Source organism: Paenibacillus sp. ALJ109b (assembly GCF_010747435.1).
Lineage (GTDB): Bacteria > Bacillota > Bacilli > Paenibacillales > Paenibacillaceae > Paenibacillus > Paenibacillus taichungensis.
Genome location: NZ_JAAIFP010000013.1, coordinates 1 through 57,671 on the forward strand (window position 1 = coordinate 1; position 57,671 = coordinate 57,671).

The following is a 57,671-nucleotide window of genomic DNA, read 5'->3' on the forward strand; positions in this document are numbered from 1 at the left end:
CCTGGGAGAGTAGGACGCCGCCAAGCGAACTCTTTCATCTTACATAGAAAACAGATTTTGTATGTTGATGTTGTACGATGAATTGCATTTGCACTGCAGATGCTTAGTATTCCCTGATAGCTCAGTTGGTAGAGCACTCGACTGTTAATCGAGTTGTCACAGGTTCGAGCCCTGTTCGGGGAGCCATTAAGGCCCGTTGGTCAAGGGGTTAAGACACCTCCCTTTCACGGAGGTAACAGGGGTTCGAATCCCCTACGGGTCATAGCTATATTTATTAGCTTAAAAAAAGGGATGAGAATCCCAAAGGTTCGTCGGAGGATAAGCTTCGTTAGCAGTGGCTTCACAGTCTCGAACGAAGTGAGAGTATCCCCTACGGGTCATATATACATGGAGGCTTAGCTCAGCTGGGAGAGCATCTGCCTTACAAGCAGAGGGTCGGGGGTTCGATCCCCTCAGCCTCCACCATATAGTTTTCTGAATAACGACGCGGGGTGGAGCAGCCCGGTAGCTCGTCGGGCTCATAACCCGAAGGCCGCAGGTTCAAATCCTGCCCCCGCAATTATACTTTCTTTCAAGAAAGTGATCTGGAACCGTGGTGTAGTTGGCCTAACATGCCTGCCTGTCACGCAGGAGATCGCGGGTTCGAATCCCGTCGGTTCCGCCATTTTTATATTTATTAATACCGTATGCGGAAGTGGCTCAGCGGTAGAGCATCGCCTTGCCAAGGCGAGGGTCGCGGGTTCGATTCCCGTCTTCCGCTCCAATATTTGCGCCCTTAGCTCAGCTGGATAGAGCGTTTGACTACGAATCAAAAGGCCGGGAGTTCGAATCTCTCAGGGCGCGCCATTATAACTTCATACGCCGGCGTGGCGGAATGGCAGACGCGCTCGACTCAAAATCGAGTGGGAAACCGTGGAGGTTCGAGTCCTCTCGCCGGTATATATAACGGGATGTAGCTCAGCTTGGTAGAGCACCTGGTTTGGGACCAGGGGGTCGCATGTTCAAATCGTGTCATCCCGATCTCAAAAAAGACGGATTATCTATTTATAGATAGTCCGTCTTTTTATTTATGTCTAAAAGTTGATTGTGTTTTAAGCAATCATAACCTCTTAATTCATGACAACCTTTAATAAGGAATAAATATAGCTTTTATCTTATTACGCTCAAGCGTAGCGTATTGCTGGTGCCTTAGGTTAATTTTGCATAAACCCCAGTGCTTTCGGTCACAATAGGTTTAAAAAGTGATAGAAGGGGTTCATGTGAACACGTTTAACTTCAAAAAACAATTCAAGAGACGCTGGCGCCGATGGAAAAGAACAGTGTGGATGACTTCATCGTTAGTTGCTGTAGCTATACTGGCTTACAGTGGTTTGCCGATTTCTTCTGCGATCGAGCGTTTACTCACGACCAATTTCAGTGAGGCTGTATCTGTAATGGGACCTGCTGCGAGTGAACAAAGATCGGAGCAAGAAATTCAGACTTTGATGGAACAACTCGGGTCTGATCCGGACCGTTTAACGAGTGTTGTATTGGAGACGCAATATATCTGTGGGGTAGAGACGGAACAATTAGGTAAGATGGCGATTCCTCAATTGAAGATGCTGCTCGTTCAACATCCAGATTGGGATGCTCAGGTTGAATCGGCAGAAGTGTTACACATTAAGCAACATGTGGATGATCTTTCTCCATTATGTAAAGAGCAGGCATATATTAGCATAGATGCTGTGGGTAATCTCAACCTGTATGAAGGACGGCCCACAGAAGAGAAAGTCATCCGTACTTTTTTTCAAATGGACGTAGGCACGTTGGAGACATCATTGCCTGAAGGTGTGTTGGAGCAGTTGCAGCAAGGTATTCGTATTCAGGACAAGGATGAGTATGATAGTGTAATCTCTACGTTCAGCGATTATGCGGTAGATGAGGTCAATAAAGAAATCCGTAATGGCGGATAAAAAACAGGCTGATCTGCATTGAATGTATTTTTAACATCGTGTAGAAGAGAAGTGCCTTGTCGATGACACTCAGAGATTATACAACATACGAAGTGAACCGAAGGACATCGAAAGATGTCCTTTTTGCCGTTCTATGACCGAAACAACTGAATATAGGAGATAAGGATTGTAGGTTATTCACGAATTCAGGCGAGTATATGAAAGGACAAAGTTTTTCCTGCCGTAGGGTCTATCTTTTGTTATAATGAAATGAACGATACATATGTTCGCTTTTGTAAGGGAGAGATGGATTTGCGTTTTTTGGGAATTGACCCGGGGATTGCGATTGTCGGTTTTGGTTTTGTGGATAAAATCGGCAGTAAGGTAACACCTGTACAATATGGCTGTATTCAGACAGAAGCTCACACCCCTGAAGAGGAACGGCTGCTTCATGTATATGAGGGTATGGTACAGCTGATTGATAAATATAAACCAGACGCGGTAGCGCTGGAGAAACTTTTTTTCAATCGTAACGTCACAACGGCGATGTCTGTAAGTCAGGCTAGAGGTGTCATGGTACTGGCTGCTGCCCAGAAGGGGCTGCCTATAGCCGAGTATACGCCGATGCAGATTAAGCAGGCGATTGTGGGATACGGAAAAGCGGAAAAGCGGCAAGTGCAGGAGATGGTCAAAATGTTTTTGCGTTTACAGGTGATCCCGAAGCCGGATGACGTAGCAGATGCTTTGGCTGTAGCAGTGTGTCACGCACACTCATATACATTAAATTCCAAGTTGAATGAGGTATTGCGAAAATGATTGATTTCCTAAGAGGACAGTTCGTACATCTGGAGAATGAATATATTGTGCTTGATGTGCATGGCGTTGGTTATCGTGTATTCTGTCCGAATCCTTTTGCATTTGCGAAGCAAGAAGGCGAAATTATGGTGTATACCCATCACCATGTACGTGAAGATGCGATGTTGCTGTTTGGCTTTGCTACTCGTGAGGAACAGAAGTTATTTCGCAAGCTGATCGAAGTATCAGGTATTGGACCCAAAGTTGCTCTGGGTATACTCGCTGGCGGTACGCCGGACCATGTCGTGACTGCAATTTATCAAGAGAATCTAACGTTTCTGACCAAACTGCCGGGGATTGGCAAGAAAACAGCGCAGCGCATGATACTGGACCTTAAGGACAAATTGGATGGTTTCGGTGCTGCCACGTATGCAACAGGTTTGTTTGCCCCTCCTTCGGAAGAAGCAGGAAGCGGCTCTGCCTGGGATGAGGCTCGTGAAGGGCTTAAAGCGCTGGGGTATACAGACAGTGAACTGGACAAAGTTTGGCTCAAACTGAAGAAAGATGTTACTTCGGCCGATTCTGTTGATGTGTTGATGAAACGGGCACTGCAAATGCTGTTTACGGGATAATTAATTTTGCCTCTATAATAGAGCAGTAAGCCGCATAAAAAAGGTAGGGATGAACATGGATGACCGGATTATTTCCGCGAACCTGATGATGGAGGATCAAGCTGTGGAGCTTAGTCTTCGTCCCCGGTATTTGAATGAGTATATCGGGCAGAACCAGGTCAAGGAGAATTTGAAAATATACATTGAAGCGGCCAAGATGCGTAATGAGGCCCTCGATCATGTGTTGTTATATGGCCCGCCTGGACTTGGTAAAACAACACTTGCCAATATCATTGCCAATGAATTGGGTGTTAACTTACGCACAACATCGGGACCGGCGATTGAACGCCCAGGTGATTTAGCTGCATTGCTTACAAACCTGCAAGAAGGGGATGTCCTGTTTATTGACGAGATTCATCGCCTTCATCGGACGGTAGAAGAAGTGATGTATCCCGCCATGGAAGACTTCGCGTTGGATATCATGATCGGAAAAGGCCCAAGTGCCCGCTCCGTACGTCTTGATCTGCCATCCTTTACGCTGATTGGTGCTACAACCCGTGCAGGTTTGCTGTCTGCGCCTCTCAGGGACCGATTTGGTGTTATCAGTCGGCTGGAGTTCTACACAGTGGATGAGTTGGCCTACATCGTCTCACGGGCCTCAGAGATTCTAGGGGTTGAGATTGTTGGTAATGCCGCAGAAGAGATCGCATTGCGCTCCCGTGGGACACCGAGGATTGCCAATCGATTGCTAAAAAGAGTGCGTGACTTTGCCCAGGTACGGGGTGACGGTATTATCACACAGGCTCTGGCGGAAGAAGCGCTGCAACGTCTTCAGATTGATCCGCGTGGTCTGGACGAGATCGATCACAAGATGCTCAAATCAATGATTAACAGTTTCCGGGGAGGCCCTGTGGGTCTGGATACGATTGCCGCTACGATTGGTGAGGAGAGTCAGACCATTGAGGATGTCTACGAGCCGTATCTATTGCAGATTGGCATGCTTCAACGCACACCGAGGGGCAGAATTGTAACGGACCTGGCCTATCATCATCTGGGTTTGCCAGTTCCACCGAGAGACGCCAAATAATTTTGATTATATATCAGTGAGATTCATCTTAATATACAACTTGGGACAAACATGGAGAGGAGACTGATCGTGGGGAAAGCAACACAAACAAAGAAGTGGAGTTGGCGTTTGAAGGTATTGGCCGCAGCTCTGTTGACGGTAGGATGCCTGCAAGTGCCGGTTTATGCCGCTGAAAGTGATGGGCAGATGATCCGGGTAGCCATGTTTGCGAACCTGGGGAGTACGTATAAATCGACGACACCACTGATAACGTTTGAGTCGAGTGGGAAGTGGAATATCGGTTCGGAAAGCGGGGCAAGTATAACTCTTCCGGCAGGACAAATCCGTTTCAGTGCGGATGGATTCCGCGTCAAAGTGTTGGAAACAGGGGATTTCAAAACGGCAGCAGCAGCCGCAAAATTGTTGCAGGCCACTAGTGATAAACCGTTGTTGTTTACAACCTCTTTAAATGGTAAAGCAACCTATCAGCTCTATACAGGAAATTATGCAACAGAAGCGTTGGCTGGACAAGCGGTAGCCCGTGTACAAAAAGTGGCTGCAGCCCAACTGGGCGGACAAAAACCAGCGGTGACAGGCAGCAAGCGTCTGTCTGCAGGAGTATACAGTTCACTTCAAGAGGCCGAAGCGGCACAAGCATCTTTTGCATCGGCGGGAATTAGTTCCTATACGGTGCTTCAACTGGATGGAGGGAGTCAAGGCTATGCTGTATGGGTGGGTGAAGCCTCATCAGATGCTGATTTGTCTACATTCAAGAAGAGTGTGGAAGCCAGTGTTCCAGGAGTAAGTCTATCTCCGGTAAACAGTAATAGTGCTGCTCTTATCATTCGCCAGGATGCTGGGTTAAGCACGGATACACTTAAAGTAGCCCCGCATTACACTATTGTCGGCAGTGAAGCTAAAGCCTTTGTACAAGGAGACGGCAGTGGAATTAAAGTGGTGGAACGTTCCGGGCGGACGTATCGCGGTGACATGGAAATTAGCATTGTAAGTGGCGATTTGGCTTTGGTTAATGTAGTTCCACTGGAGCAATATTTATACTCTGTTGTTGGTGCAGAAGTGTATTCATCCTGGCCAGCAGAAGCACTGAAAGTACAAGCTGTCGCTGCTCGCTCCTATGCACTTCAACAGGGAGATCGTTTTAAAATTGCCAATGTTGTGGATACCACGCTCAGTCAGGCATACAACGGAATGGGTTCAGAGAATGATAAAGTCTCTAGTGCGGTTGACGCCACCTCTGGAGAAGTCATCAAGAGCGGTGGTAAAATCGTTGAAGCTGTATTCTCTTCCAATGGAGGGGGACAGACTGCTCACCCATCCGAGGTATGGAATGGAGGCGGGGATGTGTTCAGTAATGTGGACAGCCCTGGAGATACATCGGCCCAAGCTGGATTACAGACATGGTATCATGTGCTGTTGAGTACAGGAGTCAGCGGATATATCCGCGAGGATAATGTAAAAGAATTAACGACCAAAACGGATGCGGGTTTAGCCAAAGTGACGGTTACTGCCCAAAATACCAATGTGCGTCCCGTTCCGTTAATTCAATCGAATGTTGACCCGGTAGCGAAATTGAATCCAGGCAACGAAGCTGTTGTTCTGGCCAAAGTGCCGCAGTCCAATGATTATGCTTGGGTAAGAGGACCGTTCACGTCAGCCCAGTTGGTTAAAACCCTGCAGGGTAAAACGACTTCTACTGTTCCATCTTCGATCTCAACGCTCGAAGTGACAAAGCGCGGGCCATCAGGAAGAGCACTTGAAGTTACAGCCAACGGCCAGCCAATGACGGTAAAATATGCAGATACATACCGCTCTGCTTTAGGTGGATTACCTAGTACTTTATTTGATATTGCAGGGACCGGAAGTTATACTGTATTAGGCGCTGACGGCAAAACAGCAAGCAAAACCGGCTCACAGGGTGCTGCTGTACTATCTGCCTCGGGCACAGGAACTTCATCCAGTAATGCTCTTGTGGTTATGAGTGGTGATGGTCAAGCTCGAGCTGTAACTCAGGGCCAAAGCTTCATGATCATCGGTCAGGGTAATGGGCACGGATTAGGCTTGTCCCAATGGGGTGCCAAAGGTATGGCAGATGAAGGGTATGATTACCAGGCAATATTGAAACACTATTATCAGAATGTGACTATTGTTAAGGAATGAATCTAATATGAATGTGAACTTATATGATTTTGAATTGCCGGAGCAATTGATTGCGCAGACGCCACTGCTTGACCGCACGGCATCCCGGCTGCTTACCTTAAATAAGGACAGCGGTGAGGTTAACCATCACACGTTTCCTGATATTATCGACTTCCTTCAGCCTGGAGATACACTGGTGCTGAATGATACACGTGTTCTTCCAGCTCGTTTGTTCGGAACCAAAGAGGACACGGGGGCAAAGGCGGAAGTACTCCTGCTCAAAAACGTGGAGGGCGATCGTTGGGAAGCCTTGGTTAAACCAGGCAAGAAGCTGAAAACTGGTTCCGTCATCGTTTTTAGTGACGAGCTAAAGGCAGTCATTGATGAGGAAGGCGAAATGGGTGCGCGTTTGCTAACGTTCTCCTATGATGGAATATTTCAAGAGATTCTGGATCGTCTGGGTGAGATGCCGCTGCCTCCTTATATCAGAGAGACGCTGGATGACCGCGAAAGGTATCAAACGGTATATGCGAAACATGAAGGATCGGCCGCTGCGCCGACAGCAGGATTACATTTTACAGATGAATTGCTGAATCGGATTCGGGATAAAGGCGTTAATGTAGCTTTCATCACGCTTCACGTTGGACTCGGAACATTTCGGCCTATGTCAGTTGATAAAGTTGAAGAGCATGTCATGCATGAGGAATACTACTCTTTGTCTCAAGAGACAGCGGATCTAATTAATGAAACGAAAAAACGTGGCAACCGTATATTTGCTGTAGGAACGACAAGTTGTCGTACACTTGAAACGGTAGGAAGCAAGTTTGAAGACGGGCAGTTGCAAGAAAGCAGCGGCTGGACCAAAATCTTTATCTATCCGGGATATACGTTCAAAGTAATCGACGGGATGCTTACGAATTTTCATCTCCCCAAATCCACATTGGTCATGCTGGTCAGTGCGCTTGCGGGTAGAGAACAAATCATGCATGCATATGAGGAAGCGATAAAAGAACAATACCGTTTCTTCAGCTTTGGCGATGCTATGTTGATTTATTGAGAAGTGAAGGTATTACGATTAATTTTTAGAGGATGATTAAAACCAATGGCAGCAATTACGTATGAACATATCAAAACCTGTAAACAATCCGGAGCCCGTCTGGGACGTGTACATACACCTCACGGTATTATTGAGACACCAACCTTCATGCCTGTAGGAACACAGGCGACGGTGAAGACGATGAGTCCCGAAGAGCTGAAAGAAATGGATGCTCAGATCATTTTGAGCAACACGTACCACCTGTTCCTGAGACCCGGACATGAAATTATTCGTCAGGCAGGTGGCCTGCACAAATTTATGAACTGGGATCGCCCGATTTTGACTGACAGTGGCGGGTTCCAAGTGTTTTCTCTGAGTGAGATGCGCAAAATTACGGAGGAGGGCGTTAACTTCCGCTCCCATCTAAACGGAGATAAAAAATTCCTATCGCCTGAAGTGGCAATGGAAATCCAGAATGCACTGGGCTCCGATATTATGATGGCATTTGACGAGTGCCCGCCGTATCCGGCTGAGTATGAATATGTAAAAAAATCACTTGAAAGAACGAGCCGCTGGGCAGAACGTTGTCTGGAAAGTCATGCTCGTCCGAATGATCAAGGGTTGTTTGCCATCGTACAGGGGGGCATGCATGAAGATCTTCGTCGCCAAAGCGCGGCAGATTTGACTTCCATGGATTTCCCGGGTTATGCTATTGGTGGACTGAGTGTTGGAGAACCGAAACATTTGATGTATGGCGTATTGGATTACACAGTTCCTTTGTTGCCGTCCAATAAACCACGCTATTTAATGGGTGTAGGTTCACCCGATGCATTGATTGAGGGATCGATTCGTGGAGTGGACATGTTCGATTGTGTTCTGCCTACCCGAATTGCCCGTAACGGAACAACGATGACCAGCCAAGGACGTCTGGTAGTTCGTAATGCCAAGTTTGCAACCGATTTTGGGCCACTAGACCCTGAATGTGATTGTTATACTTGTCGTAACTATTCAAGAGCCTATTTGCGTCATTTAATCAAAGCGGATGAAACGTTTGGCTTACGTTTGACGACCATCCACAATCTTCATTTCTTGCAGAATTTGATGCGCAATGTGCGTAAAGCCATAATGGAAGATCGTTTGCTTGATTTCCGGGATGAATTTTTCGATCAATATGGTCTTCATGACAATGACAAAGGTTTCTGATCAGGTTTTTGCGGAACCGCAGTAACAAGTATTATTTGTACGTATAGTCGATAAGGGGGAGTTTGAATGTTTCAGGGAATGCCTTTAACAGGAACGCCAGCAGGCGGTGGAATTGTATCTTTGATTGTACCTTTGGTACTCATGGTTGCAATTTTTTACTTTTTGATGATTCGTCCACAGAACAAAAAACAGAAGCAACGTAATTCCATGTTAGGGCAATTGAAAAAAGGCGATAAAATTGTTACAATCGGCGGTCTTCACGGAACGATTGCTGAAATCACAGACGATGTGGTTGTATTGCGTGTAAACGATGTTACTAAACTGACATTCGATCGTAATGCAATTAGCAGTGCAGTTGCACGTGAAACGGCTGAATAGACCATAGATGTTTAAAAGCCTGTAAGGCTATGAGTACGTTTGCAGCGTATTCTTCACTATCAGAGAACTGGATCTCCTTGGAGACCCGGTTCTCTTTTTCTTTTTCACTTATAACCGTTACACCCCGATCTTCTATGATCTTCGTGTGTTGACTCCAAATATGCCGCCTAGTGCAGAAATCAGGAATGCACTTGCAAGCTGCAGACTGTCTTTCCAATTGAATGAGGCATCGAGTGCCAGAAACCCAATCAGCAATACGATTAGTCCGTAGACGATTCCGGTAATACCTCCGTGGTACCAGCCTCGCTCACCTGACCTCTTGCCAGATACAAATCCACCAACCAGCAAAGACAAGCCATGGACAACGTACGTATACAGGGAGAGATCCTGTTCCCGCATTCCGGTCATCCAGAGAAAGAAGGATAGAATCAGTGCGCCTAACATCATCCACACAAAAGCATAACAGAGGCCCGAAAGAACCGGGTTAGACATTCGAAATGAAACCATTCGGCGAATCAACTGCATGAAGCAACCCCCTTGTACAAGTTTGAAATTAATACAGTGTATGGTCAAGCCCTCGGAGTTATGAACTGAATTTTCCATTAAATGAACAGTTTATATTTGCATGAGCATGTAAGCTTCAGGCCAAAATAGGGATTACGCTTCAGGTACCCGTATAAAACTCGGATTTGAAGGAGGAACCCTGTTGTGAACTTTGCAGATGTCGGAGCACATGTCTTTCGAACCATACTGATGTATTTTATTGTATACGGTGCAATCAGACTGATGGGAAAACGAGAAATTGGGAAGCTGTCCATGTTCGATCTGGTCGTATCCATTATGCTTGCAGAGATAGCGGCATTTGTAATTGAGGATATAGACAAACCACTATTCCATGGCATTGTGCCCATGCTGACGGTACTTGTCGTGCAGATTGTCATGGCTTTTCTCAGTCTCAAGAGCCGTAAGTTACGGCTAATGATTGATGGAAAACCCACTGTGTTGATATCTAAAGGAACATTGCATCGGGATGAGATGCGCAAGCAGCGGTATAACCTGGATGATCTTCTGCTTCAGTTGCGTGAACAGAATATCGACAGCATTGGTGAAGTGGAATTTGCCATTTTGGAGACGACAGGCAAGTTAACCGTTTTTCCCAAAAATCAGTCCTCCTCCCGTGGCAATAATGCCTCTGGCAAGGATGGAACTATAAATAGCATTCAAAAAGCGAGGAAAGAAAAGGTTGACGGATTCCAAAATATCAAATATGAAGGGCTGCCCCTGCCCCTGATCATGGATGGTAAAGTGCAAGACCAGAATCTTGAGCTGATTCAGAAAACACGGTTTTGGCTTAAAAATCAGATGCAGGGGAAGGGGATTCTTGATTTCAAAGATGTATTTTTATGTTCCATCGATCATAACGGAAAGGTATACGTAAGTTTGAAAGATGAAAAGTGAATTTATTTACGGGAACGGCGTTTAAACCAAGAACCAATAATGGGAGCACGGGAAAGATCGTGAAAATCAATCATTTTGGTCCAGCCCATAACAATGAAATAAACGATTAGACCAACAAGGGGCGCTAGAAGCATTCTGATCCAAAATGGAAGCAAAGATGCAGTCTGTTCATAAATGACCAGAGTAGCGGCGCCCATGATAACCATACCAGTGCCAGTTTTGACCCAATCCATTACCTTGAAACGGAACTGTAAAAGGTTGCGAACACTTCTTGCATGTAAAAGGGTAACGACCGTTGAATTCACACAAATGGCAATCACCGCACCAAATATACCGTATTCTGGTCGGGAGGCGAGTACCAAAATCAATGTGATTTTGATGACAGCACCAATAAATGTATTGAGCAGTGCCTTTCCCGGACGATCCAATGCTTGAAGGGCGGCTTGAAGAGGAGCTTGAATGTAAATAAACAAAGCAAAAGGAGCCATGAGCTTAAGCATGCTTCCAATCGATGCATCATTATACAGAACAAGACACATCGGTTCGGCAAGCACATACATAAAAACAGAAAATGGAGCACCTGTTACAAGTGCTAGCCGCAGCGCCTGATGCATCCGTTTATGTATGAGCGCACGGTCACCTTGAGCCGAGGCCTCAGACAATGAAGGGACAAGGGACGTGGCTAACGAGGAAGTTAATGCTCCCGGCAGTAGAAGTAGCGGTATAATCATGCCTTGTAATGCACCATACTGGGCCGTGGCGAGCCCTTTGGAGATACCTGCAATAGCTAGACTCTGTGCGGTTACAATTGTCTCAGCGAGATAGGATAGGGAGCCAACTAACCTTCCTGCAGTAACGGGTACGGAAATCGCGAGTAAACGACGAAGAAGTCCAGGCTCTGATTCAGTTGATTTTTTTGAAATAGCAGATTTGGGTTCGATTGCAGATTCGAGTATGGGCAGATGTTGATCCATATACTTCTTCTGCCTAGCATAGTTCCACAGTAATACAAGCATACCGACGAATTCTCCGACGAGTGCTCCAAGCATGGCTCCTGCAGCAGCTTGAGCAATTCCTCGGGGTAAGAGGAGCCAGGAAAACCAGATCACACAGATAATACGAATGACCGTTTCTACAATTGATGAAACAGCCGTAGGCATCATGTTTTGCTTTCCCTGGAAATATCCTCTGTAGACTGCAGATACGGCGATGATGGCAATCATAGGGCTCATGCTGACAAACGTGTGATAGACCCTCTCATCGGTCAGCACATAACGGGTGACCCATGGAGCGAAGATAATGCACAAAAACATAAACACAACACCAAGGGTCAGGGTGAAGCTCAGGCTGATTTGAAGAATCCGTTGGGGTGAATAACGGTTGGCACCTGTATCCGCTTCGGCTACGAGCTTGGCTACAGCCAATGGAATACCGCCAGTGATTAATGTGACGAGTACGATGAAAAAGGGATAGCTCAGTTGGTAGATGCCAACTCCTTCTGCACCGATAACCCGTGGCAGCGCAATGCGCGGGATGAACCCGAGAATCCGATTAATGATGCCTGCGGCGAGCAGGATCATGGCTCCCTGGATAAATGTCTGTTTCTTCAAGACTACCCCTCTTTCCCGGTTGGAGTACAGATATTCATAAACGGGACAAAGCCGTCGTTCTTCATCCTATGCCAGTCCAATATCTTCTCATGACAACTTGGACACGATTAACAAAAAGATCCATCACCAGCAAGAAGGAATATGATCGGGTAAAGTCGAATGATGTAATATTGATGCCGCATAAAGGCTTGGATGTATGAAGGGAGGCTCCCCGTTGGAAGAAATGAATGATGTGGAGTTGGAACAGTCTATAGAGATGCTCTGCCGTAGCAAAGCAGAGGAACTAAGGCTTGTCGGTTACGAATATGTCACCAGCAAAGATGTCTGGAATTGCATCAGTCATAAATATGAAAAGCAGGGCATTCCACCGCTTCACCAACTGGTGAACGACATATTGTCACTGAAAGCAACAAGCTTTATGAACTTTATGACCGTGTCTGCATACCGGGGGTCCTCTTTCTAGCGAAAGGGATCTTTTTTGTTGGAAATTGACTGCTTTTTACGGCATCGCTATAATAGGAATATTGAGAACGAAAGGGGATCTAGGAACGGCATGAAAAGAATCGTCAGTTTCATTTTGGTCGTGCTTGTGACCGCAGGAGTAATGTTGGGCACAAGTCCAGGGCTGCTCAAAAATATACGCTTGGGCCTTGATTTAAAAGGAGGCTACGAGATCTTATATGAAGCAGAGCCGCTGGAACAAGGACAACAAGTCACCAAAGCATCTTTGGTGCAAACAGCAAAAAGTCTGGAGAGCCGTGCCAATGCGCTCGGAACAAGCGAACCGGAAGTAACAACAGAAGGAACGAACCGGATCCGTTTGAAGCTGGCCGGGGTGACCGACGAGGCTGAAGTCAGAGCCAAAATGAAAGAACCTGCTGTCATGACCTTCCGCAGTAAAGCTGAGAATGACAAAGAAGGCGAATACACCAAAATCGAGCTTCGGGGAAATGAGTTCGTGGAGAATGGTGCCAAAGTGGTATTCAGCCAGTTGAACGCACCGATGATCGATATCCAGGTTAAAGACAAAGCGAAGTTTGCTGAAATTACTAAACGTTTGATTGGACAACCTTTGGCCATCTATCTGGATGATCAACTGTTATCCGCACCAACCGTGCAGCAACAGCTCAGTGACGGCTCTGCGCAAATCACGGGTAACTACTCACGTGAGGAAGCCAATCAGCTTCGCGATACCATTAATTTGGGCGCGTTGCCGTTGAAACTGACAGAGAAGTACTCTCAAAGCGTTGGTGCAACGCTTGGTAAACTATCTCTGGACCAGACAATTAAAGCGGGATTAATTGGTTCCGTGATTATCTTGGTGTTCATGATTGGTCTGTACCGTATTCCGGGGATTATTGCGAGCTTTGCCCTGATTACACATACGTGGCTGGTACTTGCTATCTTCTATATGGGAGAATTCGTACTTACCCTTCCGGGGATCGCGGCATTTATCCTGGGTATAGGGATGGCCGTGGATGCCAACATCATCACGTACGAGCGGATTAAGGAAGAAATGCGCAGTGGCAAGTCGATATTGTCTTCGGTTAAAGCAGGAGGTAAACATTCCTTCCGTACAATCATCGACTCCAACATTACAACGATCATTGCCGCTTCAGTTATGTTCTTCATGGGTACAGGTGCGGTTAAAGGTTTCGCACTCGTGCTGATTTTTGACATCGTGACCAGCATTATCACGAATATTTTCTTCTCCCGCTTCCTGTTGACCCTGCTTGTGCGGGCTAACGTGTTGAAGAAGCCTAAGTACTTCGGAGTGAAGGAGAGTGAAATTCGTGCGCTTTAATTGGAATTTTGATTATGTTAAAGGCAGTAAATTTGCCTATGCCTTTTCCATCATTTTGACGATTGCAGGTATCATTAGCATTTTGGCCCTGGGATTGAATTATGCGGTAGATTTCCGTTCGGGTTCTAATGTGGATATTACGGTGTCTAAAGCGATCACAACGGAACAAATCAAGCCCATTGTTAGTGAGCTTGGTGTTGACACAAAAGATGTTCATATTACACCTGGTGCTGATCGGGTTAACGTTCGTTTCTCGAACGTACTGGATGAAACTCAGGAAAGTAAGTTTAAGCAAGAGTTTACCAAGCTGGATTCAGCCGCTTCTTATGAAGTCAACACGGTTGACCCGGAGATGGCTAAAGAGCTTGAACGTAATGCCATATACGCGGTTCTTATCGCAAGTATCGGGATTATGATCTATGTAGCCATCCGATTTGAATGGCGGTTTGGTTTGGCTGCTGTAATTGCGCTCTTCCATGATGCATTTGTAGTGATTAGTGTGTTCTCGATCTTCCGACTGGAAGTGAATCTTACCTTCATTACGGCTGTACTGACCATTGTCGGATTCTCGATCAATGATACAATCGTTATCTTCGACCGGATTCGTGAGAATATGCGTTTTGCTAAAAAGACTTCGAAAGCCGATTTGCGTGAAGTAGTCAACCGCAGTTTGGCGCAAACGATGACACGTTCCCTGAATACAACATTCACCGTGTTTGTCGCTTCGCTCTGCTTGTTTATTTTTGGTGGAGAATCCATTCGCATGTTCTCACTTGCTATGGTGATCGGAACGTTGTTCGGTGCATATTCTTCGATCTACATCGCCGCTCCATTGTGGCTGGCGCTCAAAGGTAAACAAACAGAGAAACCTAAAGCAGCTGTCAAAGCGTCCAACTAAACATTGTATTGTGAAGCCGCGTCTGCCAGGCGCGGTTTTGCAACTTTAGGTAGAGTATTAAGGGGGGCATCGCCATGACCAGAGAACGTTTCCCTTCTGTTCACGCTGCCACGTGGAGCGGGATCGCCGGGAATTTGACACTTGCAGTAATCAAGGCTGGGTTCGGTTATATGGCAAACAGCAAATCGTTGCTTGCAGACGGCCTGCACTCTGCTTCAGAAGCTGCTTCTTCATTGTCCGGCCTCTTTCCCTCGAAGTCTGTACAAACAAAAAGAAAGGCTCGTAGGGAGCGGTCAAAGGAACATTCACGTATCGCGAGACCTGGAATTTCGGTATTATTATCTGTGCTCATCCTTATGGGAGGTTTGCAAATCGCCATCTCCGCTTTGGGTAGTCTGTCTGGAGATGTACCAGAATCGCTTGAGAAATATACCCATGCACTTGTGGTAGCTTTTGCAGCATTGGCTGTGAAAGAAGCAATCTTTCAATATCAATACCGATATTTCCGTAAACGAAATCAATCGCAGGCTCTAGCTTATGCACAGCAGCATCGTCGGGCACTCTACTGCTCACTTATCGTCTTGGTCGGTATTGTAGGTTCCATGACAGGAGAAACGATGGGGTGGAGTATTCTTCGATATATGGATCCCGCAGCTGCATTGATAGCTTCCTGTTTTGTGCTTCACAAAGGCTACAGAATGATTGTGGATACCGTATATGGTTCACTTGTTCAGGAATTGGAACAGGAAGAAGCACTTGACTTCAAAGAGACGGTGCAGCGTGTATATGGCATTATTACGATTGAACATCTGGTAGCACGTGAACAAGAACATGATGTTACGATTGAACTGGTCATTAGTGTGAACCCTAGAATTTCTGTGCTTGAGGCACAAGAGATTGCGAATCGGGCGAAGACACTTCTCTTAACTCGTTTTAGTCATGTGAAAGAAGTACAGATCCAGGCTGTACCTTATGATCCTGGATATCCTTATAAATCCAATCATGAACTGCCAGATCCTGAAGCGACATTAATTCAGTAATGAAGCTTGGTCCAGTAGATCAGGAAAGGAGCGTTATCATTGCTTTATTCGCAATACCGGTGGAACACACCGAATATCGATTTGGAGGCGGCTGCGGGACTCTCGCAGGCGCTTTCCGTTTCATCACTTGTTGGACGTTTGCTGGTCAGTCGAGGGGTTCATAATGAATCAGAGGCAGAACAATTTCTGCATCCTGATCTGAATCAGATGCATGATCCTTATCTGCTTCTAGGCATGAAAGAAGCTGTGCCCCGAATCCAGCTGGCTATTGAGCGTGAAGAACATATTTTAATATATGGGGACTACGATGCGGACGGAGTATCCAGTACATCCCTGATGATCCATCTGATGCGTTATCTTGGTGCTTCTTATGATATTTATATCCCTCATCGTTCCAATGAAGGTTACGGGTTACACAATCATGCTTTAGATTGGGCTCATCAACAAGGAGTCACGCTGGTGATTACGGTTGATACCGGAATCAGTGCGGTAGAGCAGATTGCTTATGCTGCAACACTGGGAATGGAAGTCATTGTGACGGATCACCATGAACCACCTGAAGTTTTGCCTGAGGCTTATACGCTCATTAATCCCAAGCTTCCTGACTGTCCTTACCCTTTTAAAGGGTTAGCTGGTGCGGGTGTAGCGTTGAAGCTGGCTCAGGCATTGATCGGAGAAGTGCCTGGAGAATGGATGGAAATTGCCGCTATTGGTACGGTTGCCGATCTGATGCCCTTGGAAGGCGAGAACCGGGTTATCGTTAGTTATGGTGTTGAGTCCATGCGAGGTACACGTCTGCCTGGTATAAGTGCTCTGCTTGAAATTAGTGGTGTGGATCAAACTCAGGTCACCTCAATCAATATTGCCTTTGCAATGGCTCCGCGTATTAATGCAAGCGGACGTCTGGATCATGCTGGCAGAGCCGTATCGCTGCTTACAACCGAGGATCTGGATGAGGCACACACGTTGGCAGGCCAACTTGACTTGCTGAATCGTGAAAGGCAACAGGTTGTTGAGGGTATACTTCTGGAAGCGACAACCCAGTTGGAGCAGAAAATCCAGCTTAATTCCGGAGCAGTGCCGGATGTCATCGTTTTGGCGGGAGAAGGCTGGAATGTTGGAGTTGTAGGTATTGTTGCTTCCAAGTTACTTGAACGGTATTATCGGCCAACGCTTATCCTGGGCATAGACCCGGAGAGTGGCGCTTGTAAAGGCTCAGCACGCTCCATAGAGGGGTTGGACATCTATGAGGCATTAACTGCTTGCAAACACACGATGGACCATTATGGTGGTCATCCAGCTGCAGCAGGCATGAGCCTTCATCGTGATCAACTTAAAGAGCTGGAAGCCGGACTGAATGAGTTTGCGGCATCCGTGCTGACAGAGGAGGATTTTGTGCCCCATCGTCTTGCAGATGACGAATGCAGAATCAGTGATGTGCCATTGCAGGTCATTCAAGAGATCGACAGACTCCAGCCGTTTGGCATGAGTAATCCATCTCCACGTTTTGTATTGCGCAATGTGACTGTAAAAGAAACACGGACGATGGGACGGGAAAAACGTCATCTGAAATTGGTTTTGGAGCAGGATGGTCAGCAATTGGAGACGGTAGCCTTTGGCAAGGGAGCATTAGCTGAATTTCTGCCGCCAGGCTCCATCATTGATGTTATGGGCGAGTTGTCCGTAAATGAGTGGAACGGGATGAGGAAACCACAATTAATGCTGCAGGACATCCAGGTTCCACATGCGCAAGTTTTTGATTTGCGAGGTAGTACGGAGCCTTTGAACGCGATGAAACAGTTCTTGAGTTCGCTTGAAATACATTTGCGATACAAGTCAGGCTCAATTGGTGCCATCGTTCGGAAAGAAACGAATGTTTCCGAGGGAAATTCATTGTATGAACCGTGCCTTTGGGTATATGATAGAAAGGTCGGTTTGTTTCCGTGCAATGCTGCCGCGCAGCATTATGGGCAGGAACAGGTCCGGACGTTATTTGTGTTTGATACGCCGGAAACCCCGGAACAACTTGATGCAATGCTGGCTTTATTCAGCGGAGCCGAGAATATCATCCTTCTGCACGGATCAGGCAACCGCCGAGATCGCCTTCAGATGCCTTCCAGAGAACTCTTCAAGCGTATTTATATGCTGGTGTCCAAATGGAGAGCTGAACCCGTGGAGGAACAAGAGATCACTCCTGTGCTCAGTCGTCAGTGTGGCTGCTCGCCGCGCATGATTACCATGATGTTGGATGTTTTTGAGGAGTTATCGTTTATTACTCGAGAAGCTGGAAAGATTGTGTTTGTGGATAACCCACCCAAGCGTGAGCTAACCGCTTCGCGTCATTATCAGGCGCTGGAGAACATGGCCGAGACAGAGCAGGTGATGCTGGATGCATCGACCCCTCAACTGACACAATGGATGATATCCCGGATGAAGGGCGTATCTTAGATAGAAGTTGTGCTATTTATTTTAGGAGGAGATTATTTTGGATTTTAAAGATTATATTCGTGTCATTCCTGACTTTCCACAACCGGGAATCAGCTTCAAAGACATTACGACATTGTTGAAGGATGGAGAAATGTACCGCAAGGCGATCAATGAGCTGAAAGTAATGGTTTCGGATCTCAAAATTGACGTTATTGCTGGACCTGAAGCACGTGGATTCGTTGTGGGCGCTCCTCTGGCGTACGCTCTGGGTGTCGGTTTTGCTCCGATCCGTAAAAGTGGAAAATTGCCTGGAGAGACGATCGAAGTCGGTTATGATCTTGAATATGGCAAAGATACGCTTGCTATGCATACAGATGCAATCGAAAAAGGACAAAATGTCCTGATTGCGGATGATCTGCTGGCGACAGGCGGAACTATTGCTACCTCCATTAACCTGATTGAACAATTGGGTGGCAAGATTGTAGGTGCAGCGTTCCTGATTGAGCTGTCTGATTTGAATGGACGTGCAAAATTGCCGGGAATTGATGTATTTACATTGATGAACTACTAGAACTCCGGCATTCATTGCTGTTAAAACACGTGAACTGGATCTCCCGTTTCCCGGGAAATAATATACAGCATTAACTATTCGCAAAAAAAGCCTGTCCCTCAACCCGTTAAGGTTAGAGAGCAGGCTTTTTGTGTTTTACGATGTATAAAATGAAGAATGAATAAACATTGTTCGTTCAAATTAGTCGGCAAGAAATCAATCCGGAGTTTTCTCGGTTAAAGGCTGTTTCTCCGTTTGATCATTCGACCAACCCAGTACTTCAAATAATTTAAACAACAAGCTCAGCAGAATTCCGACAATGGTTGCCAGAGCCATTCCCTTGAGATGAATACCATAAAATGTGATCTCAGTACCACTGAGTCCGATGACGAGTACAAGGGTAGTTAGCAACAGGTTGGTCGGTTTGGCAAAATCCACTTTCTGTTCGACCAGAATACGCAAACCGGATGCCGCAATAACTCCGAACAGAAGCAAAGATACACCACCCATAACAGGAACGGGGATATTAGCTATGAGTGCCGAGAACGTACCTGAGAACGAAAGTACGATCGCGATAACGGCAGCACCGCCAATAACATACGTCGAGTAAACCCGGGTCAGAGCCATAACCCCAATATTTTCACCATAAGTTGTATTCGGTGTGGATCCTACAAAACCGGAAAGAATAGTTGAAACGCCGTTCCCAAGCAGGGAGCGATGCAGACCCGGGTCCTTGGACAAATCTTTGCCAACAATGCTACTCGTTACAAGCAGATGTCCGATGTGCTCAACAATGACAACGAGTGCCACAGGCAAAATGGTGAAGATGACAGACCAGTCAAATGACGGTGTTGTTACTGTTGGCAGCGAGATAAAGTCAGCGTTCGCTATATTCTGGGTTTTTACCTCACCCATAAAGTATCCAAGCACGTAACCGGATACAATCCCGATTAGAATGTGAATGATCTTGGGGAACCCCCGGAAGGTTACTGCACCAATTACAGTGATACCAAGAGTAACCATGGCTAAAATAATTGGTTTGGCTTGAGGTACCCAGTCTGGGTTCTCAGCAGGGTTTGAATTGATCAGCCCAGCCATTCCGGCTGCTACAGGTACAAGTTCGAGACCGATTAGGGCAACAATGGCACCCATAACCGCTGGCGGGAATACCACGTTAATCCAGCCTGTTCCCGCATACTTGATGATAAGAGCTACAATGCAGAAAATTACGCCCGTTACAATGAACGCTCCAAGTGCCATGGAGTATCCGTTATCAGGGTGTGCTATTAACACGGAAGAAACAGGTGCGATAAAAGCAAAGCTTGACCCAAGATAGGCCGGAATCTTTCCTTTACACATGAGTATGTACAACAATGTTCCAATACCGTTCATAAGCAAGATCATACTTGGATCGACACCGAACAGGTTCGGCACGAGTACCGTGCTGCCAAACATGGCGAACAAATGCTGGAGACTCAGCAGCGATCCTGAGCCAAGCGGCATTTTTTGATTAACCTGAATTTCACGTTGCAATGAATGTTCATCTCCTTTTTTCCGAAACACAAATCTTCAATATAGTACAGAGTTTCTCTTCATTTAGCAATAACATTTTTCCACTAAGAACAGCTAAACTATTTTTATTTTGCGAATTGATCCTTCTATTTCGCCAAATAACGGTAATAATACATAGTAAATGAGGATGATTTCCGACCTCTGTTGAATATCGGGCAACATCTTTTGGGAATGGCACATAACGTATAAAAAAATTGGATATGTGCTCTTATTCGTCAGTAGTTGACGGGAAACGGGCGAAGCGTCATAATTATAGGAAATTACTTTTACGGGGAACCTGTGTTGATATTATGTCACGGGTTCCATTTTGTATAGAAAGGACACGGAACAGATCAGAATGGGCATAGAGCAATTACTCGAGAAGGCCGGGGCATATATCAAAGAACCCGATCTGGTGCGCATACGAGAAGCTTACGAATTTGCTGATCAGGCCCACCATGGACAGACGCGAAAATCGGGAGAACCGTATATTCTGCATCCGCTTGCGGTTGCCGATATTGTTGTAAACATGCAGATGGACACCATCTCCATAATTGCAGCGCTTCTTCATGATGTAGTAGAAGATACTACGGTTTCACTTGAAGAAATCCGCAATCATTTCGGCAATACGTGTGCCATGCTTGTTGACGGCTTGACGAAGCTGGAACGTATTCAGTTCCGCTCCAAGGAAGAACAGCAGAACGAGAACTACCGCAAAATGTTCATCGCCATGGCGCAGGACATCCGTGTCATCGTGATCAAATTGGCTGACCGTCTGCATAATATGCGGACACTCAAGTTTCAGTCGGAAGAAAGCCAACGTCGGATTTCATATGAAACGTTGGAGATTTTCTGTCCGATTGCGAACCGTCTGGGTATCTCTGCGATCAAATGGGAAATGGAGGACATCGCCCTCCGTTATTTGAATCCGCAGCAATATTACCGAATTGCAAACCTGATGCACAAAAAGCGTGCGGAACGTGAGCAATATATTGATACGGTTATGGACGGTATTACAAGCAAGCTGGATGAGATGGGAATTCAGGCAGATCTGTCGGGACGTCCTAAGCACATCTACAGCGTGTTCAAAAAAATGACAACGAAAAACAAACAGTTTAACGAGATTTATGATCTGCTTGCGATTCGTATTATTGTGGATAACATCAAGGATTGTTATGCTACCCTCGGCATTATACACACGTTATGGAAACCAATGCCTGGACGTTTCAAGGACTATATCGCGATGCCGAAGGCGAACATGTATCAATCGCTGCATACCACGGTCGTAGGTCCGAATGGGGAACCGACTGAAGTCCAAATTCGGACATGGGATATGCACCGCACCGCTGAATTCGGTATTGCTGCCCACTGGGCCTACAAGGAAGGCGCTGCGAACGGAAACGGAAATAATTTTGAAGATAAAATTACGTTCTTCCGCGAGATTCTTGAACTTCAAAATGAAGCGCAGGATGCGTCTGAATTTGTAGAATCACTTAAAATGGATTTCTTCTCGGATCTGGTGTTTGTATTCACGCCAAAAGGTGAAGTTATCGAATTGCCTACTGGATCTGTTCCATTGGATTTTGCATATAGAATCCATACAGAGGTGGGTAATCGGACGATTGGTGCCAAAGTAAATGGTCGTATCGTTCCACTCGATTATCATCTCAAAACAGGCGATATCATCGAAATTTTGACGTCCAAACATTCTTACGGACCGAGCCAGGACTGGCTTAAAATTGCAAAATCCTCTCACGCACGAGCGAAGATCAAGCAATGGTTCAAGAAGGAACGGCGGGAAGAAAACGTTGAAAAAGGACGCGACAGTTGTGAACGTGAACTCAAGCGCATGGGACTTGATCCATCTGCTTGGATGACCGACGATAAGTTGCAGGAAGCAGCCAAAAAGTATGCCTTCAATGATATTGAAGATATGCTCGCAGCTGTTGGATTCGGTGGCATTACGGCTGCACAGATCGTGACCAAAGCAACGGAGAAACTTCGCAAGGAGCAGGAAGAATCCAGCTTGCTTGAGCTGAACTCCGAGATGCGTGAGCTGAAGCCTGCACCTGAACGCAAAAACCGTCCGACGAATGGCATTCGTGTCAAAGGTATAGACAATTTGCTTGTTCGTTTTGCGCGCTGCTGTAACCCTGTACCAGGGGATGCTATTATCGGGTATGTTACACGTGGACGTGGGGTTTCGGTGCATCGAACGGACTGTCCAAATATTCCTTCCAGTACGGATGGGGAAGAAGCAGCTCGCGTCATTGAAGTCGAGTGGGAAGAGAATATTGAAGCCAACTACAGTGTGGATATTGAGATTACGGGTCATGATCGCAACGGCTTGCTCAATGAAGTGCTTCAGGCTGTTTCCGAAAGTAAAACCAATATATCTGCCGTCACCGGACGTACAGATAAAAATAAATTAGCATTGGTGCACGTTACAATTCTGATTCGTAATACGGAGCATCTGCATTCGGTTGTGGAACGGATCAAACGGGTGAAAGATGTCTATTCTGTGCATCGGATTATGCAGTAAGGAGCCTGTAAGATGAGGGTGCTTGTACAACGCTGTAAAGAGGCTCAGGTGACCGTTGGAGACGAGCTGACGGGGAGAATTGAATCCGGGTTGATGTTGCTTGTGGGAATTACACATGAGGACACGGAGAAGGATGCTATATATTTGGCAGACAAAATCGCTGGACTTCGAATCTTTGAGGATGAGCAGGAAAAGATGAATCTTAGTCTGATCGATGTGGGCGGGGCTGTATTATCTGTCTCACAATTTACATTGTACGGAGATTGTCGTAAAGGAAAACGCCCAAGCTTTGCAGCTGCAGCCAGACCTGAAGCGGCAGAATTGTTGTATGAAACGTTTAATCAGCTGTTACGTGATAAAGGAATTCAGGTGGAAACCGGACGTTTCGGAGCGATGATGGATGTGACTTTCACGAATTGGGGACCCGTGACTTTAATGCTGGAAAGCCCTATTCGTCAAGAAACGCATGCATAATTGGTTGGGGAACAGGCCATAATGAGGGATAATTCGGTTCATTAACATAAGATGATCAAAGGAGTATCCCACCCATTATGCGCCAATCCGTCAAGGAAAAACGTTCCCGAATAGAACCTCTGCTTCTGCCTGGAAACCTGTATGAGTCCCTGAAGCTTGCCCGCGCTGCTGCAGAGTGTGCAACAACGATCTGGGCCCTTCAGGATTCGGATAAAGGTGAGCAGAGCCGTCTTCCGCGTGACTGAGTGCTGACCATTTGGAATGAATGAAAAGTCTTGATTCGATTATCGAATCAGGGCTTTTTTTGTTATGGAACTTAACTGTTGATGAATCGGATCGCCTGATCAAAGTCAAAATAATACAGGTTCGTCATGTTATAAACGGCTCTGGTTAGGGTAATAACAGAACGAGGCACGATGGCGTGCCAGGTTCAGTATTTATTACGGGCAATGAACAAGAAATGTACACCAACAATTTCTGCGAATACCCGATTTCAAGAAATTTCGAACAGGGAAAGGAGAACATACGTTATGAGTAAAGTTGCTTTTTTATTGGCGAATGATTTTGAAGATTCGGAAATGCAGGTTCCATATGATGAGGTGAAAAAAGCCGGACACGACGTGGAAATTATCGGCTTGAAAGCAGGAGAGACGCTGAAAGGTAAAGGTGGTAAAGCCTCCTATACTTCGGACAAAGCGATCGCTGAGGTTTCGGCTTCAGATTACGACGCAGTTGTCATTCCAGGTGGATCTTCTCCTGAAAATTTACGTACAGACGCACATATCCTGAAATTCGTAACGGAGATCAATAGTGCGAAGAAACCAATCGCTGCGATCTGTCACGGCCCGCAAATTCTGGCAAGTGCGAATCTGTTGAAAGGCCGTACGATTACATCCTATCCACCGCTCAAGGATGATATGGTGAACGCAGGGGCAGAATTCAAGGATCATGAAGCTGTAGTAGATGGAAATTATATTACATCCCGTACGCCTGCCGATGAACCGGCATTTGTCCGCGAGTTGTTAAAAGTCATTTAATGACTTGGGGCGGACCGTACGATAATGTGATTACTGATTAAAGTGAAGATTGAAGCTCAAAGCTTCTAAGTTTTCGTTACACCAATGCATTTATTCCGATAAAGGAGGGTTTGACATGACAAAACATATTCAGGCGTATTTTCGGACCGAGGACGAGGCAGAGGGGGCAAGAACCTCACTTCAGACGTTCCGTACAGAGCATTTGGAGGTAGGGCAACTGGATAGCGCGGTTGGCAGAGACAAACGGATTATGGTACCTCTGGTGCCTTATAACACAGCGGGTGGCGTAGGAACCAATGGAGCCATGGGAGTGGGTGCAGCACCCGGGGTTCCCGCCAGTGAAAATGTAATCCCTGTCGTCAGCAATGTGGACCGCGATACGGATAGAGATTCCCGGGATAATGTCAATGAGGATGGCGATCTGTTGAATGCTGCCGATGTGTCTTCGGCTGACTATGACGATCTGCGTTATGTTTTGTCTGCCAAAGTAAGGGATGAGGATTATGAGGAAATCGTTCATAAACTTCGTTCCAACCAAGCTTATGTGGAAGAATTGAATTAATACGTAGTATGAAGCCCTTGCAGGGTCTGACTTTCATGTCAGGACACTCTGCAGGGGCTTTAATAATGGAGAAAACAACAAATTATAAAGCGCTATCATTTTTGTAATAATACTGTAATATTAGTTACATAAGCCTTTAACATAGCCCGTTTATAATAACACACATGACCCCCTTTTTTTATATATCCTTTGAGCCTGCACACCGTGTGCAGGTTTTTTTTTTGTGATGAGAATTTATATGTTTTGGGCGAAGCTTACCCCGTATTTAAATTTTTGATAGAATAGAGAAATGGGTTTAAGTATTTTAAAGCGAATTGTTTTCATAGTTGGGCTACATTGGACGGTAAATCAAGGTTCTAGCGATTGGGCTCAGACGAGTCCAATCCTTGATAGAGAGTGAGAGAATTCATCGCCAGAGTGATCGCCAAATTCCATATGAACATATACTCGCTGAACGACCCCGCCCTTATATAAGAGCGGGGCAACCGTTTCTGCTTGATGCTGGAAATTGTAAATTATATAGAATGCCTTGTAGGAGAAATGACACCTATAATGCTAAAGCAACAGTGTTCTCATGCAAATGGCTAGTGACAGATTTAAGGGGGAATTAGTTTTGAGTAAGGTTGGAAGAAATGATTTATGCCCGTGCGGAAGCGGGAAAAAATATAAGAAATGCTGTCTGGGCAAGGAGCCTTCTGCGGTAGAATCCATACTGGGGCTGATATCAACGGAGCAACCGGTCCAGGAAGCCTCGATTCAGCCTGAGAGCAAGCTGACCCTGACCAAGCTGAAAAAGATGGTGGCGAGCGAACTGAAATGGGAGCATCCGGCTCACGAACAGCTGGCCCTGCAGCTTATTGAGGACATGAGGAACCAATACGAGCGGGAGCTGATATTGGAAGCTCTGATGCTATGGAATGGCTATTCCCGTCAGACCCACCCAACTGTGAAGAAGACAGGCTCGTTCTGCGCCGCAATCGAGTATTTGCTGTCCGAGGAGTACGGATTCAATGTCTCAAAGGCTGAGCTGGCCTCTAAATATGAGGTAGCAACAGCAACGATCTCCCGGAAGGTTAAGGAGATGTTCGAGTACATCGAAGAATACGGCATGGGTGGCGAAACGGACGAGCTGATGATTCTGAACAGCCCAGGCACATCGAAGGACAAAGCGCAAGCTCTGCTACATAAGGCGATGGAAGCCAGTTCTGCCAAACGCAGAATACAGCTGGCGGAAACGGTACTGGAGATGTATCCTGACAGCTCTGATGCGTATCTTATTCTGGCTGAGGAGTCGGACAATGAGCATGATGCACGAGCTTTCCTCAAGGCCGGAATCGCTGCTGGCGAACGCGAACTTGGCGAACTGTTTTTTGAGCAGAACAAGGGGGACTTCTGGGGGCTTTATGAGACTCGTCCATATATCCGGATATGCAAAAGCTACGCCGAATCCTGCTGGTTTGGCGGAGATACCAAAGAAGCGGCACAAATCCTGGAGCATATTTTGGAGCTTAATACGGAAGACAATACCGGAGCGCGTTACCTGCTCGCTGCTGTGTATTTGTACAGCAACCAATTGAAGCAGGCAGAGCAACTGATGGAGAAGTATGGGAAAGGTGACGCAACAGCCGCCTTTGCCTATGACAAGATCATTCTGGAGTATAAGAGGAACGGAATCACCTCCCAGCTCAAAAGGCTGTACCGTGTGGCCCAGGGTGTGAACAAACATGTGCCTGATTATCTGCTGGGTTTGAAGCGGCTGCCGCATAACCTACCTGATTTTGTCGGAATGGGCAATTCTGACGAAGCGATTGAATATGTCATTATACACTCCCGTCTATGGGCGAATGTGCCGGATCTGCTGAAGTGGATGCTGAAACAATAGAGATATAAGAAAGCAATAGAAGTTGGAATTCTTGATGAATCCAGCTTCTATTAGCTTTGATTTCTGTGGACTCCGCATCCCGTACGGCGTGTGAAATTTTTTTCTAATGCTATCTTTTTATGTTAACCCTTGACTTTAGCACTGCGGTTCATTACAATCAGAAAATAAATTAACTTTAAACGTTATATAATAACATGTAATCATATAACTTGATGATTTGATGACGGGACCAAGTACTCCGTGCCCACATGAACAGAGAGGAATCCCTTGGCTGTAAGGATTCTCTTGATGAGCGGACGAATGACTTCCCCGAGAACAGACAGCGAACACATTAGATTTACATCTGATGGTCATTAGCTGGCCTGCGCAGGACGTGCGTTATACGTAGAGCGGAATGATTTGTTTGATCGGATTGCCTGGAGCAACCTTAGATCATCACATCACCTGAACGGCGAAAGTGTCAGGGATTCCGGAATGTGGGTGGTACCACGGGTGAATGTGTAAACACAATCCCTCGTCCCTTTGTCTGCTGTGTATACAGCGACAGGGCGAGGGATTTTTTTGTTATATAAGTTGATCCTAACATTTATACCATAACGGAGATTGCAGAACCAATCTGTAGAAGCGAAGCGTTCGGCTAAAAGCTTTCTGAAAGAAAGCTGCTTCGGAAGCATATGCTATCCCCGGATTTCCCCATTGAAAATTGAATTAAAAAATCTGGGGATAACAGCGATCGGAAGATGGTACTGCAATCGGAGTAGGCAGGTGTAACAGTCCTGGAACAACTTATTATACAGAGAAAAATAGATGCTGGAGGGATGAAAGATGGCTTTTCAAAAACCGACTGGAACGCAGGACTTGCTGCCTGGTGTTGTGGAAAAGTGGCAGTTCGTAGAGGAAAAAGCACGTGATCTGTGTCGCCGTTTTAATTACCGCGAGATTCGCACACCGATCTTCGAACAGACTTCTTTATTTGTACGTGGCGTTGGGGAAACAACTGATATTGTTGAAAAAGAAATGTACACCTTCAATGATAAAGGCGACCGCAGCATGACCCTTCGTCCGGAGGGTACAGCGGGGGTTGTCCGCGCTTATGTGGAAAATAAAATTTATGGCGAACCGGATGTGAGCAAGCTCTATTACATCGGTCCGATGTTCCGTTATGAACGTCCGCAAGCAGGTCGCCAGCGTCAGTTCCACCAGTTCGGTGTAGAAGCTATCGGAGCCCTTGATCCAGCGATTGATGCTGAAGTCATTGCGCTTGGGTATCAACTGTGTGTAGAACTGGGATTGAAAGATGTCAAAGTCGAGATCAACTCGGTGGGTAACCCAACTAGCCGTGCAGAATATCGCGAAAAATTGCTTGGATTCCTCAGACCGATGAAGGACAGCCTGTGCAAGGACTGCCAATCCCGGATGGAACGTAATCCGCTGCGTGTGCTCGACTGCAAAGTTGATCAGGACAAATTCGTAGGGGCACCGTCCATACTGGATAGTCTGGATGAAGAATCATTGAACCACTTTGCCAAACTGAAAGAGTATCTGGATGATTTTGGCGTAGATTACGCGGTGAACAATCGTCTGGTACGCGGCTTGGATTACTACACATTGACTGCTTTTGAACTGAAAGCCCAAGGTATTGGCGCAATTGATACAGTCGGCGGTGGTGGCAGATACAACGGCCTCGTTGGAGATATCGGTGGACCAGATCAGCCTGGTATAGGTTTCGGTATCGGTCTGGAGCGTATTCAACTGATTCTGGAACACCAGAACATTGATGTTAGTTCCCTCGCTCCACTGGATGTATATTTTGTTGCTCTCGGTGAAGCTGCCGATCGTGAAGTCAACCGTCAGCTGTTTAAGCTTCGTCAATCCGGTCTGTCTGGTGAACGCGACTATCTCGGTCGCAAGATGAAAGCCCAGATGAAATCTGCTGACCGTTTCAAAGCACGTTACACTGCCATTCTGGGTGATGATGAGCTGGAGCGCGGGGAAATTGCCCTGAAGTCCATGGATACAGGTGAACAACAAACCGTGAAGCTGGATGATCTGGTATCAGCTATACGCGGAAGTAAATAAGCACGAGTTTGAAACTGTAAAATAGCAACAATTGATCCGGCAAAATTACTGAGGTTCACCAATGTTTCCGATTAATCGGAAGTTGGCGAGTTCGAGGTAACATGCCTTTTCGAATAAAATCGTCTTCACGCAACCGCACTGTTGAAAAGCGGGCTCAGCCCGCCCATACAGAACGGAAATTCACATAAGAGGAGTTTGGTTATGAAAAGAAGTCATCATTGCGGCGCATTAACACCCGCACACATCGGTGAGACTGTAACATTGAACGGCTGGGTACAGACCCGCCGTGACCTGGGGGGCGTACTGTTTATCGATCTGCGTGACCGCAGCGGAATTGTACAAGTTGTTTTCAACCCGGCTTACTCTGGCGAAGCATTGCAAATCGCTGACAGAGTGCGGAGCGAGTATGTTATCGCAGTAACTGGTAAAGTGGTTAAACGTGACGAAGAGACCGTAAACAAAAACTTGCCTACAGGCGAAATCGAAGTGCAAATTACCGAGATTGAAGTACTGAACGCGGCAAAAACTCCTCCATTCTTCATCGAAGATGGTGTGGAAGTCGACGAGTCCCTTCGTTTGAAATATCGTTACCTGGACTTGCGTCGTCCGGAAATGTTTGAAACATTGAAATTGCGTTCCAAAGCATCCAAAGTGTTCCGTGATTATCTGGATGGAGAAGAATTCGTTGAAGTAGAAACACCAATCCTGACCAAGAGCTCCCCGGAAGGTGCACGTGATTATCTCGTACCAAGCCGTGTGCATGAAGGTGAATTCTTCGCCCTGCCGCAATCACCGCAAATTTACAAACAATTGCTGATGGTCGGCGGACTTGAGCGTTACTATCAGATCGCTCGTTGTTTCCGTGATGAAGATTTGCGTGCGGACCGTCAACCGGAATTCACCCAAGTCGACATCGAGACTTCCTTCCTGCAACAGGATGACCTGCTGCCAATGATGGAAGAACTGATGGCCAAATTGCTGCGTGAAACGAAAGGTATTGAGCTGGAACTGCCTTTCCAACGGATTACGTATGCAGATGCAATGGGTAAATACGGTTCAGACAAACCGGATCTGCGTTTTGGCATGGAACTGGTTGAAATGAACGATATCGTAGCAAACAGTGGTGTGAAAGTATTTGCTTCTGTCATCGAAAAAGGTGGAGAAGTGAAAGTTTTGAACGCCAAAGGCTGTGGTACATGGAGCCGTAAAGAAATCGATGACCTCGGACCATTCGCAGCGCGTTACGGTGCAAAAGGATTGGCATGGATTCAAGTAAAAGATGGCGAGTTCAAAGGGCCAATCGTGAAGTTCTTTACGCCAGAAGAGATCGAAGCAGTCAAAGAACGTACTGGTGCTGAAGAAGGCGACTTGTTGCTCTTCTCTGCTGACACCAAAAAAGTGGTTGCAGATGTACTGGGCGCACTTCGTCTGAAAATTGGTCGTCAACTGGGCTTGATCGATGACAGCAAATTCAAATTTGCATGGGTTGTGGACTTCCCATTGCTCGGTTACGATGAAGATGCCAAACGTTATGTAGCAGAACACCATCCATTCACACGTCCAAAAGACGAAGATGTACATCTGTTTGACACAGATCCGGGTGCAATTCGCGCTCAAGCCTATGACCTCGTTCTGAATGGTTATGAAGTGGGCGGCGGTTCAATGCGTATCTACAAACGTGATGTTCAAGAAAAAATGTTTGCTGCTCTGGGACTTTCTCCGGAAGTAGCCAACGAGAAATTCGGATATCTGCTCGAAGCATTTGAATATGGAACGCCACCACACGGCGGAATCGCTTTTGGTCTCGACCGTCTGGTGATGCTGCTGGCAGGTCGCACGAATCTGCGTGAAACGATTGCCTTCCCGAAAACGGCAAGTGCAACGGATCTGCTCATGAATGCACCTTCTGAAGTGGATAACTCCCAATTGGAACAACTTCACATCCGCGTAGCCCGTAAACCGGTGGCGGAAAAGAAATAAAGGAGGCATCGATTCTCAATGCTCCATCAATTTTCAAGAACAGAATTGGCAATTGGACCTGAAGGTCTGAACGCTTTGAAAAATAGTACAGTAGCTGTGCTCGGCATCGGCGGCGTGGGCGGTATTGCAGTGGAAGCTCTCGCCCGTAGCGGTGTTGGCCGTATCATTTTGATTGATAAAGACGTAGTGGACATCACCAATATCAATCGTCAGATTCATGCTTTGACCACGACCGTTGGTCAGAAAAAAGCAGACCTGATGGTGGAACGGGTGAAGCTCATCAATCCTGAGTGCGACGCGATTGCACTGAATATGTTTTACACGGAAGAAACGTATGAGGAATTGTTCAAGTATGAGCTGGATTATGTGTTGGATGCTTCGGACACGATTATTTACAAAATCCATCTCATCAAGGAATGCCTGAAACGGAAGATTCCGGTGATCTCCAGCATGGGTGCGGCAAACAAAATGGACCCGACGAAATTCCAGGTTGCGGATATTTCGAAAACGACCATGGACCCGATTGCCCGTGTTGTCCGCACAAAACTGCGGAAAGAAGGCATCAAAAAAGGTGTGAAAGTGGTCTTCTCCACCGAAGAACCATTGAAACCGCGCGCAGATGTAACGCAAAAAATCGTTCCTGAGAATGCGCCGGAAATTCGCAAGGCCAAACAGCCGCCAGCGAGTAACGCCTTTGTTCCTCCGGTAGCCGGACTGATCATGGTGAGTGTGGCCGTCAAGGAACTGATCGAAATTGCAGAGAATAAGCAGCAGTAATCTGTTGTGAATGAAAAGCGTAGGTGCCGACAAGGTACCTGCGCTTTTTTTGCATGCGCAAAACCTTAACAAATGTCAGGGTTACGTGATGTACTTCAATCCCAAAAGCGTGTATGATATGTGGTGCTGTGCGAATGATGGTAAATACATAGAGAAATCGCAGCTATCTAAGATGAATGTAAGATTTACACAAGAACGAAGAGGGCAGAAAAAACCTGGAGAAGCGAAGCGTGCGCCTAAAAGCTTTTTGAAAGAAAGCTGCATCGGAAGCATACGCTATCACCGGATTTAACTTTAAAAACATAAAACAAAAAATCTGGGGATAACAGCGATCGGAAGGTTGTTCTGTCCGTGCAGTGGTAGAGTGTAAATACTTTTGTTCGGCTTACATCGAGAGAGGGGGACGGAACGAATGAAACAAGGATGGATGACCAGACGTCTTGGCATGGAGCCGGGGGACCAGTGGAAAAAGGAAATTGTGGCGGGAGCCATTTCCTATTTTGCCGTGGTATATATCGTAATGGTCAATGCAACAATTCTGGCTGATGCTGGAATGCCGCTACAGGCGGCTATGGTGGGTACTCTGCTGACGTCCATTGCAGGTTGTTTGCTGATGGCATTTGGTGGTAAGTCGCCGATTATCGTTGTACCTGGCATGGGCATCAATGCATTTTTCACTTATACACTCGTACATTCGATGAAATTGAGCTGGCAGGAAGCCTTGGCGGTTGTATCTGTCACCGGTGTGCTGTTTGCAGTCGTAGCTTTTACATCGTTATATAAAATGATTAGTGAGGCCATTCCGAAAAACCTGCAGCATGGCATTACGGTGGGGATTGGTTTGTTCCTGACGTTCATCGGTCTGCAAAAAAGCGGAATCGTCATCGCACACCAGACCACGTTTGTGGCGATCGGACATTTTAATGATCCTGGAGTGATCACTGCCTGTGTTACTCTTGTGATCGCCTTGATTTTATTTATACGCAATGTACAGGGCGGACTCCTAATTAGCATTCTTGCAGGCACAGGTCTTGCATATGTACTCGGTGCCGTAAATCCCGGTGAGCCGGTGTCAGCTCTAGAAGCATTACGTCAATATGGCGGCTTGTTTGGAGAGCTTTCTTTGGTGAAGCTGGCGGATTTGGCGTTCTGGATTGCAGTATTCCTGTTGCTGCTAATTGTTGTATTTGAAAATATTGGACTGATTACGGCTCAGACTCATCTTATTGGTCGTCCCCAGCGGTTCAAGGGGAGCTTACGTGCATTATCCATCAGTACCGTATTGGCGGGTGTATTCGGAAGCAGTCCTCCTGTAGCTGCGGCGGAGACAACAGCGGGTATAGCGGCAGGTGGGCGTACAGGCTTGACTCCACTGGTTACCGCAGTGCTATTTGGTGCAACGTTCTTCTTTATTCCACTGTTGGGTTATATTCCAGACAGTGCTATTGCACCGATATTGATCATTATTGGCGGCTTGATGGTACAAAGTGTCAAGGATATGGATTTCAGTGATTTCACGGAAGCTTTTCCGGCTTTTCTGATCATGGTCATGATTCCATTTACGTATAGCATCGTGGACGGTATGGCATTTGGATTCATTGCGTATCCGGTGGCGAAGCTGGCGGCGGGTCAGGGCAAACAGGTACCTAAAGTCATGTACGGCATTGCCATCCTGTTTTTGGCCAATTTTGTGCTGCATGGGTTATTGTAAAAGACAGGAAACGTAATGTAAGTTCATACGTATGATCTCTGGTGAACAAGGGGAGAACGGGGGAACGGTAATGGAAGAGCAACAACAGACAGGTCAAGCTGAATCGAAAATAGAAAAAAAAGGATTCAAGGATTTTGTGAAGCTGATTGCTGCCACAAATCCACCGAAGCTAATTCTAATCATAGCGTTGATCCTGACACTTATTCAGACGACAGCCGGACTAATTGTCCCGCTGATGACCAAAGGCCTGATTGATGGGCTTACGATGTCTGCACTGAACAAGTCCGTTATTTTCATGCTGCTGGGGGCATTTGTTATACAGGCCATCGCTTCAGGCATCAGCATCTATATGTTGAACTATGCAGGTCAACGGGTGGTTGCGACACTGCGAACAAAGCTGTGGAACAAGGTGTTATCCTTGCCGATGCCATATTTCGACCGGAATCGTACGGGTGATACGATGAGTCGAATCACGAATGATACAAGTCAGATTATGACGCTAATTGCGGATTATCTCGTCTCTTTTGTATCCAATATCGTTGCGGTTGTGGGCGGGGTAGCGTTGCTTTTCTATCTGGATTGGGTCATGTCACTCATTATTCTGAGTCTGGTGCCGCTAACGCTGCTGATCCTGCTGCCTGTTGGTCGTAAAATGTACAAAATCTCCAAAAAGCAGCAGGACGAAATGGCAGGGCTTACTTCGGTGCTCAGCCAAGTCATTGGCGAGATTCGTTTGGTGAAAGCTTATGGTACAGAGAAACAGGAGGCGGAAGCAGGTGATTCCCGCATTGGGAAGATGTTTGCTTTTGGACTACAGGAAGCTCGGATTTTGGCGTTGATTGGTCCACTCTTTACGTTTGTCATGACGGCTGTACTAGTTGTAATTCTGGGTGTTGGCGGTATGCGGGTGGCTTCTGGCTTGCTGTCTCCGGGTGAACTGGTCGCCTTCATTCTGTTGTTGTTCCAGGTGATTATGCCAATGGGCCAATTTACGACACTGTATTCACGTCTGCAAAAGGTTGTCGGTGCGACAGAACGTATTCAGGCTATTCTGGCACATGAAGAAGAACCTCGTCATAGCACAGCAATTGCTCCCAAGGGCAATGAGACGATTACATTTAACAACTTGCACTTCTCTTATGTAACAGGGGAAGAGGTACTGCATGGGATTAATCTGACTGTTCCAGCCCGTAAAGTAACGGCCATTGTTGGGCCAAGTGGCAGTGGGAAATCAACGCTGTTCTCCCTGTTGGAGCAGTTCTATCTTCCAGAGTCGGGCAGTATATCGTATGGCGGACAAGCCATAACCGATTATTCATTAGCCTCTTGGCGAAGCAAGATTGGATATGTATCACAGGAGAGCCCTCTGATGGCGGGCACGATTAAGGAAAACATGACATACGGGCTAGGCCGTGAGGCGAGTATGGATGAAATTAGACAGGCGGCAGAAATGGCGTATTCCTCAGCTTTTATTGATAAACTGCCTCAGGGCTACGATACGGAAGTGGGAGAACGCGGGATCAAGCTATCCGGTGGTCAACGCCAACGGATCGCTATTGCTCGTGCGCTGCTGCGCAGCCCGGATATTCTGATGCTGGATGAAGCGACGTCCAGTCTGGACAGCACCTCCGAACATGAAGTGCAGCAAGCCCTGTCCAATCTGATGGAAGGACGAACGACGGTAGTCATTGCACACCGATTGTCCACCGTCGTCGATTCTGATCAGATTGTTGTGCTGGAGCAGGGACATGTGACGGGAACCGGAACACATGCGGAGCTAATTAGCAACCATCGGGTATACCGTGAACTGGCACAGAAACAGTTTGTAGCACAGGATGGGAAGCCAGATTCAGAGCCGGAATGATGTGAAGGGATGACCGTTGTTCATCTGTTCTTTGCGAACAGGAACAGCGGTTTCTTTCATTTGGCTATCCGGGTTACTGTAGCTTTTTGTACATCAATATGATATAGTGGGTATCCTTTTGTGTCGTCAGTGATTGACTATGCAGAAAAACATATTCTTAGGAGGTAACTGAAACATGTCAGACAGCTTTCAAAGTGCCTATCAAGAAGAAGAGTACAGGTTAGAGCGAACGATGAAGGAAGTGGACAGTCAGCTGGAACGGCTGCAGAACATTCCGGTATATACCGGCCACGACTTCACAGAGCAAGTGCTGGAGGCCGGACGTGAAGAACGCCGCACCGCCTTGTCCAAGAGCGCGCAGCAACCCTATTTCGGACGCTTGGATTTCGAAGAACAGGGCAGTGGTGCACGGAAACCGCTGTATATTGGCAAAATCGGCGTAGACCGCGAAGAGGTGGGAGAGCATCCGCTCGTCATCGATTGGCGTGCTCCTGTCGCAAGCCTGTTTTACTCATTTACCGGAGGGGAAGCCTCCGCAACGTATGAAGCCCCAGAAGGACTCATTGAGGGCCTGGTTTATCTGAAACGAAACGTTGTCATTCGGCAGCGTATATTGGAACGTGTGGCAGATACGTACAATCGCGACAGTGACCAGCCAGCCGTATCGGATGAATTCCTTGTATATCGATTGGGTGAGAACAAAGACAACAAACTTCGTGATATCGTATCCACTATTCAGGCAGAGCAGGATCAGATCATTCGTGCGGCAAGAAACACCGCATTGATTATTCAGGGTGTGGCCGGTTCGGGTAAAACAACCGTCGCACTGCATCGCCTTGCCTTCTTGCTGTATCAGTACAAGGAGCAGGTATCTGCGGAGAAAATGGTTATTTTCGCACCCAACCATATGTTCCTGGATTACATATCGGATGTACTCCCGGAGCTCGGTGTAGGGGACATTCAGCAGCGTACATTCCCGGATTGGGCAATGAACCTGCTGGGACTAGATTTTCCTTTGGCAGACACGTCGGAGACACTGAACACCTGGTTTGAAACGCCGGATGCACGTCCTGAGCTCAATGATGATGTGCCAGGGCGTTACAAAGGCTCGATCCGCTTCATGGAACTGATCCGGGAGTGGCTGTCCGGGATGGAAGAAGAATCCGTACCAGATATGGACTTCAGTCCATGGGATGGTGCAGTGCTCAGCAAAGCCGAGATTGAGAACTGGTTTGGGGAAGAGTACAAACATTATCCGCTGGCCAAACGCAAAGAGCGGGTTATGGCGCGTATTCACCGCTGGATTGAGATGGAACTCAAGAAACCTTGCCCAGAAGCCGTTCGCAAAGAACGTAAAAAGAAAGCGGCAACCCGTGAGAAGGCTTACGCCAAAAAATGGCCTCAATATGAACCACTTACGCTTTACAAACAGCTGTTCAAGGTTGTTAAAGGCGGTTCGGTACCTGCCTCGCTCAGCGGGCTAATTCCCAAATTAGTAATGAAGCAAACGGCAGCGGATCTGAAGCAGGATATCATCCGTGAAGAGGATTTGCCTGCATTGGTGTACATTCATACCTTGGTTCATGATATTGACGGCTCCGAGCGCTTCGATCACGTCGTCATTGATGAAGCGCAGGACTTTTCTCCTTTTCATGTGGCGTTATTGGATCAGTTTGTCAAAGGGCATTCCTTCACCATACTGGGCGATCTGTCCCAAGGTATTCATGAGTATCGTGGTGTTCATGCGTGGGAAGAGATGAGTTCCCTGTTTCCTGAGGAGCAGAATGCATACTTTGCATTGACCCGGAGTTATCGCTCGACGATGGAAATTATCGATTACGCCAATACGATTCTGGAGCGGGGCGTCAAGAGCGGCATTACGGCGATTCCTGTATTCCGGAGTGGTGATCCCGTGCGGACATTGTCCTATGGGGTAGAAGGGCGCACAGCGAGCCTTGAACAGGCTCTGAAGCTCTTAACGGTCAAAGACTATCGTACAGTTTCCATTCTGACCCGAACCCTGCATGAGGCGAAGGAGCTTCATCAGAAGCTCCAAGCGGCAGGCTGGGATCTGAACTTGATTGACGGCGGCAAAAAACAGTACACAGGCGGTCACTCCGTTTTACCTGTCTATTTGTCGAAAGGGTTGGAGTTTGATGCAGTTATCGTAGCGGATAGTGATGAGAAACACTATTTGCCCAATGCGGGTGATGCGAAGCTGTTATACGTTGGCTGTACACGGGCGTTGCACGAACTGTGGTTATTCCACGACGGCCCATTGCCAGACTATGCTGCTGCAACCCACAATCCGGAAGGCGAGTCTGTTGCCATTCAGGGTTGGCCTGACAGCGAGGCAGAGTGAATCCTTGTTGAGAACATAGCATTAATATAGAAAGAGCATGGCGCTGTTAAAGCACCATGCTCTTTTTTGTACTTTTCAGATGAGTATTATTATCGAGTGGCTCACCTAAAGTTTCGCTGTTATTCTTCTACTGGTCAACTTGCAGGTGTGCGTTGGGTCAAATCCGGTTTATCTAGAACTGACTTATGACTGGCGGGATGACGGTTAACCAGGAAAATGCCCAGGCAGATCATTAGACCGCCTGCACCCACAATCCAGCCGACATGCTCTTCCAACAAAACGAAGCTCGATAGCAGTCCAAACAGCGGCGCCAGAAAAAGAAAGGAACTGGTTTTGGCCGGATCTGTGTTTTGCAGCAAATAAAACCAGAGGGTGAACTGAATGATGGAACAGAAAATGGTCAGCCATATCAGGACAACGATGGATGTTGTATTTAGGATAAAATGAGGCTGCTCTGTAAACACACTCAGTAGAAGCAGTACTGCGCCTCCAGCGAGCATTTGGTAAGCGGTAAGTACAAATGTATCATGAGCAGTTCCCCAGCGTTTAATGAGCAACGTAGATACAGCAAAGAAGACAGCGCCGCCAAAGCCAATCCACGTTCCAGGACTCATACTCAGATGGAATCCAAAGGTTAACGCCACTCCGACAAATCCGAGAACCACACCGGTCCACTGGCTAAAACGATAGGACATACCATATAGAGCAGCACTCAGGATGATGACAAGCAAAGGATTCGTAAACGTGATAATGGCAGATTCTCCCGAACTAATCCAGTTCATGCTGTAGTAGGCACAGCCCATCACTCCCGCCGACTGGAACAGACCGATTACGGTGATTTGCATCCACTGTTTCCACCCCACAGGCATGGGACGTTTTCTGATGATCCACGCTAGTAATGCTCCTGCCAATATATAGCGAATTGCCATTAACAAAAAGGGAGGAGCATACATCATACCGATTTTGCCTACGGGAAACGAGGTTCCCATGATGAGCGTGGTCACGAGGATCAGGAACGTATATTTTAAAGGCTTCATCAGGCTTCCTCCCTTTTACTTCCCGTGTTCATAACGTCTGACCGCTATCTACTGTAATCAGTTGTCCGGTCATGGATGGTTGCTCTAGCGCGGTGCATATCATATGTGCAATGTCTTCGCTTGCCGCTATTCGCTGCAACAATAACTCACCGCCCAGACGATGCATCTGTTCTTCCTTTCCTGCCCACCAACGGGTCGCGACTGCACCCGGAATGATGGCGTTAACCCGAATATCGGGGGATAGCGAGTGAGCCAAAGACTTCGTCAAACCGTGTACTGCTGCCTTGGAAACTGCATAAGGAAGGGATGACCCAGATCCTGTGCTGCCAGCTATACTGCCAAGGTTAACAATTGCGCCTTGGCCTGCTTGGTGCATTCCTTTCGCTACAGCTCGTGCGCAGTAAAACATGCCTTTAACATTAACGACATATAGTTCATTCCATATGTCATCCGTTACGGATTCCAGATCCTTCATTGGGATATGATGCGTAATGCTGGCGTTATTTACGAGTGCGGTCACAGGTCCAACTTTTTCAGTGATAAAGGACACCATTTGACGAACCTCGACATCGGAAGCAACATTGGCCCGGACTGCAAAAGCATGACCTCCCGCATTCAGAATATGTTGTACAGTCTCTTCGGCCTCATCCTGGGAACGAGAGTAATTAACGGCGACGGTGGCTCCATGATTAGCGAGCAGTATACTAGTAGCTCGGCCTATACCTGTACCACCTCCGGTTACCAAAGCTACGGTGTTCGTCCAGTTCATCATCATTAACACTCCTTAAGTGAACTCAGCGAATAGGAAGTTGCTGTGTTCTGATCTACCCCGATTGTAGCTCGAAGCAGCCATACTGTATAATGATTGTTAATGGATTGGATATCATTTTAAATGATGTCTGGATGGATATAGTCATAGTTGGGAGGTTTACAATGGAGAGTGGGGATTTAAGGATATTTCAATGTGTCGCACAAGAAGGGAATCTGACCCGAGCTGCGGAGCGACTCGGTTACGTGCAGTCCAATGTGACAGCAAGAATACGACATCTGGAATCCGAAGTAGGGACACTGCTATTTATCCGTCATAATCGGGGGATGACGTTATCTCCAGCCGGTGAGATGCTGCTGACCTATGCGGATAAAATTGTAGGCCTTCTCGATGAGGCAGGTAAAGCGTTGAGCTCTACAATTGAACCTTCTGGACCACTGCGCATAGGCTCCACGCAAACTGCAGCAGCGGTACGTTTACCTGAGCTTTTTGCCAAATATTATAAACAGCATCCGGCAGTCTCCTTATCTTTGACTACAGGTAACTCCCAAGTGCTTATGGATCAGGTTATTGGGTATGAATTGGAAGGGGCGTTTATCGGTTGTTCATGTGACCACCCCGACATTGTTTCTACTCCTGTATTCGACGAAGAACTATTTGTTGTCTCCTCCGGTATGGGACCGGAAAACGAAGAACTCACCAGTAAACCGATTCTGGTCTACAGCATGGGATGTTCGTATCGTCAGATTTTGGAGGAATGGTTATCGGTTAGCGGTGTAACCCGTCCGGTCATTATGGAATTTGGAACCCTTGAAGCAATTATTAGCGGGGTGACATCCGGCATGGGAATTTCACTTTTACCCGAAATCGTCATTCGGAATCAGATTGAAAATGGATTACTGCGCAAGCACACACTCCCGGTAGGCATGAATCGGATGATGACTCATTTTATTACTCGCAAGAATGCTTTTGTCAGCAGTGCGCTTGGGGCATTTATGGGTATGCTGCCGCGGGAGTATGATATGATAGAGAATAGCGATTAATCAAGATTTATTAAGGAACAAGTAAAGGCAATCCGTTAAGGAAGTGATGAGCAATGGATTTATTTTCGTTTCAGCAAGATTCAGAACCTCAAGCAAGACTGCTCGCTGACCGCATGCGGCCTGAGCGGCTTGATGAATATATTGGGCAAGAGCACATTATAGGACCGGGGAAATTGCTTCGGCGCGCCATTGAAGCGGATCAGATCTCGTCTATCTTGCTTTATGGTCCTCCGGGATGTGGCAAGACAACACTAGCACATATTATTTCCCAACATACCCAAGGACAGTTCGTCCGTCTGAATGCGGTGGATGCTTCCGTCAAAGATGTACGTGAAGTCATCGAGCAGGCGCAAACGAACAAGCAGTTGTATGGAACAAAAACCATTTTGTTCCTTGATGAAGTACACCGGTTTAATAGTTCACGTCAGGATGCGCTGCTGCCCGCCGTAGAGAAGGGCACGATCATTTTTATCGGCGCAACGACAGAGAATCCCTTTCATTATGTGAATGGGGCCTTGATGAGCCGTTCCACGCTGTTTCAGCTGGAGTCTTTGAACAAAGAGCATTCCCTGATTGCAATGCGCCGGGCACTGGCGGATGCGGATAAAGGTTTGGGATTCATGGACTTGCAGGCAGATGACGAGGCATTGGAGCATATTGCGACGATGGCAAATGGCGATATTCGGCGTGCGCTGAACGCCTTGGAACTTGCTGCACTGACTACACCGCCAGAGAAGGATGGCTCGATTCACATTACGCTTGATGTAGCTGAAGAATCCATACGTCGTCCGATTGTGAAGGCAGATGAATCGACACAATACGATGTACTGTCGGCATTTCATAAAAGCATCCGGGGTTCCAGTGATGCGGCACTGTTCTGGTTTTTGTATGCGGTAGAGAAGCTGGGTATGGACCCGATGACGTTTATACGTCGTCTGATTGCAGCGAGCAGTGAAGATATTGGACTTGCGAATCCTCAAGCGATGACCCAGGCCATTGGGGCGCTGGATGCTTATCGCAATAATGGCTGGCCTGAAGCCAAGCTGAACATTGCTCAAGCGATCCTGTTTGCTGTTGAAAGTCCGAAGTCCAATGCGGTTTATACTGCGATCTCGAAAGCAATGAATGCTATCGATGAGGTGAAATCGGCTGAGGTCCCTCTTCATCTGAGGGATACCCATTATTCCGGTGCAGTGAAGCTGGGACATGAAGGCTATCAATACCCGCACAATTATCCCGGCCATTATGTGAAGCAGGAATATTTACCGAAACAGCTCTCACGCCGTATTTTCTATGAAGCAACGGAACAAGGCAATGAATCGAAGATTCGTCTAAACCAGCAGCGGCGCAGAGAGTTGTAAGATCGATGACCCGGGAGATGCTTGAACAATGAAAGAAGTATTCTATATTGGAATCGGCGGAATCTTGGGTACATTATGCCGATATGGGATACAGTTATGGATGCCAGCAGCAAATGAAGGCTTCCCTTGGGCAGTGCTGCTGATCAATGCCATTGGGAGCCTGTTTTTGGGTTGGTTCTTCACCATAGCTGTTCCAGGTAAAATAACGCCTCAACTTCGTCTTGCGATTGGAACGGGGTTCACCGGGGCATTCACTACATTCTCCACTTTTACTCTCGATATGGTCCGTTTATCTGAAGGAGGAATATGGGGTAAGGCTGTTATATATCTCGTTGTGAGTTTGCTCGCAGGGTTATTACTGTGTGCATTGGGGATTAAGGTTGGCCAGCGAATGCTGGGAAAACCGACGCAGGATGGTGTTGCACCTTGATCATCTGGATTGGTCTTGCAGGAATGCTGGGTGCGGTGCTTCGCTACAGTTTGGGTCGATGGATATCCGGTTCGCTCGGAACGGCCTTCCCATGGGGCACATGGGTTATTAATATCAGTGGTTCTCTGTTACTTGGATTGCTCTATGGCTGGCATCAGTCAGCTTCAATCCCAGATCCAGTCTGGGTGATAGGGGGTACTGGATTTTGCGGAGCGTATACCACATTCTCTACGTTTGGATATGAGACCCTTAGTCTGATGGGGCAGGAACGTTACTTCAGAGCAGTTATATACGTCACAAGTTCGGTACTGATGGGGGTTGCGGCCTCTTTTGCAGGAGTGTGGCTGGCTGCATAAGTGAAAATAATTATTTTTTTTGCAGGAAAAAGAAGGAAAAAAGCCATCCGTCATGGTATACATGAAAGATGGCTTTTGTTATAGGAATACAGGGTATTGTGCAAAATCCATACGGGCATGGATTCATTTTTGTTATTGAATCTATTGCAGCGCCGGTACAGGCACTTTTTGAACCTGATCGATCGTTCCGCCGCCGAGACATACATCTCCATCATAAAACACAACGGCTTGACCAGGCGTGATCGCTTTTTGCTGTTGGTCAAACTGTACATCCACGCTGCCATCTTCCTGCCATGTCAGGGTTACACCCTGATCCGGCTGACGATAGCGGAATTTGGCGGTACAACGGAATGGTACGTTAGGCATGTGTGCTGCACCTGCGATCCAGTTTACACCTGTTGCAGTCAGACCGGTTGAATACAGGCTTGCATGTGCATCGCCTTGAACAACAAGCAGTTGATTTTTCTCCAGATCCTTGTCTGCTACGAACCAGGGTTCACCATTACCGGAACCGCCAATGCCGAGACCTTGACGCTGTCCAAGCGTATAGTACATCAGACCGTCATGACGGCCCTTCACTTCTCCAGTTGCAATATCAACCATGTCTCCACCTTTGGCAGGAAGATAGTTGCTCAGGAACTCTTTAAAGTTGCGCTCGCCGATGAAGCAGACACCTGTGCTATCTTTTTTCTTCGCGGTGTACAGGCCAGCTGCTTCTGCAATCTTGCGCACTTCCGGTTTAGGAAGATGACCAATTGGGAACATGGCTTTGGACAGCTGGTTCTGATTCAGTGCATTGAGGAAGTACGTTTGGTCTTTGTTACTGTCCACACCGCGCAGCAGTTTGAACGTTCCATCTTCTTCAATGAGGCGAGCATAGTGGCCTGTAGCCACATAGTCAGCACCGAGATCCAGTGCTTTGTTCAGGAATTCGCCGAATTTGATCTCACGATTACACATGACATCAGGATTCGGAGTCCGACCCGACTTATATTCATCAAGGAAATAGGAAAATACTTTATCAAAGTACTCTTTCTCGAAGTTGACAGTGTAGTAAGGAATGCCGATCTGTTCGCAAACCCGGCGTACGTCCTCTGAATCTTCTTCAGCGGTACAGTGGCCGAACTCGTCCGTGTCATCCCAGTTTTTCATGAAAATGCCGATGACATCGTAACCCTGCTCCTTCAGCAGCAGTGCGGTGACGGAAGAATCGACACCTCCGGACATGCCAACGACGACCCGTGTATTTTCAATTGTTTTGGACATCGTTATCACCATTTCTCTATATAAATGTGTTTCGTTTCTTATTCTAGCATAACCGGACTCAAGTTACGATACACCCGGCCAACTTTGGATAGTGTCCACCACAGGCGCACATTTTGGAATTTCGTCAATCTTTCTTTTCCATAAAGCATGCAGATATGTTAACATTAGCTGAGGGTTATGATCGGAATACGGAGGATTAGAGGGACTAGGTCTGTATTTTTCATATCCCGCTGTGGCGGATCCTGGAAAGACGGTCTTGGACCACATCCTGTTATTTTATGTTTCACAACTTATTTTTTCGAAAATTGAAAGAGGTGACTCCTTTGAAAATATCGACAAAGGGCCGTTATGGGCTCACAATCATGATGGAGCTGGCAGCCAGAACAGGCGAAGGCCCGACATCTTTGAAAAGTATTGCCGAGCGCAACCAGCTCTCGGAGCACTATCTGGAGCAATTGATCGCTCCCCTGCGTAATGCAGGACTGGTCAAAAGTATCCGTGGCGCCTACGGCGGTTACATTCTGGCAGGCGATCCTGCTACCGTAACGGCAGGGGATGTTATTCGTGTATTGGAAGGTCCAATCTCTCCAGTGGATTTCACAGAGGAAGATGATCCGGCGAAGCGCGACTTGTGGTTGCGCATCCGTGACAGCATTGCAGAAGTATTGGATTCAACAACGCTGAAGGATCTGATTACATTCCAGGACCAAGAACAAAAAGATTCCTACATGTTCTATATCTAATATAGTTGATGATGAGCATCACAGACGACACACTAAAGCCCCCATATTGGGGGCTTTAGCCGTGCAACAAGCTTCTTTATGGTTTAAAAAATATGAAAGTCCAACATATAACGGGGAGAAATCAATGAAAAGAATATATTTGGATCACGCCGCATCGACACCTATGCACCCACAAGTCGCGGAAGCGATGATGAAAGTTATGACAGGGCAATATGGCAATGCATCAAGTATCCATGCCTTTGGGCGTGAAGCCAAACGGACCGTCAGTGGAGCAAGGGATGTCATTGCGGCGTCTTTGGGTTGTTTCCCAGATGAACTCGTATTTACCGGAGGCGGCACGGAAAGTGACAATCTGGCGATATTTGGCGCAGTTTCAGCGAGAAACGAACGGGGACGGCACATTATTACAACAGCCATTGAACATCATGCGGTACTGCATACTTGTCAGGAGCTGGAGCGACAAGGCTATGACGTGACCTATTTGCCTGTAGATGAATACGGAAGAATACGTCTGGAAGAGCTGAAAGATGCCATTCGGCCAGATACAGTGCTAATTACCATGATGTACGCCAATAATGAAGTGGGTACGATTCAGCCTATCCGCGAAATTGGTGAGTTGGCTCGTCAACATGACATTTTGTTCCATACCGATGCAGTTCAGGCTCTTGGTACTCAGGAAATTTCTTGTAAGGAGCTGCCTGTGGATATGATCAGCTTCTCTGCTCATAAAATTAATGGTCCTCAAGGCGTGGGTGCACTATACGTACGGCGCGGAATTGTGCTGGAAGCGAGATCTCATGGTGGACTTCAGGAACGGCAGCGACGTGCAGGTACCGAGAATATAGCGGGTATCACTGGCTTTGCGGAGGCGTTGAAAATCTCAGGAGAAAAAGCCGAGGCACGCCTTGAACATGATCTGGCATTGCGATCATTGCTTCTGGAACAATTGGAGCAGCATGTAGGGTTGGAACATTTCCACGTCAACGGACATCCGGAATATACGCTGCCCAATATCCTGAACATCAGCTTTCCGGAAGTATCCACAGAGACGATGCTCATGAATCTGGATATGGAAGGCATCGCAGTTGCGAGCGGTTCGGCATGTACTTCCGGTTCCCTCGAAGTATCCCATGTACTCAAAGCGATGAAGCTGTCGGAGACATTTTTGCATTCCGCGATTCGTTTTAGCTGGGGGTTGGGTAATACTACGGAAGAAATCATGATAACCGCCGAAAAAATTGGAACCATTCTTGGGCGACTGCGTAATAGAGCCTAAGGGGCTCTTTGCACATGGAACAGAAGGAGGGAAGAAGTTTCATTTCATCGGTTGGATAGAAGCGGTTTTGATGATCGGCGTCTGATTGCCACTCATCAACTTTGGGCATACCTAGCAATAGCGCCGCGACTATTTAATGATAAGAAGATGAGGGGGACCCAGCGATGAAGCTTCAGGAAATGATCGGACTTGCCGTTTTTGACGTTGAGGATGGGAAGCAGGTCGGTAAAATCCAGGATTTCATTGTGAATGACGATTGGAAAATTGAAGGCATTGAACTTGAAAACAAAGGCCTGTTTACCAGTCATGTCAAAATCGTGCAGTGGCAAGATATCGTTGCCTACGGCGAAGATGCCGTCATGATCCGTAATCAACAGGCTGTCCGCAAAACGGGAGCCGACGACATAAAACACACGTACCTCCTCGGCCAGTCTAAATTGAAGGAGATGTCCGTGCTCACCGAAGAAGGTTTGCTGCTTGGACGTGTCTCTGATGTTTATTTTGACCAGGAGTTGGGAAATACAATAATAGGGATTGAAATTACGGACGGTTTTGTGTCCGATTTGATTGAGGGCCGCAAATGGCTGCCATGTACAAGCGATATGTCTATTGGGGAAAGTGCCATTATGGTGCCGCCGCTGAGTGAACAGCGCTTGGAAAATGCCATTCATTCTGTTAATGGATAGGTGAATGAATATGAAATGTCCAAACTGTAGTTCCAAAGATATTGGGAAAATCGGTTCCCACCAGTTTTATTGCTGGGGATGCTTTATCGAATTAACAGTGAACGGTGAGAAAATGTCTGTATACCAAGTGGAAGAAGACGGCACGCTCAGTTCCCTCGATGATCTGTTCTTCGGGGAAGAGTTGCCGCAAGACTTCCCTCATCTTCATGCTTCTTCTTAATAAGAAGTTTAACTTCTTCTATATGCGGTTTCATGACAAAGACTGTCATTGAATGCTGTCATGAAATGATGACAGATGTATATAGCTGCGGTTACATAGTGGTTCAAGGGAACTTGTATGAATATATGCTAACCTGGATCACAAGATGCGTCTCCTTCATCATGAAGGGGGCGCTTTTTTTTGTGCGTTAATAAATATTCCCTTCCTTACATATACTGACTTTCAGAGCCAGTCCAAAAGGGAGAGATGCAAGTGGAGCAATTAACCAAAAACAAGCTGTTCCGTTATGCCATCTGGCTGCTGCTCGGATTGATTATTCTGTATTTTATCTGGCTGCTGCGGCCATTACTGCTTCATATATATGGATTTCTGAAAACAGTGCTGGCACCATTTATCGTGGCTCTCATCATATCCTATGTTCTCAATCCGATTGTAAGCATGCTGGGAGGGCGCAAAGTCCCTCGAACCATTGCCGTGTTGTTAATCTATGCTTTTTTCCTCACCTGTATCGGGGTCATCCTGATGAATGTCATTCCGGTGTTGATTGAACAGTTGGAGGAACTAAACGAGCATATGCCGGAGCTGTCGATGCGTGCCCAGAGTCTGATGAACAATATGGATCACAAATTAATGCCGCCAAGTGTACGCACAGGTATGAACAGCTGGTTTTTCCAAATGGAGGATCGTTTAACCCAGGGGATTACAAAGCTGATGGATAATATCGGGACAACCATTAATGTGTTGTTCAACGTGTTTATCGTGCCATTTCTCATTTTCTATATGTTAAAAGATTTTGAGGTGTTCGAGCGTACGATTGTGGCGTACCTGCCCCGCTCACGGCGCAAGGCCATTGTTTCGGTTATGAAAGAGATTGATACGGCCTTGGGAAACTATATTCGCGGACAGTTTATCGTCTGTGTGATTGTGGGCATCTTTGCCTATATCGGTTACATCGTCATTGATATGCCTTATGCACTACTGCTCGCCAGCATTGTCGCTGTATTTAACATCGTGCCTTATCTGGGCCCGTTTCTTGGAGCTGCTCCTGCAGTGGTGATGGCGTCTACGGTATCGTTCAAAATGGTGCTCTTCGTTGTCATTGTGAACACACTATGCCAGGTGCTGGAGAGCAACGTCATCTCCCCTCAAGTGGTAGGGCGGACTCTGCATTTGCATCCGTTGTCGATTATCTTCGCGCTCCTTGTGGGAGGTGAACTGGCGGGCATAGTGGGTCTCATTCTGGCGGTGCCAGTCTTTGCTGTTCTGAAAGTCATTGTGCAACACTTTTTTGCCTATTACATCAAACGAAGAACGGACTGACCGTAGCAATGGTCTGGTACTAAAGGGTGCGTTGACACCATATAGGCATATCGATATAATGGAGGGGTATGTTTAGAACAAGAAATCGATGATGAAATGAAGTACGCCGAGGGTTCCTTTCCTCAGAGAATAGACTTCTTCGGATCAGATGTAATCTGAGCCCGATGGCTGGAAGAGTCTTGAAAGTTGAAACGGCGGAAAGCTGATTTCGGAGTGCAGGACAACCCTGCCGGGAGCGACCGTTATTTCGCATCAACGAGGAGATTGTTTGTTCCATCTGCGGATGAACAGCAATAACCAGGGTGGTACCGCGATTATAATCGTCCCTGACTATCAGGGGCGTTTTTTGTGTTTGTTTTTACTTGTTAACAACCCGGAGCGAATATGCACCGGACTATTATAATTAATTGGGGGCACACCGTATGAAAGCCAGTGAAATCCGGTCCAAATGGATAGAGTTTTTTGCAAGTAAAGGTCACAAAATCGAGCCAAGCGCATCGCTTGTACCTCATAATGATCCATCCCTTCTGTGGATCAATGCGGGTATGGCACCATTGAAACCGTATTTTGACGGTCGGGAGAAACCGGAGAACCCGCGTCTCGCCAACTCCCAAAAATGTATTCGTACAAACGATATTGAAAATGTCGGTAAAACTCGCCGTCACCATACGTTCTTCGAAATGCTCGGTAACTTCTCCATTGGAGACTACTTCAAGGAAGAGACGATTACTTGGGCATGGGAATTTCTCACAAGCAAAGAATGGATCGGTTTCGATCCGGAACGTCTCTCCGTAACGGTATACCCTGAAGACGAAGAGGCCTTCAAACTGTGGAACGAAAAAGTAGGCTTGCCTGCTGAACGTATCATCAAACTGGATGAAAACTTCTGGGATATCGGCGAAGGCCCGTGTGGACCGTGTACCGAAATCTTCTATGATCGCGGCGAAGCTTATGGCAACGACATGAATGATTCCGAGATGTATCCAGGTGGGGAAAACGAACGTTATCTGGAAGTGTGGAACCTGGTATTCTCCCAGTTCAACCATAACAAAGATGGTAGCTACACACCGCTTCCTAACAAAAATATTGATACAGGTGCGGGTTTGGAGCGTTTTGCTTCGATTCTGCAAAATGTGGATTCCAACTTCGACACAGACCTGTTCCAACCGATGATTCAGAGAACAGCGGCACTTGCCGGTGTGAAATATAATGACAGCGTAGAAATTGACGTTGCACTGAAAGTTATTGCCGACCACATTCGGACCGTTGCCTTTGCTGTAGGTGATGGCGTTCTGCCAAGCAATGAAGGACGCGGATATGTCATTCGCCGTTTGCTCCGTCGTGCCGTACGTTACGGAAAAGTATTGGGACTCGACCGTCCATTTCTGTATGAACTGACAACGACTGTTGGTGAAGTGATGGGGATGTACTATCCGGAAGTCGTGGACAAACAGGAGTTTATCGCTAAAGTGATCAAAACCGAGGAAGAGCGTTTCCACGAAACACTCACAGATGGTCTGGCTATCCTGGCTGATATCAGCAGCACAGCCAAGTCCGAAGGACGTACGGTTATTAGCGGGCCTGAAGCGTTCAAACTGTATGATACGTACGGTTTCCCGTTTGACCTGACAGAAGATTATGCAGCAGAGCATGGTCTGACGGTAGATCGTGAAGGTTTTGATGCTTCCATGCAGAAGCAGCGTGAACTTGGTCGTGCAGGACGCCAGGAAAACGAGAGCATGAAGGTTCAAGGCGGACCGCTTGCTGATCTGGCGGTTAAAAGCGAGTTTGTTGGTTATAATGACCTGTTGACGGAAGCTAAAGTGGTAGCCATCGTTGCTGGTGACGCACTGGTAGACTCCGTAAGCGAAGGACAGACATGCCAGGTCATCCTTGACAAGACTCCGTTCTATGCGGAAAGTGGCGGACAAGTGAGTGATCAGGGCTTGCTGCGCGGAGCAAGTGTAACGGCAAAAGTGCAAGGCCTGTTCAAAGCTCCGCTGGGACAACACGTACATTTGGTGACTGTAGAGTCCGGGGAACTGCGTGTAGGTGATGTGGTTAAAGCTGAAGTGGATGCGTCCAAACGCGGCGATATTATCAAAAACCATACCGCAACCCATTTGCTGCACAAAGCGCTCAAAGATGTGCTCGGAACACATGTAAATCAGGCAGGATCACTCGTAGAGCCTCAACGTCTGCGTTTTGACTTCTCGCACTTCGGCAGCATTACGCCGGAAGAATTAACAGAGATCGAGCGTCAGGTAAACGAACAGATCTGGAATCGTCTGAACGTAAACATTGAACTGAAAGCTATTGATGAAGCCAAAGAAATGGGCGCAATGGCATTGTTCGGTGAAAAATACGGCGATATCGTACGTGTGGTACAAGTCGGAGATTATAGTTTGGAACTTTGTGGCGGCTGTCACGTAAATAATACATCAGAGATTGGTATCTTTAAGCTGGTGAGCGAGAGCGGAATCGGCTCCGGCGTACGTCGGATCGAAGCTGTTACTGGCCGTGGCGCGTATCTGTATGTAGAAAGTCAGCTTGAATTGCTCAAACAATCCGCATCCCTGCTCAAAGCAAATGTGGCGGATGTACCTAAACGCATTGAAGGTCTGAATCAGCAATTGAAAGAAGCTGCGAGAGAGACTGAATCACTGCAAAGCAAGCTGAGTGCCATGGAAGCAGGCGCATTGACAGATCAAGTCGTACAAGCAGGAAACACACAATTGCTTGCAGCTCGTGTGGATGCTCCGAACATGGATGCACTGCGTACAGTGGCTGATGAATTAAAAGTAAAACTGCCGAATGCTGTACTCGTACTGGGTGCTCCAGCTGACGGCAAAGTGAATTTCGTTGTAGCTGTCCCTGCTGAACAGGTAAAACAAGGGCTGCATGCAGGTAAAATCGTCAAGGAAGTTGCGGCAGTATGCGGCGGCGGAGGTGGCGGACGTCCTGATATGGCGCAAGCCGGAGGCAAGGATGCAAGCAAGCTGGATGAAGCGTTGAAACTGGCGGTTTCATTGGTTAGCCAGTAAAGGACAAGCAAAAAACACAATTGGCTTATCCTTTGTTTACTTGTGGCAGTCAGAATATGTTATTATATAAGCAGAAATCAATTCGGCAGGACATGGTCCCCATGTTCATGCAGGAGCGAGGTGTCATCAATGGACTCCATGGATAAGACGGTTAAATTTAATGTGAAAGCCGACGAGCAGGAAGCATCCTCCAAAGAGATTCTTCTCACGGTATATGATGCACTGGTGGATAAGGAGTATAATCCTATTAACCAGATTGTCGGGTATCTGATTTCTGGAGACCCCGCATACATCCCTCGTCACAACAATGCACGCAGTCTGGTCCGTAAAAAAGAGCGTGATGAGCTGATTGAAGAGCTTGTTCGTTCTTATCTGGCCAATCACCGGTAATGTACACCGCTTCCGCTGTGATGCAGCTATGCAGGCAGCGGGAAATGAACCGACAGAAGACAGCCTGAAGCTTGAGTAGGCGAATATTGTTCGACCTGAGCAGGCTTGAGGATGGGAGAGCATGGATGAAAATATTAGGTTTGGACTATGGGGACCGGAGAATCGGAGTTGCCGCTAGTGACGCCTTCGGTTGGACTGCCCAGGGATTGGAAGTACTTGAACGCCGCCGGGATGAAGGTGAGTTCGCTCGGATTGCGGAGCTTGTGCGTGAGCATGAGATCGGCGAGATTGTTGTCGGACTTCCCAAAAACATGAACGGCACCGTAGGGCCGCGTGGTGAAATATGCATTGCTTTTGCCGAACGCCTGCGGGGCGAACTGAATTTACCTGTTCACCTTTGGGATGAACGACTGACAACCATGGCAGCAGAACGAACGTTGCTTGAAGCGGATGTCAGTCGCAAAAAACGCAAGCAGGTTGTGGACAAAATGGCCGCAAGCTTGATTTTGCAAAATTATTTGGATGCCAATAGTAAAAGGTGAGGGGGATCAACAATGGCTGAAGATCAACTGGGTATGGAAGAAGAATCGGAGATTATTTACATTGCGGATGACGAGGGTAATGAAGAGGAATTCGAAGTCATCATGAAATTCGAAGTGGACGGTTCGGAGGCCAAGTACATGATGGTTGCTCCGGTTGAACCCGAAGATGGAGAGACGGATGTTTATGCATTCCGTTATGAAGAAGAGGGCGACGATATTAAACTTTTCGTCATCCAAGATGATGCCGAATGGGATATCGTCGAGGAGACGTTTAATACATTTCTTGCAGAAGATGAAGAGGAAGCGAACTAAATGACAGAATACAGCCGCGAAGACTTGAAATGGACAGATTCGCTGCGTCTGGCTTTTGGTGCTCACGTTGAGCTGGAAGAAGAGAACGGTAAATCGCATCCGTATGACCTGCTGGCTGAGTTTGAAGTGAAGGGCCAACAGTATGCGGTGCTTCGCAGTTCATTACGTCCTTATGACGAAGTTGAACTTCTGCGGGTTTTACCGGGAAGTGAAGGCCAGATCATGCCGGAATTAGTTACGATTGACGATGATGATGAGTGGGAGAACATCTCTGAATTGTATGATGAGTGTACACTCCCCATTGACGAAGATTGATTGATCAGCTTCAAATTGAAGAAACCGGAAGGGCGGAGAAGTCCGCTCTTTTTGGTTGTGTAAAGGAGTTGTGTCTTTTTTGAAGGGAAAAGCGATATTAGTCTTTCTGCTTATCATCGTGGTTGTTGCTGGAGGCGCAGGCGTATATGTCTGGAACATGATGCGTCCCGTACAAGCATCCACAGAACCGATCGTTTTCGAGATCAAGAGCGGGTCAGGAACTTCCAAAATTGCCGACCAGTTGGAGCAGGAAGGTTTGATTCGAAGTGGTTTAGCATTTAAGGGATACCTGAAATGGAAGAAACAAGGATCGAATTTTATGGCAGGTACATATTCCTTAAATCCAGGTGTGTCATACGATGAGATTATTAGTAAGCTGAGTAACGGTGAAGTTGTGCCTGAATCCATGGTCAAGTTTACTATTCCTGAGGGATATACAGTATTACAAATGGCAGACAAACTATCTGCTGAGGGAATTGTGGATCGTGAGGAATTTATCAAACTTGCGAATGATCCATCTGCTTTTGATATCGACATCATCAAGGACATTCCAGTGGATGAAGAACTGCGATATGTGTTGGAGGGATATCTGTTTCCGGAGACGTATGAGCTCAAAGAGGAAAGTTCTACTCAAGAGGTCATGCAGCGAATGCTTGAGGAATTCCAGACTAAGATTGATTCTATCCCTGATTTGGCATCCAAACTCAAGGAGAGAAATCTATCTTTGCATGAAGTGTTGACAATCGCATCGCTCGTCGAGAGAGAAGTCGTGGTGGATCAGGAACGCGCGCTGGTGGCAGGTGTGATCTATAATCGGATCAAGCAGGATATGAAACTGGAGATCGACGCGACAGTACAGTATTTACTGGATAAGCCGAAGGCCAGATTGCTTTTCAAGGATCTGAAGGTACAGAGCCCCTATAATACGTATCTGAACAAAGGGCTGCCACCAGGACCGATTGCAAGTCCAAGTCTGGCATCCATTGAGGCAGCATTGGAACCGGAAGCTTCGGATTACTTGTTCTACGTGACCAAGAAGGACGGTACCTTCGGGCATTTGTTTGCCAAAACGTATAAGGAACATCAGCAAAATATAGCCAAAAGTAAGGCTGCGCAATAAGCGGAGGGGATGTATATGAGTACGAAACATGAACTGCTCGTTACGGCGGCAAATGTGAAAGAGGCAGAGGTGCTGCTCCAAGCAGGAGCAGATGCTTTGTTAATTGGGGATGATCGCTTCGGCATGCGTCTTCCCGGCAGCTTCAGTGTGGAAGAAACAGCAGAGGTCGTTGCCGTTGCAGCGAAACATCAGGCTCGTGTATACGTGTCCATGAACAATCTGATGTCCAACGAGTTGCTAAAGGAATTACCTGAATACGTTCAAGCACTGGCTAAAATCGGTGTTCATGGGGTGGAGTTCAACGACCCATCTGTGCTCGCCGCTATTAAGGAGCATGCTCCTCATATCCAGCTGCACTGGAACGCTGAGATGACATCGACCAACTATGCAACAGCCAACTACTGGGGAACCAAAGGGGCGAGTCGTGTTGTGCTTGCTCGGGAGTTGAATATGGACGAGCTGACGGAAATGGTTCCATTTCTGAAGGTAGAAGCCCAGGTTCAAGTGCATGGCATGACGAACATTTATCATTCCAAACGGAGTCTGGTGCAAAGTTATATGTCCCATCAGGGGCGTCCTGTAGAAGGGCATTTGGGTAAAGAGCGTGGTTTATTTCTGATCGAGGCTGAACGTCGGGATGAGAAGTTCCCGATCTATGAAGATGTGAACGGAACTCACATTATGAGCTCCGAGGATATCTGTATTCTCGAAGATCTTCATCTGTTGATGGAGGCCGGGGTACACAGCTTTAAAATCGAAGGCATGTTAAAACCACTTGCGTATAACGAAGCTGTTGTACGTGCATACCGTATAGCTCTGGATAATTATGCGACTGATGCCGATGCTTATGCATTTTGTGAAGAATGGCTGGACGAGGTTCGTCAATTGCAGGACCCTGAACGGGAATTGTCGTTTGGATTTTTCTATAAAGAACAGGTGTATTAATAGACGAGGTGAACAACATGGAAACAGTGGCGGTACAGCGGAAGTTCTCGGGTAAACGTAACCGTCTGGACAAACCGGAGCTGCTTGCTCCGGCGGGCAATCTGGAAAAACTTAAATTTGCAATCCATTATGGTGCAGATGCTGTGTATATCGGTGGACAGGCATACGGATTGCGTTCCAACGCGGATAACTTTAGCTTTGAAGAAATGCGCGAGGGTGTGGAATTCGCCAAAAAATATGGAGCCAAAGTTTTCGTGGCGACCAATATTTATGCGCATAATGAAGATATCGAAGGTATTCAAGCGTATTTGCAAAACTTGTATGATGCAGGAATTGCAGCTATTATCGTAGCAGATCCAGCAATTATTGAAGTGGCTCAGCGTGCAGTACCGGGTCTGGAAGTGCATTTGAGTACACAACAATCCACTCTGAACTGGCAAGCTGTGAAGTTCTGGAAGGGTGAAGGTCTTCCACGCGTCGTTCTTGGTCGTGAGACAAGCTTTGAGGAGATTGAAGAAATCAAGGCCAATGTGGATATCGAGATCGAAGCCTTTATTCATGGAGCGATGTGCTCGTCATATTCCGGACGTTGTGTGTTGTCCAACCATTTTACGGATCGTGACTCCAACCGGGGTGGCTGCTGCCAATCCTGCCGCTGGAAGTATGATCTGTTTGAAGATGCCCGGGAAGATACCGTGTGGGTCAGCGAAGAAGAAATGCAAAAGCAGGCACCTGCACCATTCAAATTGGGAGAGAACCAGTTGCCCCTATTCAAGGAAAAGGACAATTCTTTTTCCATGGGTTCGAAGGATCTGTGCATGATAGGGCATATTCCTGAGCTGATTGATGTTGGTGTCGATAGCTTCAAAATCGAAGGCCGCATGAAGTCGATTCACTATGTGGCTACCGTGGTTAACGTATATCGTCAGGCTATTGATTCTTATATGGCTGACCCGGAGAATTATGTATTGAAGCCTGAGTGGGTAGAGGAAATGAACAAGGCAGCGAATCGTCCACTGAATACCGGATTTTTCTATGATACACCAGATCATGAGGATCACATCTATGAACCGGAAGAAAAAGCAGTACCTTTCGACTTTGCTGGATTGGTTATGGACTATGATGCGGCTACAGGAATGGCGACCATTCAACAGCGCAATCATTTCAAACCCGGACAGGAGATCGAATTTTTCGGTCCGGGAGGCCACTTTTTCAAACAAGTGGTTGGGGAATTGCAGGATGAAGAAGGCAACGTAATCGATGCAGCCCGTCACCCGTTACAGCGTGTAAAAATGAAGGTGGATCAACCTGTTTCCTACTTTGATATGATGAGAAAAAAGAAGTAGGTTCAAATGCCTAGTTTTTAACAAAATAATATTATGTTTTAACAAAATAGTGTTATAAAATTTACAAATTCGACCTCCGTATATCGGTATATGAGGGTCTTTTTTTTATAGAAAAATAGGAAAAAAGTTGTAATAAATTTCGAAAAAACGAAAGGGGAAAGGAGAAAGCTGTCGAATACTACATATTTATAGGGGAGAGAAAGAAAAATCCAACAAGTAAATTACTGGCAGGTGAATGGGATTGGTTCAAAAGAAGCAGAAGGACAGTGGGGAAGAGTTGACAATACCCGAGAAGGTTAAGCCCGAGAAGGTTCAGAAAGTGAAGAAAGAAAAAGGTGTTAAAAGTAAGACAGGGGATGCCTCAGGCAAAAAGTCTTTTACATTGAACTCAGGTAAGCTGAAGTCGGGGTGGAACAAGACCAAAAACCAGTTGAAGAATCAAAACTGGAAAGATGTTGGGGGAACCACGTTTACACAGATTAAGAAGGCTAATCCCGTTAAATCGGTAGGCGTTAAGCTGTTTTTGGTCTTTTTTGTAGGAATCATGTTTTTTGTTATTGGTTTAGGTCTATTATCCTATGCTAAAGCCAAAGATACGATTGAGAAGAATGCATCCCGATCAAATCAGGAAACGATTGAACAAACCAAACAAAAAATGGACATTATTCTAGAGCGGTTTGTAGATACATCCACACAAATTTTCTTCGATCCGGAAATGCAGTCCTTGCTTCAAAAGATGTCTGATAAGAATTTGTCGGCTTATGATACGTTTGTGAATTCAAGCTCTATCAATAAACAATTATCGAATATTGCTTTTACGAATAAATCTATGGAAGCGATTTATCTTGTGCCTACAGACGAAACAAGATCTACCATGGGCACAGGTAACAGCAGTTCTTCCATGGGCGACATCCGGAATGAGAGTTGGTACGACGAGTTGGTCCAAGCAGGTGGATATCGCTGGCTTCCAACGGAAGTCAAAGAGGATGGCAGCACATCAACGTTCCGAATTGCCCGTTCAATGAAGAACCTGCAAGGGACAACCCAGTCCTATGTGTTAATCATTGAATTGAAATTGGAGGTTCTGGAGCAGCAATTGAAATCACTTGACTTGGGTGAAGGCGCAGTCCTCCAGCTCATTGCTCCGGACAACAAGGTTGTAGCTTCAACGATTGCTGATCGTACAGGGAAAGATACGGATTTGGCTTTCATAAAAGAATTGAAAGAGAAATCCGGCAGCACGAATACGGAGTATACGGTGGATGGAAATTCAACCAATATGCTGGCGTCATACAGCACCATGGATACATCCGATTGGAAACTGATCGGGATGGTTCCAACTTCGATCCTGGTGAAAGATGCCAA

Annotated in this window: 51 protein-coding genes and 9 tRNA genes (1 of these 60 running past the window's edge); 54 read left to right on the forward strand and 6 right to left on the reverse strand. The window is 46.8% G+C overall.

Features of this window, described 5'->3' with window-relative positions; genetic code table 11:
* The first annotated feature begins 110 nt into the window (after positions 1-110).
* The 17 genes from G3352_RS14535 (at position 111) to yajC (ending at position 9,177) form a co-directional block, all read left to right on the forward strand.
* Positions 111-186 (forward strand) — tRNA-Asn (locus tag G3352_RS14535).
* Positions 187-190: 4 nt separating this feature from the next.
* A tRNA-Glu gene (locus G3352_RS14540) sits at positions 191-262 on the forward strand.
* 127 nt (positions 263-389) lie between these two features.
* Positions 390-465, forward strand: a tRNA-Val gene (locus G3352_RS14545).
* A 20-nt stretch (positions 466-485) separates the two neighbouring features.
* Positions 486-559: transfer RNA gene (locus G3352_RS14550), tRNA-Met, on the forward strand.
* A gap of 27 nt (positions 560-586) precedes the next feature.
* Positions 587-664: transfer RNA gene (locus G3352_RS14555), tRNA-Asp, on the forward strand.
* Between the two features lie 24 nt (positions 665-688).
* A tRNA-Gly gene (locus G3352_RS14560) sits at positions 689-763 on the forward strand.
* Between the two features lie 6 nt (positions 764-769).
* Positions 770-846 (forward strand) — tRNA-Arg (locus G3352_RS14565).
* Between the two features lie 14 nt (positions 847-860).
* Positions 861-939: transfer RNA gene (locus G3352_RS14570), tRNA-Leu, on the forward strand.
* Between the two features lie 7 nt (positions 940-946).
* Positions 947-1,020, forward strand: a tRNA-Pro gene (locus G3352_RS14575).
* Positions 1,021-1,259: 239 nt separating this feature from the next.
* A complete protein-coding gene (locus G3352_RS31580) occupies positions 1,260-1,952 on the forward strand; it encodes a BofC C-terminal domain-containing protein (RefSeq protein ID WP_163757486.1) in 693 nt (230 codons plus the stop codon).
* A 291-nt stretch (positions 1,953-2,243) separates the two neighbouring features.
* The gene (gene ruvC, locus G3352_RS14585; RefSeq protein ID WP_053779097.1) at positions 2,244-2,747 is read left to right on the forward strand and encodes a crossover junction endodeoxyribonuclease RuvC; all 504 of its coding nucleotides are present in this window, start codon (positions 2,244-2,246) and stop codon (positions 2,745-2,747) included.
* Positions 2,744-3,358, forward strand: coding sequence for a Holliday junction branch migration protein RuvA (gene ruvA, locus G3352_RS14590; RefSeq protein WP_076287741.1), 615 nt, complete (start codon positions 2,744-2,746; stop codon positions 3,356-3,358). The genes ruvC and ruvA overlap by 4 nt, the downstream gene beginning before the upstream one ends.
* Before the next feature lie 55 nt (positions 3,359-3,413).
* Positions 3,414-4,424, forward strand: coding sequence for a Holliday junction branch migration DNA helicase RuvB (gene ruvB, locus G3352_RS14595; protein WP_053779099.1), 1,011 nt, complete (start codon positions 3,414-3,416; stop codon positions 4,422-4,424).
* Between the two features lie 51 nt (positions 4,425-4,475).
* On the forward strand, positions 4,476-6,581 hold the full coding sequence (locus G3352_RS14600) for a SpoIID/LytB domain-containing protein (protein WP_163757488.1): 2,106 nt from the start codon (positions 4,476-4,478) through the stop codon (positions 6,579-6,581).
* Positions 6,582-6,588: 7 nt separating this feature from the next.
* The gene (gene queA, locus G3352_RS14605) at positions 6,589-7,617 is read left to right on the forward strand and encodes a tRNA preQ1(34) S-adenosylmethionine ribosyltransferase-isomerase QueA (RefSeq protein ID WP_163757490.1); all 1,029 of its coding nucleotides are present in this window, start codon (positions 6,589-6,591) and stop codon (positions 7,615-7,617) included.
* 45 nt (positions 7,618-7,662) lie between these two features.
* A complete protein-coding gene (gene tgt, locus G3352_RS14610; protein WP_062325081.1) occupies positions 7,663-8,799 on the forward strand; it encodes a tRNA guanosine(34) transglycosylase Tgt in 1,137 nt (378 codons plus the stop codon).
* Positions 8,800-8,865: 66 nt separating this feature from the next.
* A complete protein-coding gene (yajC, locus tag G3352_RS14615; protein ID WP_163757492.1) occupies positions 8,866-9,177 on the forward strand; it encodes a preprotein translocase subunit YajC in 312 nt (103 codons plus the stop codon).
* 132 nt (positions 9,178-9,309) lie between these two features.
* Here yajC and G3352_RS14620 read toward each other — a convergent pair whose 3' ends face one another.
* A complete protein-coding gene (locus G3352_RS14620; RefSeq protein WP_163757494.1) occupies positions 9,310-9,702 on the reverse strand; it encodes a TIGR04086 family membrane protein in 393 nt (130 codons plus the stop codon).
* A gap of 228 nt (positions 9,703-9,930) precedes the next feature.
* Between G3352_RS14620 and G3352_RS14625 the strand changes: the two genes are divergently transcribed.
* On the forward strand, positions 9,931-10,635 hold the full coding sequence (locus G3352_RS14625; protein WP_163757847.1) for a DUF421 domain-containing protein: 705 nt from the start codon (positions 9,931-9,933) through the stop codon (positions 10,633-10,635).
* Between the two features lie 2 nt (positions 10,636-10,637).
* On the opposite strand, the gene spoVB is transcribed toward G3352_RS14625, so the two are convergent.
* Positions 10,638-12,245 (reverse strand): stage V sporulation protein B, encoded by a 1,608-nt coding sequence (gene spoVB, locus G3352_RS14630; protein WP_163757496.1) that lies wholly within the window; start codon positions 12,243-12,245, stop codon positions 10,638-10,640.
* 223 nt (positions 12,246-12,468) lie between these two features.
* Here spoVB and G3352_RS14635 point away from each other — a divergent pair, with 223 nt between their 5' ends.
* The 6 genes from G3352_RS14635 to G3352_RS14660 all read left to right on the forward strand — a co-directional run bounded on the left by G3352_RS14635 (position 12,469) and on the right by G3352_RS14660 (position 18,985).
* On the forward strand, positions 12,469-12,708 hold the full coding sequence (locus G3352_RS14635; protein ID WP_175383441.1) for a post-transcriptional regulator: 240 nt from the start codon (positions 12,469-12,471) through the stop codon (positions 12,706-12,708).
* 90 nt (positions 12,709-12,798) lie between these two features.
* Positions 12,799-14,049, forward strand: a complete 1,251-nt coding sequence (gene secD / locus G3352_RS14640; RefSeq protein ID WP_076287746.1) for a protein translocase subunit SecD — start codon at positions 12,799-12,801, stop codon at positions 14,047-14,049.
* On the forward strand, positions 14,039-14,947 hold the full coding sequence (gene secF / locus G3352_RS14645; protein ID WP_163757498.1) for a protein translocase subunit SecF: 909 nt from the start codon (positions 14,039-14,041) through the stop codon (positions 14,945-14,947). Before secD ends, secF begins: the two co-directional genes overlap by 11 nt.
* Before the next feature lie 74 nt (positions 14,948-15,021).
* On the forward strand, positions 15,022-15,987 hold the full coding sequence (locus G3352_RS14650) for a cation diffusion facilitator family transporter (protein ID WP_076287748.1): 966 nt from the start codon (positions 15,022-15,024) through the stop codon (positions 15,985-15,987).
* A 39-nt stretch (positions 15,988-16,026) separates the two neighbouring features.
* Complete coding sequence (gene recJ, locus G3352_RS14655; protein ID WP_163757501.1) at positions 16,027-18,435, forward strand: single-stranded-DNA-specific exonuclease RecJ; 2,409 nt, start codon at positions 16,027-16,029, stop codon at positions 18,433-18,435.
* Positions 18,436-18,472: 37 nt separating this feature from the next.
* Positions 18,473-18,985 carry an adenine phosphoribosyltransferase gene (locus G3352_RS14660; protein WP_024633046.1) on the forward strand — a complete coding sequence of 171 codons (513 nt, stop codon included), beginning with the start codon at positions 18,473-18,475 and terminating at the stop codon, positions 18,983-18,985.
* 195 nt (positions 18,986-19,180) lie between these two features.
* Here G3352_RS14660 and uraA read toward each other — a convergent pair whose 3' ends face one another.
* Positions 19,181-20,497, reverse strand: a complete 1,317-nt coding sequence (uraA, locus tag G3352_RS14665; protein WP_163757502.1) for a uracil permease — start codon at positions 20,495-20,497, stop codon at positions 19,181-19,183.
* 376 nt (positions 20,498-20,873) lie between these two features.
* Between uraA and G3352_RS14670 the strand changes: the two genes are divergently transcribed.
* The 12 genes from G3352_RS14670 to G3352_RS14725 all read left to right on the forward strand — a co-directional run bounded on the left by G3352_RS14670 (position 20,874) and on the right by G3352_RS14725 (position 37,785).
* Complete coding sequence (locus G3352_RS14670; RefSeq protein WP_063567711.1) at positions 20,874-23,057, forward strand: RelA/SpoT family protein; 2,184 nt, start codon at positions 20,874-20,876, stop codon at positions 23,055-23,057.
* A gap of 12 nt (positions 23,058-23,069) precedes the next feature.
* On the forward strand, positions 23,070-23,531 hold the full coding sequence (dtd, locus tag G3352_RS14675; RefSeq protein ID WP_076287751.1) for a D-aminoacyl-tRNA deacylase: 462 nt from the start codon (positions 23,070-23,072) through the stop codon (positions 23,529-23,531).
* Positions 23,532-23,608: 77 nt separating this feature from the next.
* Positions 23,609-23,776, forward strand: coding sequence for a hypothetical protein (locus tag G3352_RS14680; RefSeq protein ID WP_163757504.1), 168 nt, complete (start codon positions 23,609-23,611; stop codon positions 23,774-23,776).
* Between the two features lie 285 nt (positions 23,777-24,061).
* On the forward strand, positions 24,062-24,568 hold the full coding sequence (locus G3352_RS14685; protein WP_053779112.1) for a type 1 glutamine amidotransferase domain-containing protein: 507 nt from the start codon (positions 24,062-24,064) through the stop codon (positions 24,566-24,568).
* Positions 24,569-24,683: 115 nt separating this feature from the next.
* Positions 24,684-25,130 carry a hypothetical protein gene (locus tag G3352_RS14690; protein ID WP_163757506.1) on the forward strand — a complete coding sequence of 149 codons (447 nt, stop codon included), beginning with the start codon at positions 24,684-24,686 and terminating at the stop codon, positions 25,128-25,130.
* Between the two features lie 613 nt (positions 25,131-25,743).
* Positions 25,744-27,012, forward strand: coding sequence for a tetratricopeptide repeat protein (locus tag G3352_RS14695; RefSeq protein WP_163757507.1), 1,269 nt, complete (start codon positions 25,744-25,746; stop codon positions 27,010-27,012).
* 825 nt (positions 27,013-27,837) lie between these two features.
* Complete coding sequence (hisS, locus tag G3352_RS14700) at positions 27,838-29,091, forward strand: histidine--tRNA ligase (RefSeq protein ID WP_163757509.1); 1,254 nt, start codon at positions 27,838-27,840, stop codon at positions 29,089-29,091.
* A 201-nt stretch (positions 29,092-29,292) separates the two neighbouring features.
* Complete coding sequence (aspS, locus tag G3352_RS14705; RefSeq protein ID WP_063567716.1) at positions 29,293-31,071, forward strand: aspartate--tRNA ligase; 1,779 nt, start codon at positions 29,293-29,295, stop codon at positions 31,069-31,071.
* Between the two features lie 18 nt (positions 31,072-31,089).
* Positions 31,090-31,848: a tRNA threonylcarbamoyladenosine dehydratase gene (locus G3352_RS14710; protein WP_076287755.1), complete on the forward strand. Its 759-nt coding sequence runs from the start codon at positions 31,090-31,092 to the stop codon at positions 31,846-31,848.
* Between the two features lie 412 nt (positions 31,849-32,260).
* Entirely contained in the window at positions 32,261-33,559 is a 1,299-nt protein-coding gene (locus tag G3352_RS14715; RefSeq protein WP_163757511.1) for an NCS2 family permease, read from the forward strand.
* 70 nt (positions 33,560-33,629) lie between these two features.
* Positions 33,630-35,423, forward strand: a complete 1,794-nt coding sequence (locus G3352_RS14720; protein ID WP_163757513.1) for an ABC transporter ATP-binding protein — start codon at positions 33,630-33,632, stop codon at positions 35,421-35,423.
* A 175-nt stretch (positions 35,424-35,598) separates the two neighbouring features.
* On the forward strand, positions 35,599-37,785 hold the full coding sequence (locus tag G3352_RS14725) for a HelD family protein (RefSeq protein WP_163757515.1): 2,187 nt from the start codon (positions 35,599-35,601) through the stop codon (positions 37,783-37,785).
* A gap of 134 nt (positions 37,786-37,919) precedes the next feature.
* Here the strand turns inward: G3352_RS14725 and G3352_RS14730 are convergent, their stop codons facing one another.
* Positions 37,920-38,822 carry a DMT family transporter gene (locus tag G3352_RS14730; protein WP_163757517.1) on the reverse strand — a complete coding sequence of 301 codons (903 nt, stop codon included), beginning with the start codon at positions 38,820-38,822 and terminating at the stop codon, positions 37,920-37,922.
* A gap of 28 nt (positions 38,823-38,850) precedes the next feature.
* Positions 38,851-39,591 (reverse strand): SDR family NAD(P)-dependent oxidoreductase, encoded by a 741-nt coding sequence (locus tag G3352_RS14735; protein ID WP_163757519.1) that lies wholly within the window; start codon positions 39,589-39,591, stop codon positions 38,851-38,853.
* Between the two features lie 164 nt (positions 39,592-39,755).
* On the opposite strand from G3352_RS14735, the gene G3352_RS14740 reads away from it, so the two are divergent.
* The 4 genes from G3352_RS14740 to crcB (G3352_RS14755) are packed head-to-tail and all read left to right on the forward strand — an operon-like array spanning position 39,756 to position 42,781.
* Positions 39,756-40,634, forward strand: a complete 879-nt coding sequence (locus tag G3352_RS14740; RefSeq protein WP_163757521.1) for a LysR family transcriptional regulator — start codon at positions 39,756-39,758, stop codon at positions 40,632-40,634.
* Positions 40,635-40,687: 53 nt separating this feature from the next.
* Positions 40,688-41,995: a replication-associated recombination protein A gene (locus G3352_RS14745; RefSeq protein WP_163757524.1), complete on the forward strand. Its 1,308-nt coding sequence runs from the start codon at positions 40,688-40,690 to the stop codon at positions 41,993-41,995.
* Positions 41,996-42,023: 28 nt separating this feature from the next.
* Positions 42,024-42,425 (forward strand): fluoride efflux transporter CrcB, encoded by a 402-nt coding sequence (gene crcB, locus G3352_RS14750; RefSeq protein ID WP_163757526.1) that lies wholly within the window; start codon positions 42,024-42,026, stop codon positions 42,423-42,425.
* Positions 42,422-42,781, forward strand: coding sequence for a fluoride efflux transporter CrcB (gene crcB, locus G3352_RS14755; protein ID WP_163757529.1), 360 nt, complete (start codon positions 42,422-42,424; stop codon positions 42,779-42,781). The genes crcB (G3352_RS14750) and crcB (G3352_RS14755) overlap by 4 nt, the downstream gene beginning before the upstream one ends.
* 141 nt (positions 42,782-42,922) lie before the next feature.
* Here the strand turns inward: crcB (G3352_RS14755) and mnmA are convergent, their stop codons facing one another.
* Positions 42,923-44,047, reverse strand: a complete 1,125-nt coding sequence (gene mnmA / locus G3352_RS14760) for a tRNA 2-thiouridine(34) synthase MnmA (RefSeq protein WP_064635858.1) — start codon at positions 44,045-44,047, stop codon at positions 42,923-42,925.
* A 323-nt stretch (positions 44,048-44,370) separates the two neighbouring features.
* Between mnmA and cymR the strand changes: the two genes are divergently transcribed.
* The 14 genes from cymR to G3352_RS14830 all read left to right on the forward strand — a co-directional run.
* Entirely contained in the window at positions 44,371-44,790 is a 420-nt protein-coding gene (gene cymR / locus G3352_RS14765; RefSeq protein ID WP_076287765.1) for a cysteine metabolism transcriptional regulator CymR, read from the forward strand.
* A gap of 124 nt (positions 44,791-44,914) precedes the next feature.
* Positions 44,915-46,066 (forward strand): cysteine desulfurase family protein, encoded by a 1,152-nt coding sequence (locus tag G3352_RS14770; protein ID WP_163757531.1) that lies wholly within the window; start codon positions 44,915-44,917, stop codon positions 46,064-46,066.
* A gap of 164 nt (positions 46,067-46,230) precedes the next feature.
* Positions 46,231-46,752, forward strand: a complete 522-nt coding sequence (locus tag G3352_RS14775) for a PRC-barrel domain-containing protein (protein WP_024633069.1) — start codon at positions 46,231-46,233, stop codon at positions 46,750-46,752.
* A gap of 10 nt (positions 46,753-46,762) precedes the next feature.
* Positions 46,763-46,972: a hypothetical protein gene (locus tag G3352_RS14780; protein WP_024633070.1), complete on the forward strand. Its 210-nt coding sequence runs from the start codon at positions 46,763-46,765 to the stop codon at positions 46,970-46,972.
* Between the two features lie 252 nt (positions 46,973-47,224).
* The gene (locus G3352_RS14785; RefSeq protein WP_076287766.1) at positions 47,225-48,292 is read left to right on the forward strand and encodes an AI-2E family transporter; all 1,068 of its coding nucleotides are present in this window, start codon (positions 47,225-47,227) and stop codon (positions 48,290-48,292) included.
* 422 nt (positions 48,293-48,714) lie between these two features.
* Positions 48,715-51,336: an alanine--tRNA ligase gene (gene alaS / locus G3352_RS14790; protein WP_163757533.1), complete on the forward strand. Its 2,622-nt coding sequence runs from the start codon at positions 48,715-48,717 to the stop codon at positions 51,334-51,336.
* A 129-nt stretch (positions 51,337-51,465) separates the two neighbouring features.
* On the forward strand, positions 51,466-51,726 hold the full coding sequence (locus G3352_RS14795; protein ID WP_024633073.1) for an IreB family regulatory phosphoprotein: 261 nt from the start codon (positions 51,466-51,468) through the stop codon (positions 51,724-51,726).
* Positions 51,727-51,851: 125 nt separating this feature from the next.
* Positions 51,852-52,268: a Holliday junction resolvase RuvX gene (gene ruvX, locus G3352_RS14800; RefSeq protein WP_076287768.1), complete on the forward strand. Its 417-nt coding sequence runs from the start codon at positions 51,852-51,854 to the stop codon at positions 52,266-52,268.
* A gap of 12 nt (positions 52,269-52,280) precedes the next feature.
* Positions 52,281-52,580, forward strand: coding sequence for a DUF1292 domain-containing protein (locus tag G3352_RS14805; RefSeq protein WP_024633075.1), 300 nt, complete (start codon positions 52,281-52,283; stop codon positions 52,578-52,580).
* Entirely contained in the window at positions 52,581-52,895 is a 315-nt protein-coding gene (locus G3352_RS14810) for a DUF1292 domain-containing protein (RefSeq protein WP_024633076.1), read from the forward strand.
* Between the two features lie 79 nt (positions 52,896-52,974).
* The gene (mltG, locus tag G3352_RS14815) at positions 52,975-54,015 is read left to right on the forward strand and encodes an endolytic transglycosylase MltG (RefSeq protein ID WP_205524879.1); all 1,041 of its coding nucleotides are present in this window, start codon (positions 52,975-52,977) and stop codon (positions 54,013-54,015) included.
* A gap of 15 nt (positions 54,016-54,030) precedes the next feature.
* Positions 54,031-54,960, forward strand: coding sequence for a peptidase U32 family protein (locus G3352_RS14820; protein WP_163757535.1), 930 nt, complete (start codon positions 54,031-54,033; stop codon positions 54,958-54,960).
* A gap of 17 nt (positions 54,961-54,977) precedes the next feature.
* On the forward strand, positions 54,978-56,306 hold the full coding sequence (locus tag G3352_RS14825; protein ID WP_163757537.1) for a peptidase U32 family protein: 1,329 nt from the start codon (positions 54,978-54,980) through the stop codon (positions 56,304-56,306).
* 235 nt (positions 56,307-56,541) lie between these two features.
* Positions 56,542-57,671: the 5' end (the start) of a methyl-accepting chemotaxis protein gene (locus tag G3352_RS14830; protein ID WP_240343085.1), read on the forward strand. It continues 1,153 nt past the right edge of the window; only the first 1,130 of its 2,283 coding nucleotides appear in the window; it begins with the start codon at positions 56,542-56,544; its stop codon lies beyond the right edge, outside the window.

What these genes read in the sequence shown, in the direction of transcription:
- G3352_RS14625 (WP_163757847.1), top strand. Translation starts at nt 9,931, where the DNA reads ATGTATTTTATTGTATACGGTGCAATCAGACTGATGGGAAAACGAGAA.
- alaS (WP_163757533.1), top strand. Translation starts at nt 48,715, where the DNA reads ATGAAAGCCAGTGAAATCCGGTCCAAATGGATAGAGTTTTTTGCAAGT.
- G3352_RS14670 (WP_063567711.1), top strand. Translation starts at nt 20,874, where the DNA reads ATGGGCATAGAGCAATTACTCGAGAAGGCCGGGGCATATATCAAAGAA.
- G3352_RS14820 (WP_163757535.1), top strand. Translation starts at nt 54,031, where the DNA reads ATGAGTACGAAACATGAACTGCTCGTTACGGCGGCAAATGTGAAAGAG.
- G3352_RS14740 (WP_163757521.1), top strand. Translation starts at nt 39,756, where the DNA reads ATGGAGAGTGGGGATTTAAGGATATTTCAATGTGTCGCACAAGAAGGG.
- G3352_RS14620 (WP_163757494.1), bottom strand. Translation starts at nt 9,702, where the DNA reads ATGCAGTTGATTCGCCGAATGGTTTCATTTCGAATGTCTAACCCGGTT.
- G3352_RS14725 (WP_163757515.1), top strand. Translation starts at nt 35,599, where the DNA reads ATGTCAGACAGCTTTCAAAGTGCCTATCAAGAAGAAGAGTACAGGTTA.
- aspS (WP_063567716.1), top strand. Translation starts at nt 29,293, where the DNA reads ATGAAAAGAAGTCATCATTGCGGCGCATTAACACCCGCACACATCGGT.
- crcB (WP_163757526.1), top strand. Translation starts at nt 42,024, where the DNA reads ATGAAAGAAGTATTCTATATTGGAATCGGCGGAATCTTGGGTACATTA.
- secD (WP_076287746.1), top strand. Translation starts at nt 12,799, where the DNA reads ATGAAAAGAATCGTCAGTTTCATTTTGGTCGTGCTTGTGACCGCAGGA.
- G3352_RS14770 (WP_163757531.1), top strand. Translation starts at nt 44,915, where the DNA reads ATGAAAAGAATATATTTGGATCACGCCGCATCGACACCTATGCACCCA.
- G3352_RS14795 (WP_024633073.1), top strand. Translation starts at nt 51,466, where the DNA reads ATGGACTCCATGGATAAGACGGTTAAATTTAATGTGAAAGCCGACGAG.
- G3352_RS14825 (WP_163757537.1), top strand. Translation starts at nt 54,978, where the DNA reads ATGGAAACAGTGGCGGTACAGCGGAAGTTCTCGGGTAAACGTAACCGT.
- G3352_RS14680 (WP_163757504.1), top strand. Translation starts at nt 23,609, where the DNA reads ATGCGCCAATCCGTCAAGGAAAAACGTTCCCGAATAGAACCTCTGCTT.
- tgt (WP_062325081.1), top strand. Translation starts at nt 7,663, where the DNA reads ATGGCAGCAATTACGTATGAACATATCAAAACCTGTAAACAATCCGGA.
- queA (WP_163757490.1), top strand. Translation starts at nt 6,589, where the DNA reads ATGAATGTGAACTTATATGATTTTGAATTGCCGGAGCAATTGATTGCG.
- ruvX (WP_076287768.1), top strand. Translation starts at nt 51,852, where the DNA reads ATGAAAATATTAGGTTTGGACTATGGGGACCGGAGAATCGGAGTTGCC.
- G3352_RS14690 (WP_163757506.1), top strand. Translation starts at nt 24,684, where the DNA reads ATGACAAAACATATTCAGGCGTATTTTCGGACCGAGGACGAGGCAGAG.
- G3352_RS14775 (WP_024633069.1), top strand. Translation starts at nt 46,231, where the DNA reads ATGAAGCTTCAGGAAATGATCGGACTTGCCGTTTTTGACGTTGAGGAT.
- G3352_RS14600 (WP_163757488.1), top strand. Translation starts at nt 4,476, where the DNA reads ATGGAGAGGAGACTGATCGTGGGGAAAGCAACACAAACAAAGAAGTGG.
- G3352_RS14720 (WP_163757513.1), top strand. Translation starts at nt 33,630, where the DNA reads ATGGAAGAGCAACAACAGACAGGTCAAGCTGAATCGAAAATAGAAAAA.
- ruvA (WP_076287741.1), top strand. Translation starts at nt 2,744, where the DNA reads ATGATTGATTTCCTAAGAGGACAGTTCGTACATCTGGAGAATGAATAT.
- hisS (WP_163757509.1), top strand. Translation starts at nt 27,838, where the DNA reads ATGGCTTTTCAAAAACCGACTGGAACGCAGGACTTGCTGCCTGGTGTT.
- G3352_RS14685 (WP_053779112.1), top strand. Translation starts at nt 24,062, where the DNA reads ATGAGTAAAGTTGCTTTTTTATTGGCGAATGATTTTGAAGATTCGGAA.
- dtd (WP_076287751.1), top strand. Translation starts at nt 23,070, where the DNA reads ATGAGGGTGCTTGTACAACGCTGTAAAGAGGCTCAGGTGACCGTTGGA.
- mnmA (WP_064635858.1), bottom strand. Translation starts at nt 44,047, where the DNA reads ATGTCCAAAACAATTGAAAATACACGGGTCGTCGTTGGCATGTCCGGA.
- G3352_RS14635 (WP_175383441.1), top strand. Translation starts at nt 12,469, where the DNA reads ATGAATGATGTGGAGTTGGAACAGTCTATAGAGATGCTCTGCCGTAGC.
- G3352_RS14810 (WP_024633076.1), top strand. Translation starts at nt 52,581, where the DNA reads ATGACAGAATACAGCCGCGAAGACTTGAAATGGACAGATTCGCTGCGT.
- G3352_RS14710 (WP_076287755.1), top strand. Translation starts at nt 31,090, where the DNA reads ATGCTCCATCAATTTTCAAGAACAGAATTGGCAATTGGACCTGAAGGT.
- yajC (WP_163757492.1), top strand. Translation starts at nt 8,866, where the DNA reads ATGTTTCAGGGAATGCCTTTAACAGGAACGCCAGCAGGCGGTGGAATT.
- ruvB (WP_053779099.1), top strand. Translation starts at nt 3,414, where the DNA reads ATGGATGACCGGATTATTTCCGCGAACCTGATGATGGAGGATCAAGCT.
- G3352_RS14745 (WP_163757524.1), top strand. Translation starts at nt 40,688, where the DNA reads ATGGATTTATTTTCGTTTCAGCAAGATTCAGAACCTCAAGCAAGACTG.
- G3352_RS14805 (WP_024633075.1), top strand. Translation starts at nt 52,281, where the DNA reads ATGGCTGAAGATCAACTGGGTATGGAAGAAGAATCGGAGATTATTTAC.
- G3352_RS14650 (WP_076287748.1), top strand. Translation starts at nt 15,022, where the DNA reads ATGACCAGAGAACGTTTCCCTTCTGTTCACGCTGCCACGTGGAGCGGG.
- G3352_RS14730 (WP_163757517.1), bottom strand. Translation starts at nt 38,822, where the DNA reads ATGAAGCCTTTAAAATATACGTTCCTGATCCTCGTGACCACGCTCATC.
- G3352_RS14735 (WP_163757519.1), bottom strand. Translation starts at nt 39,591, where the DNA reads ATGAACTGGACGAACACCGTAGCTTTGGTAACCGGAGGTGGTACAGGT.
- G3352_RS14780 (WP_024633070.1), top strand. Translation starts at nt 46,763, where the DNA reads ATGAAATGTCCAAACTGTAGTTCCAAAGATATTGGGAAAATCGGTTCC.
- G3352_RS14715 (WP_163757511.1), top strand. Translation starts at nt 32,261, where the DNA reads ATGAAACAAGGATGGATGACCAGACGTCTTGGCATGGAGCCGGGGGAC.